Below are 57,111 nucleotides of genomic sequence, written 5' to 3' on the forward strand. Positions count from 1 at the left end.
AGTTAACCGTTAAAAATATAAACAGTCGCCATTTTTTTTGGTTTTTATATTAAAAAAATCAAAAGCTCTTAAACGAAAAAATCCTTGCAGTTAAAAACTACAAGGATTTTTTGTACCCGGAGCGGGACTTGAACCCGCACGCCCCAAAGAGCACAGGATTTTAAGTCCGGCGTGTCTACCAATTCCACCATCCGGGCAGGACAGTTATTTTTTACGAGCGGGAGACGGGATTCGAACCCGCGACCCCAACCTTGGCAAGGTTGTGCTCTACCAGCTGAGCTACTCTCGCTTATATCGAGATAACTTTCTATTTTTACATAGAAAAGTTAGCTTCGTTAAATTTGTTATTGTTTCAATGTTTTAAAAGAATCGTTATCCTTTTGCGAGTGCAAATATAAGCACTTTTTATTTCTTAACACCAATTAAAACTTAATTAATTTTAAAAAAAATTCACAACTTACTTCAACTACATAAAAACTAAACAATTGCAAAAAAACTTCTTTTTCAAATTTGATTCACTGTTTTTGTAGTAATTTTCAATTCTTCCGCCATTAAATGCTTGCCTTGCATTTTTGTTTCTTCACTTGGTAATATCTCACAATTATCCCACAAACCGTCTACAAGTGTTTTGGCATACTCATTTGGAAGTTTACTGTTCAGCATCTCTTGACTGGCTTTTTCAGCATCGTAGCTTAATGCATGAGAAGTGAAAGTTTTTGTTTCTGAATTGTAAATAGCATACCAAACTCTCGTTGTCCCATCATTCGCTGGCATTCCAATCACTCCTGGATTAATCCAATGTCCATTTTCCAACTGCTGCATAAATGGCAATCCACAATGGCCAGCTACAACAACATCAACTCCGAGTTTATTAATGATTTCCTCTTTTCTTGAATTAGATGTGCTCCTAAAAATGAATTCTGAAATGTCCTCAAAGCCTCCATGGATTATTCCTATTCTTAATCCATCAATTTCTATAATCTGATGGTTTTTTAATGTTTTCATCCATTCAATATTCGATTTATCCACATGCATTTTAGCATACGGATACCATAAAGTAGAAAAGTCAGAACAGCGCGAACCTTCCTCGAAATTACAACCACAATTTTCTTCTCCTTCACGCAATTGAACTTCAACATTTCCAGCGATGACATTAATCCCCCATTCTCTGATAGCGTTCACTGTTTCGTTAGGGAAAGCGCAATATCCAACAACATCTCCTGTGTGGTAGACATTATGCGCAGGAATATGAAGTTTTTCAGCTTCACTCTTTAATGCTTCTAATGCATCAATATTACTATAAGAACCTCCAAAAAAGAGGTGTAAATGAGAGGATTCCATTTTAAACTATTTGAATTTTAGCCATTTCGGGACAAAGTAAACAATAAAACACATCAATAAAGCAAATATTGTGATCCAAAGCAAGTCGTTATAAGGACCGCTTGTGAAAAACATTTCATCTGGAAAAAGGTTTAGTGCCGTCATAATTCCGAAAAGGATTCCTACTCCAACGCTAAGGAAGTAACTAATTTTAGGAGCTGGAGTTCTCCAAAAAAGAAAAATTGGTGTCAATCCAATTACCATAACCCCACTAATAGTTGTTGCTGAAAGAATTTTCGGGTCGAAAAACAATGGAATTGAACCTGCCATTGCAAAGATAAACATGGCCCAGCGCCCTACTTTTAAAGTTGCTCCTCTTTTTAAATCTACAGCTATTAATTTCGATGCTGAAGAAAATGAAGAGTCTAAAGTTGAAGAAGCGGAAACAATCATAATGAAATTGATTAGCAATAACATCACTGGACCAAACAGAGTACCAAATGTTGTTAAATCACTCGATTCGGCTCCGTTTAAACGACCAAAAATCCCAACTAAACTGAATGCGAAAATTAATAATCCGCCAAGTATTCCTGCGAAAATAAAACTCCACAAAGTTGTTTTTGGTTTACTGATAAACCCTCTATCTGTCATCACTGGATCATGGAATGGATAAGAAAAACTGTGAAGAAGACCAACCAAAATTAAATTAACTCCATTGTCGAAAGAGAAATCTCCCTCTCTGATTACTTCTCTAATTGTTGATTGACTTTGTCCATTGAAAATAACTAAAATTGATATCATTAAAATTCCAAATAATCCAATTTGAATTAAATCAGAAAAGATGGAACTGCTCAACCCGCCTTTTAGAGAATAGATTAGCGTTAAACCAGTGAAAACAATCACCGAAGAATAAAATGGGGCTGTACCGTATTCTCCAAAAAAATAGCCAATCACCATCGTATTCGACCAAACTTCATTGAATAAGCGAATGGCGATGACCACCGAGAACAATTGCAGTGCCTGTCGACCAAACTTTTTACTTAGAAAAGAATGAATACTGGTGATTCCTCCTTTTGTTCGCATTCTGTAAATAATAACGCCAGCAACCAAAAACGAAGCGTAGTAAGAAGCATAGGCCAATCCACCAGTAAAACCATGTTCAAAACCTAAATCTGAAGCTACGGCAATTGACTTGGCAAACACCCAAGAAATAACCAAACTCCCTGTCAACATTCCAATATTGGGTGATTTTCCTTTCGAATTTGCAGCAAAAAACTGTTTTGCATCTTTTGCCCATGGAGACAAGATTATGAGCAAGACACTGGTTGCGATAACCAGTGTCCATTGCCAAAATTTAAAATTTTCTATTACTGCTCCCACCATCCTTTACTATTATAATTGTCTCCACCAATGGCTCCAACAGCTTCGGAGTAATTTGCTCCATTCACCGCTTGTTCAGTCGATGGATATGCATATCTCACGGGAAAAACATCATTATTCAAATTGTCTTGTGGAATCGGCAAAACTGGAAATCCTGTTCTTCTGAAATCAAACCATGCTTCATAGCCATTCATAAATGAGGCAATCCATTTCTGTGTCAGGATTTTCTCCAAATCTGTTCCTCCGCCCAATGGCACTTCAACTTGAGACAAATATCCACTTGGCATTGTTAAGCCTAAATGAGTAAAAGAAGCTTGAATTCCATTCTCATAATACATCGAAGCTGATCCAGAAATAATTCCTTTATGTGCTGCCTCTGCCAAACAAAATTGCAATTCTGAATAAGTCATAAATGCCGCTTTTACAGCATCTGGCTCATCTCTTAAATAACTTCCCAATAGAGAAACATCGCTTAAATCAAAACTATTCTGACTTTGTCTGCTCAATCCATTTGGAATACCGTTGTATTCTTCATTTCCAGGTGTGGAATTTACAGTTGGCTTATAATAATGTGACAATCTTGGGTCATTCAAAGGAGTCAGAATATCTTCCGCGGTTTTACTCATTCTCACATCAACATAGCGCCCTTCTCTTTCCGTGAAAATCACCCATTGATTTGGTGAAGCTGATAAATAGGGAACCACTGCTTCTTGCATTCCACTCTGAAAAATCATTCCACCATCAACTATATTCTGCATTTCAGTCGAAACATCTACTTTTCCACTTATGCGCAATAAATAACGAATGCGCAAACTATTGGCAAAAGCAATCCATTGATTTAAATTCCCTTGATACATAATGTCTCCATCAATTTTATCAGATGTCGATTGAAGTGTATTTACGGCTTTTTCAAGTAAATCTAGAATTCCTCCATCCGCAGTGTAAATAGCCTCTTGTTTGTCGAAAGCTGGCGTAAAGTTTCCTTCACTTTGACCTTTTAAAGCTTCAAAGTAAGGAACATTCGTCCATAAATCTGTCAACAAACTGGCTTGATGCGCAATCAAAACATCGGCAACAGCGGAATAAGCGTCATTTCCTTGTTCGCTATTTTTAATATCCGTTAAATCTTTCATCAAACGGTAAGTTGCTGTCCACAGACCTTCATTTGAACCTAAATTATATCTATCAACAGGTAAAAACTCCAAATTTGAAGAATGCTGAGCCAATAAACTTCCTGCATGCCATCCCCAATATGCCTGATTATTTGAAGCTTCTGAAAGTACATTCGACAACAGAAATTGCGGATTTACATTCTCTGGCGCATTTTGATTGATATTGGCTTGGTCAAATTTCTTACATCCTATGACAAGGAAAGAAATGAGTGTAAATATTATGAATTTTTTCATGGTCTTAAAATTTGAATTGAATATTGATTCCATAACTTCTTGAAGAAGGATAAGATAAATCCTCTACTCCATAAATTTGAGAAGTTCCTTGCATAGCGCTTAACTCAGGGTCAAAGTGCGGATTTTCTGTCCAAGTAAATAAATTTCTTGCCGTAATTCCAATTTTGAATTCTTCGATATTGAATTTTGAAACCCATCTATTAGGAAAGGTATAAGACAATCCGATTTCTCTGATTTTTAAATAAGAAGCATCGTAAACTGAACTTTCTTCATTTGCTCGGTTATAGAATTGATTGTAGTATTCTGCTGCTGAAACTGAAGTGGTGTTTTCTTCGTAAACTGGATTACTTTCTGTTCCTACATTCACCACACCATCTCCAATAATTCCTTCTTCTCTTCCGTCGATAGTTTCTGCCAAAACTCCTGAAGTTGAGCCTACAGCTTTTGTTCTAGAGATAATCTCTCCACCTTGACGCCAATCTAAAAGTACATTTAAAGTAAATCCTTTGTACTCAAATCGATTTCCGAAACCTACAATAAAATCTGGATTATAGTTTCCTAAATAACGCAACTCATTATCGCGGACAGGTAAACCATTTGTTCCATAAATAATACGTCCTTCTTCTGTTTTCATGAATCCTGTTCCGTACATATCGCCAATTTTTCCGCCATTTTTAGCATCTGCAATATAAAAAATTGTGTTTTCTGCAGTTGTGTATAATCGCGCAAAGCCTGTTGTGTATTGGTCAATTCCTTCAGGTAACTCTGTCACATAACTCGCTCCTTTACTAAAATTAGCGAAAGAAGTCCATGTAAAGTTTTCGCTTTTAACAACAGTTCCTGTCAACATGATTTCAATTCCTTTACTTTGGATTTCCCCTCCGTTCACCACTTGACCAGAATATCCACTTGCCGAAGAGGTAGGCAAAGTAATAATTTGGTCTTTTGCTGTGTTTTGATAAACTGTCAAATCCAGTCCCAAGCGTTCATTGAAGAAATACAATTCAACTCCTGCTTCCAATGCATTGATGCGCTCTGGTTTCAAATTTTCATTCAATAAAGTAGAACCGTTCGTTAATAATGGATAGCTACCATAGTTTTGGTTGAATGCATAAGTGTTTCTCAGTTGAAATGGTCCTGTATCTGAACCTACGCTTGAGGTACTTGCTCTTAATTTTCCGTAAGAAAACCACTCTGGCAAGTCTAATTTCTCAGAAAATACAAAAGCTCCATTCACTGAATAATAAGCGAAAGAGTTATTTTCAACGGGCAAAGTTGTTGACCAGTCATTTCTCACCGTTAAATCCAAAAACAAAAACCTATCAAATCCAATTCCTGTAAGTCCGTAAACCGAGTTAATTTGCTTTTGAGAATTAAATTGTGAAGCTTTTAGACCAATTTTAGAATTTTCAAAATTATAGACTCCCGGAACAGATAATTCTCCCGCTAACAAGCTTTTATACTTCGTTTCTTGAGTAAAATTATTTGCTCCAATGGCTGCGTTGAAAGTCAATTTTTCTCCAAATTTATTTTCATAGCCCAACATTAAATCCGTATTCATTTCTGTAAACGAAACATCATCTTCTCGGTAGGCTCCATTTTTAAATCGTTGCGTACTGAATGCTCTTTGAGAAGTTCTTAAATCGGCATAAGTGTCAATTCCTGAACGAAAACGAATATTCCAATGTTCTGAAATTTCGTACTTCAAAATGGCGTTTCCTAACAAACGATTTTTCTCGAATCCATTGCGGTTTTCATATACATTAAAATATGGATTATCCAGCCATTGCGTATTATAATTGAATTGTTGGAAGCCTTCTTGTCCTGCTTGCCAATAATCCTCCGCTGCGGTTAAATCGACTTGTCTTCCCATCCAAAGAAAAGAATACATCACATTTTCACTTCCATATCCTAAGCCAGGTCGGTGATTTGACGAAGAATTAATAAAAGTAGCGTGAGTTCGAATACTCAATCTTGGTGAAAAATTATAAGTACTTGTAAAAGCAACATTATTTCTCTTAAAATCTGAATTGGGTAAAGTTCCTTGATTATCTAAACGCGTATAAGACAAGCGGAAACTTCCACTTTCATTGGCTCCAGATAAAGCAATGTTTTGCTGACTCGTTACTCCAGTTTCGAAAAAGTCCCTGACATTATCTGGGTTTTTCGTCCATGGAGTTGCAGTAATTGGATTTCCATTTCTTGCAATCACATCTCCACCGCGTAGTGGATTTCCGTCATTATCATAAGACGGACCATCGTACTGAGTTATGAGTTGTCCATTCATTTCAGGGCCAAAACTCACTAGGCCGCCATCACCAATTCCACCACCAAGACCGTCTTCGTAGGCGAATTTCCCACCTGAACCTTGTCCATAAGTATTTTGAAATTCGGGTAAAAAGGCAATTTGGTCAAAAGTCACACTAGAGTTGATACTTACACCAATTCCCTGGCTTCGTTTTCCTTCTTTCGTTTCAATGATGATAACTCCACCCGCAGCACGAGAGCCGTACAAAGCAGCGGCACTTGGGCCTTTTAACACATTGATAGATTCAATATCGTCGGCACTAAAATCACCCATGCCATTTCCATAATCAACTTCGTGGAAACCTGATTCTAAGTTTTCTGTGTTATTGGCAATGAATTCATTACTCACCGGAACTCCATCTACGACAAAAAGTGGCTGATTATTACCAGAAAGGGAAGTTTCGCCACGAATAATTATGCGAGAAGAAGAACCCACTCCAGATGAACCGCTTGTGGTTTGCACTCCAGCCACTCGCCCGGCTAAAGAATTGACTAAATTTGGATGGCGAACTTCAGTTATTTCTTCACCTTTTAAAGATTGAATGGCATACCCCAAGTCTCTTTTGTTTCTTTTTAAACCCAATGCGGTTACAACCACCTCATCAAGTTCATTTATAGAAGAGACTAAAGTAATTGTCCAATCAATTTTATTTTGAACAGAAAATGATTGACTTTTATACCCTAGCCCAGAAAACTGAATAGAATCTGAAGCATTTACAAGCAACTGAAAAGCACCATTGGCATCAGTTTGCGTTCCTTGATTTTTACCTATTATTTTTACTTTTACGTAAGGAACAGCTTCATTTTTTTGATTGAATACCACACCTTGAATTGTCTTTTGCGACAAAACAGTTAGTCCGACCGTCAACAAGACGACCGTTATGAAAAATTTCATTTCGATTTGTTTTAGTTAAAAAATTTTGAATTAGTTTCCGATAAATTCGGAAAGAGCAAATGCTATGCAGCAGGTGAACCCCTAATTTCAGTCACGCCAATTTGAAGGGCGTTCATTTTTAACTGTCGGTAATTATAGTGGTGATTTACAGGAGGTATTAATCCCAAGAAGAAATAATCTTCAACAAGGCTTATCTCCTTTTCAATAAGTAGTTGAATAAATAATTTCAAATCGGAATGTGTGTTCAGTTCCGTATAAACCGTTGCTAACTGAACATAACTACTTCCTTGGAAAATAGCGCGTTTTTCAATCGATTCTACCACATGACTTGTACTCCAATCAACGGATTCGAATGAACATTTAGAAAATGCATATTTTGTTAACCCAATGGTATAGGCTCCTCCAAGATTCGTTTTCCCAACAACGACATCATGATTTTTAAATTGATGAACAACTTCGTGAATTGTATCGCTAGAAACTTGAGGAGTATCATTTCCTAAACTAATCACGGCATCATAGCCCTGTTCGAAAATTGATTTAAAAGCATTTTTAAATCTTTCAGCAAACGAATCTCCATGCTGATTGGTGCAATCAATGACAAAATAATCGTAATTTGTTTGCTTAACTGTATTAACAATTCTCTTGTTAAGATATTTAAATAGTAGTACGTTTTTACTGCTTTCCCCTTTAACGAGTTGTTTGTATTTCGATTCTTCATACGCATTACGCACAAAAAGTAAAACCGCTATTTTATTTATATCCCTCAATTGTGTACTATAGTTTTCAGTAACAGGGAGATAAAATTAACACTTTTTCATGTAGAATTAAACTTTTTATTACTGTAGACATTTTCATTATCGGATTTAATCTATTTTCGTCTTTTTATGGACAAACTATTTGATGTTGAATTTCTGAATTAAAGAAATAGTTTTTTGGATGGAATACTTACAAAAAATTGACATTTATCGAACAACTAATAATTATAGAACGGCTATACAACCATTGCTTTAGATAATTTACAAAAAAAATTGCAATTTATCGCAGAAGAAGAATTTTAAAGCTTTTTTTAAAAAAATTCTAGAAGCTTATAAAAAAAATAGACAAGGTAATTAACAAAATCAATGGAATTCCAATGCGAATGCTTTGCAACATGAAATTAGCTTCGCTGCTACTTCGTGTTTTTTTTTAAGTTCCATGCTATATTCATTCAAATATTTTCTTTTCAAATCAGGATGACAAGCTCAATAGTGTTAGAAGGCAAAAATCAGTGTTACGGACGAATGCAATTCGTCCCTACGGCCTCCTCCGAACCAAAATCCTTATTATTGATTGAACACCACCACGAATCATCAATTCATCCCACGAATTCAACACTCATCGTTCATAATTCATAATTACACCACGAATTCGTAATTCGTAATTCTCCAATTCGTAATTACCTATCCCTTCCCCACCTTCTTCTTAATTTCATTTAATTTAAAAAGCGCTTCAACAGGTGTTAAAGTATCAATATCCATATCTGCTACCTCATCTCGAATACTTACTAAAATTGGATCATCTAATTGGAAAAAACTCAATTGCATGTCGGCTGAATTTCCCGCTTCTTTTACTTTTTCTCTTTCTGAACCTCGATTAGAAGCTTCTAATTCTTTCAGCATTTTTGAGGCTCTCTCGATTACTGGATTTGGCATTCCTGCTAGTTTTGCTACGTGAATACCAAAACTGTGCTCGCTTCCTCCTTCTATCAATTTTCTCAAGAATAGAATTTTGGTACCGACTTCCTTTACAGAAACGGTGTAATTCTTAATTCTTGGAAATTTATTCGTCATTTCGTTTAACTCGTGGTAATGCGTTGCGAATAAAGTTTTACACTTGGCTTTTGGATGTTGGTGAATGTATTCTGCAATTGCCCAAGCGATTGAAATTCCATCATAAGTACTTGTTCCACGGCCAATTTCGTCCAATAAAACCAAACTTCTAGGGGAAAGGTTGTTCAAAATACTTGCTGTTTCGTTCATCTCTACCATGAAAGTAGATTCACCTGAAGAAATGTTATCTGAAGCCCCTACTCTCGTAAAAACTTTGTCTACCAATCCCAATTTCGCAGATTTCGCAGGAACAAAACAACCCATTTGCGCCATGAGAGAAATCAAGGCGGTTTGACGAAGAATTGCACTTTTACCCGACATATTTGGACCAGTAATCATGATGATTTGCTGTGTTTCATTGTCCAAATAAACATCATTCGCAATGTAGTCTTCTCCTACTCCCATTTGCTTTTCAATTACGGGATGACGACCATCTTTAATATCGATTGAAAAGCCTTCATTTAACTCAGGTCGATTGTAATTATTGGCTTTTGAAACTTTCGAAAAAGAGGAGAAACAATCCAATTGTCCAATCAAAAATGCATTGAATTGAATGGGTGTAATATAATCTGCCATGGATAAAATTAGTTCTAAAAACAGTTTTCTTTCTATGACATCAATTTTCTCTTCAGCGCCTAAAATTTTGGTTTCGTATTCTTTTAATTCCTCCGTAATATAGCGTTCTGCACTCACCAAGGTTTGCTTACGAATCCACTCTTCTGGAACTTTATCTTTGTGTGTATTTCTTACTTCCAAATAATAGCCAAAGACATTGTTAAAGGCTACTTTTAAACTTGGAATTCCTGTTCTTTCAGCTTCTCTTTTTTGTAAATCTTCCAAAAATGTTCGACCTGAATTTGAAAGTTTACGCAGTTCGTCTAATTCATCATTAAATCCATCCGCAATTACCTTTCCTTTTCCTACTTGAATTGCAGCATCTTCATCCAATTGTTCGCTAATCAAAGCAATCAATTGTTCGCAAGGATTCATACGATCGGCAATACTCAATAATGCTTTTGAATCGGTACTTTTTAATAGTTTTTGAATCGGCTCTATTTCAAGCAAAGTGTTTTTCAGCTGATTCACCTCTTTTGGATTCACTTTTCCTACTGCAATTTTCGAAGCCAAGCGTTCTAAATCGTAGATATTACTCAAACGCTGACTCAACTCAAAAGCTACGTCTTCATTGGTTTGTAAAGCATCAACTGCATCTAATCTGGCTTCAATAGCTTTTAAATCTTTCAAAGGCAGAACCATCCACCTTTTCATCATTCTACCTCCCATTGGAGTAACCGTTTTGTCTAAAACCGACAATAAAGTTGCTCCGTTTTCATGTGGAGAATTAATCAATTCAAGATTTCTAGTGGTGAAACGGTCTAGCCAAACGTATTTATCTTCTTCAATGCGACTAATTTTTGAAATATGCCCCAGTTCTTTATGCTGAGCTTCAGAAATATATTGAAGAATAGAACCAGCGGCAATCAATCCTTCTGTCATTTCTTCCACACCGAATCCCTTCAAGTTTTTTGTTTGGAAATGCTTGTTTAGTGATTCTCGCCCAAAATCTTCTGTAAACACCCAATCTTCTTGACGGAATGTGTAAAATCTTTCACCAAATAAATCTTTAAACTTTTGATCTTGTTGACGACAATACAATACTTCACTCGGTTCAAAGCCCTGCATTAGTTTGTCGATATATTCTGAATCTCCTTGCGCTATCAAGAATTCTCCTGTGGAAATATCTAAAAATGCAACACCATGTTCTTTTTTCCCAAGGAAAATGGAAGCCAAGAAATTATTCTTATTATGTTCTAAAACTTGGTCGTTCATCGCAACTCCTGGAGTTACTAATTCTGTAACACCACGTTTTACAATTGTTTTGGTCAATTTTGGATCTTCCAACTGATCACAAATGGCAACTCTTTCTCCTGCACGTACCAATTTCGGTAAATAAGTTTGTAGCGAATGATGTGGAAATCCAGCCAATTCGATATGAGTTGCACTTCCATTTTTTCTTTTGGTTAAGACAATTCCTAAAATACGAGAAGCTTTTATTGCGTCTTCTCCAAAGGTTTCGTAAAAATCTCCCACACGAAATAACAACATTGCCGTTGGATGTTTCGACTTGATCTGATTATATTGTTTCATCAGAGGAGTTTCTGCCGGTTTTTTTTGTGTCTTTGTATTCGCCAAAATGAAAATGTTTGTGTTTATTTGCAATCTGTAAACATACATTTTTCGTTGGAGAGTCCAATGATTACACCGTTCCAGTTTTCAATACTTATGAACAGAAAATTAAAACTTTGGGAATTAAATCGCCCGACAGTCGAAGAGTTTAAAGAAAAAGAGAAGTTTCCACTTGTTGTGGTACTCGACAATATTAGAAGTTTGGCCAATGTGGGAACTTTTTTCAGAACGGCCGATGCATTTAATGTTTCTAAAATCATTCTTGGTGGAATTACGGCTCAACCCCCGCATCGTGAAATTCAAAAAACAGCTTTGGGTGCTACGGAATCCATTGATTGGGAACACCATGAAAACTTGGTTGATTTATTGAAAAATTATCAAAAAGAAGGTTTTAAAGTTTACACGGTTGAACAAGCGGAAGAAACACAATTGTTGCAAGAGTTAGATATAAAAACAGATGAAAAACACGTCTTGGTTTTTGGAAATGAAGTGGATGGCGTGCAACAGGAAATTATTGATATTGCGGATGTGGTGTTGGAGATTCCACAGTTTGGTACGAAGCACAGTTTGAATGTTAGTGTTTGTGCTGGGGTGGTGCTTTGGGAGTTTGTGCGGGTGATAGGGTCAGAAGAATAACGCTGAGTTTCGCAGAGAAGCAAAGTTTCGCAAAGAGCGCCTGCGGCACTTGGTTTTTACACGGAGATAAAGGAGGTTTTTCACAGAGGGTCACAGAGAAGAATAAAAAAAGTAACATTACACTTAAAAGTCTAAGCGCCTGCGGCACTTGGTTTTACACAGAAATAAAGGCGATGAACTAAGCAGGTCGAATGTGAGGTTTTCGCAAAGGACACAAAGAAAAAAATGAGTATTACAACTCTGCGACCTCCGCGAAAACCTTAGCGCCCCCTGCGGTTAAAACTTGGAAATCTTCGCTTGAAATCTTATTCTATTAATTCTAATACTATAGCTTAACTAGTTTTGAATGGCCAATAGAGTTTTTTGTAGCTAATTTAACAACATAGTTTCCTTTTGGTAACGAACTGATGTCTAAAGTTGTTGTTTTTGAATTAACTTTTTTCATAACAAGAAGTGTTTAGTTTCCACCAAACTAATGAAAAAATATTAATCTTTAAAATTTTTGTTTGAGAATCATTTGCAATAAGTAGCAAGTTTTGAGCCTACTGCGCAAAATTATGGCTTATTTCTAAAAACCTTCACACTTGGATATTTCCCGCTAAATTCCTCCAACCTCTTCTCTCGATTCACCTCAAAAGCCTTCGACGCTTCAGACTCCGAATGCAAAGGCTTGTGTTCAAACATCATTCTTAATTTTTCATATTCTTGGTGAATTTTAGCAGTTTCCCCTGTAAAATAAGTTTCCTTAAACCGACTCCAAATTTCATCAATAGCTATTTCGTTTGGGTGAACTCCGTCTTTTTTGAAATAGGCATAATCTCGCAGTTCGTCGAGCACCAATTCATAGGCTGGGAAATAATCTACATTTGAATATTTGTCATTTAATTCATGAATTGTATTTAGCAAAACAGCCTTGCTTCTCGAGTTTTCAACTAAACCGTCCTTGGAATGCCGAACTGGACTCACCGTGAAAATGATTTTAATAGCACTTTCGCCTTTTAATTTCTCAATGACTTCACTCCATTTCTTGGTGATTTCTTCTACTGTCAATAAACGCTTTCTAAATTCAGAATTAGGAGCTTTATGACAATTCGCAACAATTTGATTTGAAGATTTTCTTTCATACACCCAAGCCGTTCCAAAAGTCACAAAAAGTATTTTCGAAATCGACAAAGAATCTAAAAATGACTTTCTTAATTCAAGAAGTTTAGATTTTAACTTTTGACTTTCATAGGCAAAACAAGTGCTGTTCGCCAACCATGAAAGCGCCACTCCATCTTTTTCGAAAACTGAATTTTTTAATTCTTCATCGCTTATCAGTAGAAAGTCTGCCAGAGAAATAGGGTTAAAAACCACTCCGAAAGGATTTGAGTGAATGCTAAAACCAGATTTTGACATTTTATTGGATAAATGTTCTGAAAAACAGCTTCCTAAAAAGTGATACTGATTTCGATAATCAATTAGATTTTGGTGTGGAATTTCAACTTTCGTTTTTCGCATGAACTAATCCTTTTTAAGCGTTTCCTCCAAAACTCGACTCCAATTTTTCCATTTTCCGTTATTTCCAATGGTTTCATTATGCCAAAGCGCAACGAAATTCCCACCGTAAATTCGCACTTCTTTTTTGAGATTCTTCACGACTTTAATTGCTTCTTCAACATTCAATTCCATGTATTCATTCAATGTTCCATCCATGTAAGAAATAGGATGTAATCTTAATTTAGAAGGTCGATTTTCCTTTAAATTAAACCAAGTAAATGGTCGAGCGATTCCTGCTCTAAACCCAATTTGATCTGCGTAGCCTAAAGAATAATCATCAGTAAATCCAACTTTCTCTAAATCCTCAAATGTATAGGGAAGTTTTACCTTCAAAAAATGTTGCCGAGTGCTGCTTATTTCTTCACCTAAAATATCTTCTATTCTCGCTTTTTCATCTCGCAAAACAACCCTAGATTTATTGGATTGATAGCTAGGATGCAAACCAACATCTGCATATTCATTTACTTCTGAAATTAACCTTCGGTGATTTTCATTCTCGTAATCTACATTTCGGTCATAGGTGCTGTATTCTCCTAATAACCAAAACACTTTTACATCAAAACCGCTGTTGGCAATCCCTTCAATGATTTCGTAAGTATCGTAAGGGTCTTTTTTAAATCCGGCCAACACCTCTTTTCGTTCTTTCAGTCGAAATTTGTCATATTTCAAAAGATCTTTCGCTATACTCATGTATTTTCGCCATCCTTTTTTCAAACGATAAGCATAAACATTATCTATATCGAAAGAAGGAATAATATTAAATGGAATTTCTTTTGGATTCAAAGTGCAAGCATTTTGTGTTTCAATGAATGAAATAAAAAGCTCTGACCAACGCTCAACGACAAGTTTATTTAGCCATTTCATCTTGTAGAGCAAAGATTTCGACCCTATATTTCTATCGTGTTCATCTGTTTCTTCATTGGTAAAATCATCATATAAAGAAATAACATAAAAAATACTTCCTATAACATCTGGAATTCCGTCAATGCTCAATATTTCCTCACCATTCCATTCCGTCTTGTCAACCAAATGACTTATGATTTCCTCTTCAAAAAGAATTGTAGAAGGATAAAGCGTTGCATCTTCATCAAACACCCTATCCTCAGAATAAGCCAATTTTGGTAAAGGTGCATCCTTAAAACTTTTGACATCATTCAGCAATTGGTATTCGATATTTCTATCCTCGAATATCAGAGACATCGTATAGGTCAATCGTCTGGTAATTTGATCTGCGTAAATCGTAAGCATCATATTATGCTAATCTACTTATTTTTTGAAATATGAGAGATCTTTGGGTTGATATTTTTTTCGTAGAGGCACAATGCATTGTGCCTCTACGAAAAAAAAACATCCTAACTATTTCGCATCATTCAAACCCCAATCATAATCTTTATAAGTAAGATCAGTTCCTGGCTTAATTTTCACCTTTGAATATTTGTTGATATATGCAATTACGGATGGTGCATTGTTTTTAAAATCTCCAGAGAACCACTTAAACAAAGAAGAAACTTCTGCTTTATTTTCAGTAATTGTATTTTTCGTTTTATCATTAATAAAACTCATCATTTGTTCGTCCATTTGCTGTTCTACTTTATCTCCCATAAACGCTCCTTTTCGCAAAGCTGGACAAGAAACGGAAGCGCAATTTACAACGGCATGAACTCTGGCATCATCCCAATCTTTTCTTAGAATATTGTGTTCGATATTGTTCAAATCATAAGTTTCATCGCCTAAATGAATAAATTTTATGTCCCAAGTTGTATTTATACGATAAACAGAACCTCCTAAATCTTGAATAGATTTTACTGGATAATTACGAATAATTAATTGAATAGTAAATGCATTGTAAGCATTGATCCAATAAGCTTTCTTTTCACCAGAAGTCCATTTATCATTTGGATGATTATCTGCTAAATCTTTCAAATAAGAATTTAATTCTGTAGAGTCTTTGATAAACCCTTTGTAATCCACAAACCCTTTGTCACTTACATGCTTTTTCGTGAGTTTATCCCATTTAGTATGTTGATGAAAGGAATTTCCTGACTGAGCAAAAGCACCTGTTGAAATAGTTAATAGAAAGAAAAACGGTAATATTTTAAATATAAACATATAAGTGTTTTAAATTTGCGATAATGAAACATTCAATTATCATTCCAACGCTGAACGAAGAAGAGAAAATTTCTCATTTATTAGAATTCCTTACTAAAAACGCTTTGTCTGATTCAGAAATCATCGTTGTGGACGGCGGTAGTAAAGATAAAACAATAGCATTGGTAAAAAGGTTTGAGAATGTTAATTTAATAGAAACAAAAAAAGCATCTCGGGCATATCAATTGAATGAAGGTGCAAAAAAGGCCACGGGAGAACTTCTTTATTTTATTCATGCAGATGTATTGCCACCACAAACTTTTGAAGCCGATATAGAAATTGCTTTACAAAAAGAGTATGAATTTGGATGCTATCGTTTTGTGTTTGATAAAAATGCAATCATGCTAAAATTTAACGCCTGGTGGACGCGCTTCGATTTTATGTTTTGTAGAGGTGGCGATCAAACTTTATTCGTTACAAAAGATGTTTTTAATCAATTGAATGGCTTCGATGAGCATTATATAATTATGGAAGATTTTGACTTTATTTTGAGAGCTCGAAAAAAGTTTAAATTTAGAATAATCCCAAAAAATGTGGTCGTTTCGGCTCGAAAATATAAACTCAACTCCTATTTCAAAGTCAACATGGTTAACCTCTACAGCTATTGGAGTTTCATGCTAGGAAAATCCCCAGAAAAAATCAGAGATAATTATAAAACTTGGTTGAAGTTTGATTGATTGAAATAAAGACAGAAAATTACCTTACTCGGTGCCTTCGATAAGCTTAGTCGCCGAAAGATTGTCCGTTGACTGAGCCTGCCGAAGGAAACATTTACTCGGAAAATCCCCAGAAAAAATCAGAGATAATTATAAAACTTGGTTGAAATTTGATTGAATTGGTAATTCGAATGGTGTTTGGTATATGTTAAGGACGATTACTCCCTTTGGTCATGAGATCGCTTCGCTAAGTTTACAAATCGTCCCTACATTGTAACTTCGTACAATGTGCGTAAATACCTAACACCACTTCAAAATTTCGCTCGCAATAAACTCCGCTGCTTTTCCATCGCCATATAAACTTGGAAACTCCGCTCCTCTTTGCTCCAACATATCCTTTACTCCATTCACAATTCTGCTCTGATCTGCATCAGCAATTACAGCAACTCCTTGTTCCACAATCTCAACCCACTCTGTTTCTGGTCGTAAAATCACACAAGGTTTTTTGAAGAAATAAGCTTCTTTTTGCAGTCCTCCGCTGTCAGTTATAATCAATTGACAATTCTTCTCCAATGAAATAATCGTCAAAAAAGAAATTGGCGGAATAATCTTAAATTGTTTACAGTCTTTGATTTTCTGATGAAATTCTTCTGAAAAATGTGCTTCCATGCATTTGTGTGTTCTCGGATGCAAAGGCAAAACAACTAAATGATCTGGATAAAGCTCTGTTATTTCTAAAAATGCTTCAAAAATAGCTTTTAACTTTTCCGGATGATCGGTATTCGCTCCTCTGTGAACTGTGGCTAAAAAATAAGGTTTGTGGTGCAAATCTAATTCTTGATGTGTCGTTAAATTCTCCTCAGCAATTTCAGAAAAATACAGACTATTGTCATACATAATATCGCCACTGTAATAAACTTTTGGGTTATCAGCATTAAAAGGCGCAACATTATCTAATTTAAAACCTTCATTCTTCAAATGCTCAACCCCTGTTTTCGTTGGTGAAAAAAGTAAAGTCGAAACATGGTCGCACATTATGCGGTTTATCTCCTCCGGCATAGATTTATTGAAACTTCTTAAACCCGCTTCAATATGTACAATTGGAATGCCCATTTTAGAACCTGCAATTGCGCCTGCTAAGGTTGAATTGGTATCGCCATAAACCACAATAGCATCTGGCTTTTCTTTGGTGAGCAGTTCTTCTAAACCGGTAATCATTTCAGCGGTTTGAGCACCGTGAGCACCAGAACCAATATTCAAATTATAGTCTGGTTTCGACAAGCCCAGCTCCGTAAAAAACACCTCCGACATTTGCTCATCATAATGCTGACCAGTATGGACCAAAACTTCTGTGAGTTGATCTGCATATTTCGTTTTTATTGCCCGAGATAAAGCTGCAGATTTGATAATCTGTGGTCGAGCGCCTATAATAGTGATGATTTTCTTCATTTGGTGTAATTTGATTGGCGAAAATAGTGATTTTGTTTGGGAAATATGAAAAACATCGTAGCGACACAATGCATTGTGTCGCTACATATTTCCATAATACCATTTAAACGGTATTACCAAACCAATAAAAAATCACCATTTTTGCATTATAATGGGAAATAAGAAGAAAATTGCATTGGTTGGTAATCCTAATTCAGGAAAAACATCATTGTTTAACCAACTTACTGGATTAAATCAAAAGGTTGGGAATTATCCTGGAGTTACGGTTGACAAGCGTTCAGGAACGATAAAACTACCCAACGATGAAGTTTGTGAATTAATCGACTTACCAGGAACTTATAGTTTATCCTCTAAAAATGACGATGAAAAAGTAGTTCAAGACATTCTGCTTAATCCGAAATCTGAGGCTTTTCCTGATTTAATTATAATCGTTGTAGACGGAACAAACTTAGCCAGAAACTTATTTTTGGCATCTCAAGTCATTGAAATTGGAATTCCTGCAATTATGGCCATAAACATGGTGGATATCGTGGAGAAAGCCGGAGATCAATTGAAAATCAGAGAGATTTCTGAATATTTTGATGTTCCGACAACAGCTATTTCAGCAAGAAAAAATAAGGGAATTAAAGAATTATTGGAGTTAGCCACAACTGAAATTTCACCTTCTCAAAAATCACTTTTCAAAAAAGAAAAACACGAAAAACTCTTAGATGATACACAGCATTTGTTTGTTTCAACTACTCCATACATGTTGTTCAAGCAAATTAATAATGCAAAATCCTTATTAGAAGAAAAAGAATTAAATGAATTAGAAGAGATTTCTAAAAGAAATGATTTTGAACCCTTAAAAGAGGAGATTCTTGAAATAAGTGAGCGTGTTTCGACAATAAACAAAACCAGTGAACAATTCTACATCAAGAAATCTAAAGAAAAACGTAGAACTGAAACAGATAAAATCGATAAATATGTAACGCATCCTTTTTGGGGATTCTTCATATTCTTGGCAGTGTTTTTCGTCCTTTTCCAAGCGATTTTTACATTCGCATCCTACCCTATGGATTTAATCAATGATGGAATCGTTGACTTAGGTGTTTGGGTAGGAAACCTCCTCCCAGATTCATGGTTTGCCGACTTTATAGCAGATGGAATTTTTGCAGGTTTAGCGGGAGTTCTTGTTTTTGTTCCTCAAATTATGATTCTTTTTGCGCTGATAGCCATTTTGGAAGATACTGGTTATTTATCGAGAGTAAGCTTCATGACTGACGGACTCTTAAAACGCTTTGGAATGAACGGAAAATCTGTAATTCCGCTTGTTGGAGGATTCGCTTGTTCTATTCCTGCAATAATGGCTGCTCGTGCAATTGAAAACAAAAGGGAACGCTTTATTACGATCTTCATCACTCCACTTATGGCCTGTTCTGCAAGATTGCCCGTTTATGTATTCTTGGTGTCTTTCATTGCACCCGACGATTATGTTTGGGGCTTTATTAGCGTTCAAGGATTATATATGATGGGACTTTATCTACTTGGTTTTGTAGTCGCTTTGATGGTAGCAATGGTCATTAATATCTTTAGTAAAAAAGATGGAGATGGAAGCTTCATTTTAGAACTACCAAATTATAAAATTCCTAGCTTAAGAAACGCTGTCAATGCAGCCATCAACAAAGGAAAAATCTTCGTTTTACAAGCCGGTAAAGTAATTTTAATTGCCTCCATCGTTTTATGGGTACTCTCCTACTTTGGTCCTGGCGACCGCTTCGAACAAATCGAAGATAAATACACTACATTAATTGCCGAGAATGATGTTTATGCGGACTCATTGTACACTAAAATGAGCAGTGAAAAACTAGAAAATTCTTACCTAGGAATAATGGGAAAAACCATAGAGCCAGTCATTCAACCTTTAGGATTTGACTGGAAAATAGGAATTGCAATTGTTGCTTCGTTTGCCGCAAGAGAGGTCTTCGTAGGAACAATGTCTACGATTTACAGTGTAGAAGGCGGTGAAGAGAACGAAAAAGGATTAAAAGCCATCAAATTCTCCTACGCAACTGCATTCTCCTTATTGATGTTCTATGTTTTCGCATTGCAATGTATGAGCACAATGGCAATTGTTAAACAAGAAACTGGCAGCTGGGGAATAGTGGCAATTCAGTTTGTTGTGTTCACAGGAATCGCTTATTTGGCTTCGTGGCTCACCTATTCTATATTTAGCTAATGATTGATAATTTGTAAATCCATCCAAATAACTTACATTTGTTATCGTAACGCTGATTACTGTAATACTGGTTACGATAAATAACAATTTTGAAAAATGAAGTTTTACGATAGAAAAAGCGAGTTAGCTCTTTTAAAAAAAATAGAAAAAACGGCACAAGAGCATGCCCAAATGACCTTTATGGTGGGTCGAAGAAGAATTGGAAAAACCAGTTTACTGATAAAAGCCTTTGAAGAATCAACACATCTTTACTTTTTTGTTGCTAAAAAGAATGAATCCCTTTTGTGCGCTGAGTTTGTTGAAGAAATCAAAAAACAGCTCAACATTCCAGTATTTGGAGAAATTAAAACTTTTAAAGTTTTATTCAATTGGCTGATGGAACTTTCGAAAAATCATGATTTCACCTTAATCATAGATGAATTTCAAGAATTTAACTGGATCAATTCGTCAATATTCTCTGAAATGCAAAACATTTGGGATGGCAACAAAGATGAAAGTAAAATGAACCTCATCCTGTGCGGCTCTATTTATTCAATGATGTCAAAAATTTTCGAAAATGTAAAAGAGCCATTATTCGGAAGAGCTACACATCGCATTCATCTAAAAGCCTTTGATGTTGAAACATTGAAAGAGATTTTGACAGATTATTCTCCTAGTTATTCTAATGATGATTTGCTCGCATTCTATTTATTCACGGGTGGTGTAGCTAAATATGTGGAACTTTTGGTACAAAAAAGAGCTTTCACCCTACCGTTAATATTGGATGAAATTGTTGCAGAAAATTCACTTTTTTTAGAAGAAGGTAAAAATGTATTGATAGAAGAATTTGGTAAAGATTATGGAAATTACTTTTCAATACTTACACTTATTGCTTCAGGAAAAACATCTCGTGCCGAAATAGAGTCTATTCTGGAGATACAAACAGGAGGTTTTTTAAGTAAACTAGAGAACGAGTATGGACTACTCAAAAAAGTGCGTCCTGTATTATCAAAACCCAACAGTCGATCAGTAAAATATACAATAGAAGATAATTTTCTTAAGTTTTGGTTTCGTTTTATCTACAAAAACAGAAGTGCTGTCGAGGTAAGCAATTACGATTACATCAAGGAAATTATCAATAGAGATTATCGTACATACAGCGGGAAAATCTTAGAAAAATACTTTATAGAGCAGTTTAAGGCAACTAAGAACTACAATGTGATTGGTACCTATTGGGAGAAAAAAAATCAAAATGAGATTGATATTGTAGCCATAAACGAACTTAAAAAAACAGTATTGATTGCAGAAGTTAAGAGAAATGCTAAAAAGATAAGTTTGGAAAAACTAAAAGTAAAATCGACGAAGCTAGCACTTCAACTGCAGAACTATAAAATCACCTACAAAGAATTATCACTAAAAGACATGTGAATAATTAATAAATTATTATAAACTACCCTAGACTCTCTCATTTAGCTTACCGCGAGCTTTCAGCTCGTGGTAACTCCTTACTCCTCACTCCTTACTGAGTAAACAAACAACATAAGCCTTCAGCGCTTTCTGCGTACCAAAAGAATCCACTTTTTCGTGAGTTGTTGCTTTTATTGAGATATTATCCAAATCCGTTTCGAGAATATCAGCAATCGTTTTTTGCATTGCAGGAATGTGCGGATTCAACTTTGGTTTTTCCAGAATAACAGTAGCGTCCAAATTTCCTAAAACATATCCCTTTTCTTTTACGAGTTTAAAAGTATCTCTTAAAAGAATTTGAGAGTCTATGTTCTTGTATTTTGGGTCTGTATCTGAAAAGTGAAAACCAATATCACGCAAATTCAGTGCTCCTAACATGGCATCACATATTGAATGCAGCAATACATCAGCATCAGAATGACCAAGTGCCCCTAATTCTGCTGGAATATTTACTCCGCCAACAATTAAATCACGTCCTTCGACGAGTTGATGAACATCAACCCCAAAACCAATTTTAATTTTCATTAATCGGGCTTTACAGATCCTTTATTCGCTGCTTTATTATTGTTCTTCAAATGCAATCTTAAAGTAAAACGGATTGTATTTTGAAGCGGATTATTTCTTCTTAAAGAAGTTAAGTAAGAAAAATCAATTCCAAACATGTTATACTTCAAACCTACACCAAACGTCAGGTGCTGACGCGCTCCTTTATTCAAATTTTCATAAAAATAACCTGCTCTAGCAGCAAATAAATCATTGTACCAGTATTCTATCCCTGTACCAATCATAATCTCTGTTAGCTCCTCCTTAAGCTTTGTACCCTCTACCACTTCGTAAGAACCGTCGGCATTCTGTATGAACTCTCCATTTTCGTCCTCAGCTAAAGCACCTGGAGCATCATAAAAGGATTGCAACATCCCTGGTACTACTCCTACATTTGGGTCATAACCAGACATAATTTCACCTGTAGCGCTACTTCTCAATGGCGAAGTAGGAACGAGTAGCTTAGACACATCCACAGCCCAAGTTAAACTATTGTATGAATCTAAATCAAAAGTCATGGCTGACCCTAGTTTCAAATTGGTTGGTAAAAAATCTCTGTCATCATCAATAGTGTATGAAACCTTATTACCAACATTATTTAGAGTCACACCAAAAGCCAATGAACCTGGAGTTCCTCCATAGCGTATATCTTCATTAAAATAAGAGAAGGAAACATCAGCTGCTCCTGCCATTCCTGCTTTACTTGAAGAACCTTCTACAGAAGCCCCAGCAGTTAAATCTGAATAAATAAATTTACCATTTAATCCCAATGAAAATTTATCATTTAATTGGAAAGAGTATCCAGCCAAAAGCTCAAACTCGGAAGGCGTGTGTACCTGAGTTTTATTCCCGTTATTGTCTGTAAAAACGATTTCCCCTAAACTAAAAAAGCGAAGGGAACCTCCAACAACGTTTCTTTCATTCAAACGAATGAATCCCGCTAAATGAGAAAGATTAATATCATTTGCAATATTCTTCAACCATGGAGAATAAGACAATGAAATCTCAGAGTCCTCCTCCGAAAAGGCAAGCATTGAAGTATTCCAAAAAAATGAATTTGAAGTAGGGCTAATTGCCGTACCCACATCACCCATTGCTCCAGATCGTGAGTCTGGTGTAATTTGAAGAAAAGGAACTGCTGTTGTAATGGTATTCAGCTGTAAATCAGAAGCATCCTTAGGTTCATTTCCACTTTGACCAATTACGGCAGCTGACATTATTGTTGTTATACCGGCAAATAAATATTTTTTTATCATTTATTGTGTTGTTATTCGACTTTTACGTATCCGATTTCAGGCATATAGAAACCCGATTTTAAACTTTAAACAATTGTTAATTTACAAATATACGTAAACATAGAAAATTTATTGTACTTAACATATAAAGTTACTTCAAAAGGTAAAGTTTTTGCATTTCTTGCGTCTTTTGCCCATCTGGATTTTTTACTGTTATGCGATAGACATATACTCCTTTCGCCAATTGATCTCCGAAATCGTCTCGTCCATCCCAAACAATCCCTTCTGTTCTAAATCCTCTAGTTTTCACCGTTTCATTTATTGTTTTAATCAATCGGCCAGTAACTGTAAAGACTTCAATCTGTGTTTCCAGCGCCGCACAAACTTGATTATGTTCAAAGAAAAACTCTGTGTGGGTTGTAAATGGATTTGGGTAATTTAGCACATGGTCTAAAGCAATATCCCTTTCCTCGTGCACCGTGAATTCAACTACTTTTTCACTAGAGTTATTATTAACATCCCAAGCTTTGAAAGTTAAGGTATGCAATCCAGGTTCTAATTTGTCCATCTGAAACCTTAAACTACCGCTTTTATAGGTATCTAAATCAGATTCATAAAATGAATTTAATACTTGTGCTTTACTTGTTTCGGCATCTAGAATAAGTGTAATATCGTGTCCAATTCCATTTCCAACAGTATTTATACCACTTTCATCAAACAAATGCGCAATTAAAATTGGAGTTTCATTGGTTATTCCTCCATTCACAAAACTATCATCATTCAAATAGATTTCTATTTCTGGACCTAGCACATCATTTAAGCCAGTAGTATCAATCCCGCCAATATAAAAATCCTTAGAATAGCCACCTGCATTAGCATCCGTCTTACTCCAAGAGTAAAAACTAGCCTTTCCTTTACCATAAGAGTAATCAATATCCTTTGGAACGATAAATTCAAAATCAAAATATCCATTTTTCACCGTTGCTTTCCCTTTGAAAAGTACATTATCTTGTTGTTGGAAATTCATTACAGGAGAGCCGGAATCCTGACCTAAAGTTGCTCTATCTGCTGGTTTATCATAGATTGATGGTTGAATAACACCATTAAACCCAGTTAACACATTACCAAACCTATCTTCAATATGTCCGCTCATATTCACCTTAGAAAGAGCACGTAAGGTGTCACTTGTTGCGTTAGTGGATAAATTATTTACAGTGTCTAACACCACCTTTTCGTTAGGCAATGCTATTTGTAAAGCTGGATCCCCCAACAACATAAAACTTCGCCTATCATTCCCTCCACCAGAAGTATTTTTTGTTTCTAATATTATTTCTCCAAATGTTCTCGGCTCATTATTTGAACCTCGTTTGAATACATTTTTGAAAAATGCACCAGTAACCGCAGAATTGGTAGGTATATAAACAGCTCTTGTAGTGGTCATTAAGGCTATAGCACCTCCAACATTATTTAAAGCCATTAATTCACCAATGGAAACCATTCTATTGTCATCTATCCTCGAGAACTCACAAGTCGCTGACACAAACAAAGTTAATTTATCAATATTATCATACTGCTCAACATCACTAATTGTTATAATTCTCTCCTGTGCAGCGCCTTTTGATCCTCCATGCCCTACATAACAAGTTACTAAAGCACCGTTTTCTATACTTCTATTAATTTCAGTATTCACTTCTGGATACCTTTCCCCTCCTGCCGTAGTAATTTGAACATAGGCATCAGAGTAAATTTTCTTTACATTCATTTCTGGAAAATTCCCCTCAACATAAGTTGTAAAGTTTTCGTGATCTTTAATAAATTGCCCACTGTCTTCATCATCTGCTATAGTTGTATAATTCAGTCTCCAATCCCCATGTGTTGAAATATAGCCATCTTCTCCACAAATTAGATTACTTGACGCATACAAGGCTGAACCATTTTTCATATAATGCTCAACCTTATCCACCAAAATTTTAGCGTGTGAAGTAGTCGTTGCAACAAACCTTCCAACCGCAATTTCCATTTCATCTCCATTATCAAAAGCCTCTGTGTCATCTAAAAAACCAAAGAAATCATCCGAAGCTAAAGAAATAGTATAGTGCTCCGAATTTACCGTTTCATAAACTGGCACCATATAATTATTGTTCTCCACTCGATTTAAAGGATCATAAGTTCCATCGCCAAACAATAATAAATATTTAGGACGCTCTGAAGGATTGGAAGCGCCTCGGTCATAAAACATTTTCGCAAAAAATCGAATGGCTGTTGGATCTTGCGTTCCTCCAGAAAACTCGTTATACACTTGTTCGGTGGTCACTACATGAACAGAGAGTCCATTGTTTTTATGAAGGCTAGCTAAACGATTAGCCTGTGACAAAAAATTGGGATGAGTCACAATTAAATAATCTGCCGTCTCTAAAGCATGTAAATTTTGTGGCTGAACCCTTTTTAAATACTTGGGTGTTTTGTAATTTGTACCGTTAAAACTTATAAATTGGCGCAAACTATCTGTGTCCACCTTAAATGAAAAAACACCACCATTGTTGTTACCATTTACTCTTTTTGGTGTTGTTGGAGAGCTTATCTCCCAAACAACACCATTAGCTGGAAAATTCGTAATTTGCATTTCAGCAACGTTTCCAACCCCAACTGAATTCAAATCACGAAAAGCTAACCCATCAAAATACTTAAGGAAACTTCTCGCATTTACCTCTAAATAATCTAGATAACCAACATTTGCCGGAGAGTTTTTATTAAACTTAACATTAAAAGACATATTGCTAGAAGTCGGGTTAAACACTCCTGGAGCTGTAGTGAATCCACCTCGAGAAAAACTATCACTATCAGAAAAGCTCATAATGGCTGTGTCTAAAACATTATTATTGTAAGAGACTACAAAATTAGAACCACCGCCACTCCTACTTCCCATGAAAGCACTTAGTTTCGCTTCTGCTGATGTATTGACATTAGGTATAGAAAGGGAAAATGTTTGAATTAAGTTCGCATCGAACTGCTCACCATACCAACGCTGGCCGCTTTTCAAGATGTTTTCTAGTTCTTTCTCATAAATAGCATAAGAATTGTAATCAGTTACGTTATGTGTAACAGGCTTAGAAGAGGTGCTGGCACTACCTATTCTTGCAGCACTGGCTTCTGAGTTGATATTGATATAATACGCATTCACATTGGAATAAATATTTAAATTTCTAGAAAAACCACCGAAAGACTCTTCCCATTTATGAGGTCCTTTTGCATAAAATAAAATATAATCATTTTGGTCAAATGATCCGTCTGCTTCACCAGAGACAAAAATGTCATTCTTTAATAGATCGTCCGGGCGGTACTCGCTATTCAACTCTGGTAAACGTCCAAATGCATTACCAAAAATATTGAGCCGTTTCGGATTTAGATTGGCGACATCTACACCAATACTCTGCAAAAAATTATAATCTATCTTATAAATCCCATCACTCTCCACTGTAATTTTGTACCAATCACCAGTTCCTGATTTTAAGACAGAACTTGAAGCGAAGCTCGTTGACTTGGAATTAAATACCCCTTTCGAAGTTTGTTGAAATACAATAGATTCAATTTTTCGAATTTCGCCGTTAACCTTAACAAAAGGTACCAAGGATAAAAATGCATGAGGTCTACCCGCCTGCGTAGTGTTTTTCACGTTAAATTCTGGGGCAGATTTTATTTCAATTTCATGTTTTTTAAGGTACTCTTTTGCGACCTTATCTATCGGTGATGACTGATAACTTAATAAATCCAACTCCCAATTCGCTCCTTGAGAGGCACGTAAAAATTTCTGCGTGTAAATAAATTCTACTTCATTTACAATTGAATTTTCTAATGTTGGGTATTGAAAAGATGAACTGGGTAGAACTACCTCTGATGGGCTATCGCTCCAGTTTAAATCAATCGAAATTTCATTCTGCCCGTAAACTGTAAACGAGGTAAATAGGACACCCAAACATAAAGCCAATTGATTTATTCCTTTCATCATCGTATCAAAGTATTTGTTAAAAACTGCCAAGTTCTAAAAATGTTTTAATTCTAGTGTTAATTTTAGATATTAACGTCAACTTATTCAACATATTTTAAAAGAAGTTTCTTTTAATTGTAACTATGACCTTTTTTTTTCGTAAAATTGGCAGTTGTTTATGGAATATGTAAAGATAAACTATGCTAAAAAATACTTTTGTCACTTTAACATCGCTGGCTATCCTACTAATAATCAGTGGATATAACAGTAAGACATACGCTCAAGACCCTCAGTTTTCGCAGTTTTATGCGAATCCTATTTATTTAAACCCTGCTTTTGCGGGAAGTCATGGTTGTCCAAGATTTGCGGTCAACTACAGAAATCAATGGCCACAACTTGATGGTTCTTACGTAACCTACTCGGCATCTTATGACCAATATTTTAAAGGAATTAATGGTGGTTTAGGTGTGATTATGACACATGACCAGCAAGGAAAAGGAACAATTAACCATACAACCTTAAGTTTAATTTACAATTATCATTTAAAAGTAAATCGTAAATTCACCATGATGTTTGCTGGTAAAGCTACTTGGAATCAGAAATTTCTAGATTGGGACCGATTAACTTTTGGTGATATGATAGACCCAAGAAGAGGTTTTATTTATGCTACGGGAGATGTGCCAAGAGGAGGTTCACGCGGATTTTTTGACGTATCTGCAGGAATGGTTGGTTTTACAGAAAAGTTTTTCTTTGGTGTTTCAGCACATCATTTAAACATGCCAGATGAATCTGTAATTGTTGGAAATAGTCCAATGCCGATTCGTTTAACAGGTCATGCTGGAGCAAAATTACCTTTAGGAGGAAAATCGCAATACAATACAGATATTTCTATCATGCCCAACATGATTTATCAATACCAGCAAGGATTTATGGAAATGCTTTTAGGTACATATGTTCAATATGGGGCATTTACAGCAGGAGTTTGGTTCAGATCTAGAGATGCATTTATTTTATCTGCCGGAATAAACACCGGAACAATAAAAGTTGGATACAGCTATGATGTTACCGTATCAAGATTAAACAATGGTGTTTCTGGTGGTTCGCACGAAGTATCTTTAGGGTTCGACCTAAATTGTAAGACAAAGAAACCAAGTTTTAGAACTATTTCTTGTCCATCTTTTTAAGAAATTTGTAACTAAAGAATAAAAAGACGTTATTTGTATATAAGTTGAAGAGTTAAATTATGAAAACAAAGACCAAAAATATGAAAAGACTAACACAGTGGTTAATGGCATTCGGTGCTATTGCTATCGTTTCCTCATGTGCTAGGGAAACCTCAAACACTACCGGTTGGGATTATAATAATCCAGGATTGGGAGGCTTTCAGAAGGTTCCTTTTATGGATCAAGAAACTGGACCAGGTTTGGTCTTAGTGGAAGGTGGTACTTTTACAATGGGACGTGTTGAAGATGATGTAATGTACGATTGGAACAACAGACCACGTAGATTAACAGTTTCTTCATTTTACATGGATCAAACAGAAGTATCTAATTTTCACTGGTTAGAATACTTATATTGGTTAAGCAGAGCCTATGACGGAACATATCCAATGGTATACAAAAATGCTTTACCTGACACATTGGTATGGCGTTCCAAATTAGGATTCAACGAAAAATATGTGGATTATTATTTACGTCACCCAGCCTATAGAGATTATCCTGTTGTAGGTGTTTCGTGGTTGCAAGCTAATGATTACGCAAAATGGAGAACAGACCGAGTAAATGAATACATTCTTATTCGTGAGGGAATCTTAGATTTCAACATTAACCAGATGGATGAAACAACATTTAATACAGAAGCTTATTTAAACGGAAAAGGTGACGAAAGCACACGTCAAAACTTAACCGATTTAAATCCTTCGAAATTGACAGGAAAAAGAGGAAGAACTCTTGGTGAACGTCAAGTAAGAATGTCAGATGGTATTCTTCTGCCAAGATATCGACTTCCAACAGAAGCGGAGTGGGAATTTGCATACTACGGTTTAATTGGAAATTTAAACGGTGATGATTCAGAAGTGATTACTGGAAGAAGAATCTATCCATGGGATGGGCACTATGTTCGTCAAGACAACGAGGAGTTTCAGGGTCAAATTCGTGCAAACTTTGTGCGTGGACGAGGAGATTACATGGGAGTTGCTGGAAACTTAAATGATGGTGCTTCGGTAACTGCTCCTGTTGACCATTATTGGCCAAACGACAATGGATTATACAACATGGCTGGAAACGTGGCTGAATGGGTGCTTGATGTTTACAGACCTTTATCTTCGGAAGATGTGGATGAATTCAATCCATTTAGAGGGAATGTTTTCCAAACTAAAGTATTGAACTACGAAGGAGCTATTGATGAGAAAAATTTCCAAACTGAATATGATGTTCACGGAATGAAAGAATACCTTAATGAATTTGAAAGAATTCGTTTCCAAAGAGTATCTGCTGAGAAACATGATCCAGATGATGATGTAATCACAAAAGGGATTATGAAAACTAATGAATCGAAAAACCCTGTTGCTAGAGGTTATGCTCCAGATCCTTATTATGTATCACACAACAGTGAAAAAGACCAAGAAGAGCTACGTATTTTGAAAGAAATCAATGCTATTTTGGATAAAGCAGTTGAGTATAAAAATGACAAGTTGGATACAGAGGCGTCAATGTATATTCAAGAAAACTTATTCGAAGGAATATTTGTCGATGAGTTTAGAGAAGGTGATTTAGGAGGTGAGTATGCTTACGAGATAATATCTATCCTTCGAAACGGATTTTCAGATTACATGGTGGAAACTCCTGGTAAATTAAAATACCGTGATGTAACGGAAGAAGAAAACATCGGTCGTTTAAATTACAGAAGAGCAGACTATATTGATTATGTTGATGGTGATATAGAGTCTTCTATTCACTATGATAACACAAAACGTAAGAATGACATCAACCAAGCAAAACGTGACCCAGACTTAGTAATGTACCAAAGTCAATTTGAGGAATACGATTTAAAAGGTAATGAAATCAAACCAGGAAAAGACAATCGTACTGCATGGCCAACAACTCTTGTTTCGAATAAATCACGTGTATACAAAGGTGGTTCATGGAAAGACCGAGCTTACTGGATGGTCGGTGGTAATAGAAGATTCCTCGACGAAGACAAAGCGACTGACTACATTGGATTTAGATGTGCAATGGATAGAATCGGTAGTCCAGGAGGAATGAATCAAAAGAAAAACAGAAGATAAAATTTAGTTTTTTATTATATTTAAGCCCCGACAAATTAGTCGGGGCTTTTTTTATACTTTATTTTTATGGAAGAATTATTTCAATTGTATTATGAGTGCTCTGAAGTATCGACAGATACCAGGAAAATCACAAAAAACTCATTTTTTATAGCTTTAAGAGGAGAAAATTTCGATGGAAATAAATATGCAGATCAAGCAATTGAAAAGGGAGCCAAATACGCCATTGTAGATGATGAGTCTGTAGCTAATGGAAAAACAAAATTCCATGTAAACAACAGTCTCCATTTCCTTCAAAAATTAGCACAATACCACCGTAATACTTTTTCCATACCCGTGATAGCCATTACAGGAACGAATGGTAAAACCACTACGAAAGAACTTACTGCCGCAGTTTTAAATAAAAAATTTAATATTTTATTCACTGAGGGTAATCTGAACAATCATATAGGTGTCCCTCTTACCCTACTCCAACTAAACAAAAATCATGATCTGGCAATAATTGAAATGGGAGCTAGTAAACTCGGAGATATTAAAGAACTCACAGATATTGCAAATCCAACCCATGGTATCATCACCAATATCGGTCATGCCCACATTGAAGGATTTGGCAGTCCAGAAAACATTGTGAAAACTAAAACCGAACTGTATTCGGCGATAAAAGAAAACAAAGGTCTACTATTTTATAATTCGGATGATTCTGTGTTAGCCAATAAACTTCCAGCATCTTGTCCTACTCAAACCTATGGCACAACAGGAACTGCAGATATAATTGGAGAAATTCTAGAACTCTCCCCAATGCTGAGCTTTCAATGGAAAACCGGGACATATATGTCTCCACAAATCAACACACAAATAATAGGCAAATACAATTTTTACAATATGTTGGCTGCAATTTGTATAGGGAATCATTTCGAAGTGAAGCAAAATGACATTAATACAGCATTAGCGGAGTATAAACCGAGTAACAATCGTTCACAACTAGAGAAGACGAGTTACAATACTGTGATTTTAGACGCCTACAATGCGAATCCAACAAGTGTGAAATCGGCATTAGAAAACTTTGCCGAAATCAGCTCAGAAAACAAGTTATTTGTTTTGGGTGATATGCTCGAATTGGGAGAAAACACAAATCAATACCATCAAGAAGTTATTCAGTTAGCAAAATCTCTAAATCTTCAAGGAGTATTTGTGGGAAATATTTATTCAAGCTTAGCAAAAGTAAATGATATCTTGGCCTTTGACTCTACAGAAACAGCAAAAGACTTTTTTGCAACGGCATTGCCAAAAGATAACCTCATTTTACTCAAAGGATCTAGAGGAATTGGATTAGAAAAGCTGATTGAAATACTGTAATTCAATCTACTCTTTGATTAACTTCTGTTGGAACATTCTACCTTCTTGCTCAAAAGTAAGTAGGTAAATTCCATTAGGATAACTGTTGAGGAAAATTCTATTGCCTTTTTGCTCATATGAAATATTTTGTCCCTGCATATTCTTGATTTTTAAGTTTCGAATATTTTGGTCTGATGAAATTTCAAAATAACTATTGAACGGATTCGGAGACACTGAAAAGTCTATTATTTGATTCTCTGACAAGCCAACAGCTTGGGCATCGCATGCAAAAGGAACTGTTGAATAGTCAATCATACCATCCGAATAGCAACGAATATCTCCAGGAACCGGATCACAAGCGAAAAATGAGGGGAACATATAATTGGCTCCAATTTTTTCAATGATTGTTCCACCAAACTCGAAATCACTTGTTGAAGCGTTGATTTGTGAAGTATAAACAACTCTTAAATTTTCACCACTCACCATAATGATTCCTAACGAATCAACTAATAATTCAGTCGTATCAATACCTCCCGAGCCAAAATTTGTTGTATAATTTGGGATTTTCCAGACATCCCCAACTGCTGCTCCAAAATCAAATAACATTTCAAATTTATTATTGGTAGGATGATAAAAATAGATACTGTCATTGCTTTCATACATAAACTGCGAATTCCACATGCAGCCATCAAAATTCCCAAGCAATTTTGAACAATTCAAGCCAAGAACCACAGTGTCCTTCTCTACCTCAATCTTTGTATAATCAATATCAAAACTGTTCGTGAAATTTTTCTCAAAATACCATGTCGCTCCAACAGGCGCCCAATTTTGAGACAGCAAATGATTAGATACAAAAGGGATTAAGAAAAAGAGCGAGAAAAAGAACAAGAGCATTTTCATAATGAGTGTTTTAATGAATGTTTAAATTTAAGAAAAAACAAATTGAATAGAGCCTAACACATTCTCTAAAGTGCTGTTACCAGAAACATTATAATTTTAATTTTCAGTTATACTTGCCCTAGATTCTTCCCTACTTGCACAGGAGTTCCTCATTCGAGACCACTTTAGGATCACTAGAATTATAAATTCATGTCCAATTATAACAGGATGTCGCAAATTGATTTTCAGTTTTTATCACTTAAAATTAGTTCCTAAATTGGTGAGTAACAAACAAAGTAATTAAAGGTCCACAATACTTAAACATTTCCTACAATTCCTTGTTTATCATACAAACAAAGTAAATATGAAAAACTACTTAATAATAGGAGGTTCTTCAGGGATTGGAGCCGCAGTAACAGAACTATTAGCGAAAGACAACAATACAGTCTTTGCTACCTATCATTCTAATGACTCAAACAGCGATTCAGATCAGGTTAAATACCATCATTTAGATGTTATGAACAGTGATTTTGAAATGGAATTTTTGCCTGATTCAATCGACGGAGTAGTGTATTGCCCAGGGAGCATAAATTTAAAACCATTTGCTAGAATTAAGTCCGATGATTTTTTAGCCGACTTTAATTTGCAAGTAAACGGTGCGATTTCAGTACTTCAAAAAGTTTTACCAAAGTTGAAGAAATCTGAATCGGCAAGCGTAGTTATGTTTTCGACGGTAGCTGTACAAAATGGGTTCAATTTTCATTCACAGGTAGCCACTTCTAAAGGGGCCATTGAAGGTTTAACCAGATCTTTAGCTGCTGAGTTTGCTCCAAAAATCCGATTTAATGCTGTTGCGCCTTCATTAACCGACACCAACTTAGCAGGAAAACTTTTAAATTCTGAAGAGAAAAAAGAAGCCAATGCCCAACGCCACCCTTTAAAAAAGATAGGTAGCGCCATGGATATCGCTGAAATGGCCGTATTTTTACTATCAGAAAAAGCGAGTTGGATCACAGGACAAATTCTTCATGTAGATGGAGGAATGTCTTCAATTAAAAATTAAACTATGGAAGAGCAAAAATTAAATACAAGAGATATAATTTTAGAGAATTACACGAATTATGTCTTAACACACAATCAAAAACCAAAGAGTGTTTATGCATTCACTCAGGAAGCAAAAATTGAGGAAGCAGAGTTTTATGAACATTTTGGCACATTCGAAGCAATTGACTCAGCTGTATTTGTTGATCTGTTCAGAAATACCCATAAACTATTGGTGCAGGATGAGGAGTTTCAAAATGGTGATGCTAAGCATAAACTTCTCAGTTTTTATTTTACCTTTTTTGAAATGCTGACCGCAAACAGGAGTTTGGTAATGTACATTCTAAAAGAAAACGAAAATAAATTCAAGACATTAAAAATTTTGGATGGCTTAAAAGATGAATATAGGGATTTCGTTGAATCTTTGGAAATTAAATCTCCTGATGCCATTATAGATAATCTTGCACATATTGTGGACAGAGGAATGACAAAAGCATCCTACGGTCAATTATTGTTTGTGTTGAAATTCTGGATGGAAGATACTTCACCCTCTTTCGAAAAGACAGATGTTTTGATAGAGAAAACAATGCATGCCGGTTTTGAGGTATTAAACACTAAACCAGTGAACACATTTGTGGACTTGGGTAAATTCTTGTGGAAAGAAAGAATGTCAAAAAACTAATATATAAGCAATGAAATCAATTGATAAAATACCGACATCAAAAATTCAGCGAGCGTCTAAATTAGTTTCTACTGGCGCAAAGATTGGCGTAAATTATTTGAAATATTACGGTGAAAAATTAGTTGGTTCTGAAGACAAAGCAAAATCAAAACTAGACGAATCTAATGCATCTGATATTTATGATAGTTTAAAAAGTATGAAAGGGAGTGCATTAAAAATGGCCCAGATGATGAGTATGGATAAAACGATGCTTCCGCAAGCTTATGTTGAGAAGTTTTCATTGTCTCAATTCTCCGTGCCTCCTCTCTCACCTGCTTTGGTTAAAAAAACTTTTAAACGTTATTTCGGAAAAGATACTGAAGAGCTTTTTGATACATTTAATTACAATGCGATTAATGCTGCGAGTATTGGTCAAGTTCACCAAGCTGAATTAAATGGAAAAAAACTTGCTGTTAAGATTCAATACCCTGGAGTTGCTGAAAGTATTGGAAGCGATCTCGCCATGGTGAAACCCATTGCCTTGCGAATGCTCAATATTAAGGGTAAAGATGCAGATCGCTATTTTCATGAAGTAGAAGAGAAATTGATGGAAGAAACCGACTATGCCTTAGAATTGCAGCAAAGTATTTCTGTTTCTGAAGCTTGTCGCCATATTCCTAATTTACTTTTTCCAAATTATCACAAGGAATTGTCCAACGATAAAATCTTGACGATGGATTGGATGGAAGGTATTCAAATCTCTGAATTCGCTGCGAAAAACACCTCCGCAGAGAAGGCCAACAAAGTGGGACAAGCGCTTTGGGATTTTTACATGTACCAGATTCATGTGGTGAAAAAAGTTCACGCAGATCCACACCCAGGTAATTTTATGGTCACAGCCGATGACCAACTGATCGCTATAGATTTTGGTTGTATGAAAGAGGTTCCTGAGGATTTTTATTTACCTTATTTCGAATTGACCAAACCAGAAATTTTAAACGATCCTGTTGCTTTCGAGAAACAACTCTATGCCCTAGAGATACTAAAAACCACAGACAGTCCAGAAGAAACTAAATTCTTTTCTGGTGTCTTTAAAGAGTTGTTAGGCTTGTTTGCGCTTCCTTTTTATAGCGAAGAGTTTGATTTTTCTGACCCAGATTTCTTTAACCAAATAGCAAATATGGCTGAGAAATATTCAAAAGACGATTCTTTAAGAAAAGTAGACGCTGGAAGAGGTTCTAAACATTTTATATACATTAACAGGGCCTTCTTTGGGCTGTATAGCTTAATGAATGAATTAAATGCGAATAAGATTATAGTGAACAATTATAAGGCAATTGAAAATTGATAATCTGAAGTTATTTTCTTGTGGACCTTTGCCAATAGGTAAAACGAGGTATGCGTGGGGATGTTTGCAAAACATGTGTACGAATCTCTCCGATAATGAGTTTAAAAAAGGCGAAATCTAATGATTTCGCCTTTTTAATTGTCAATTGATAATTGCCTGTTATTTAGGGCCACATTAAATTTGTGGGGATATGTTATATTATAAAACAATGGCTAGCTATTATCCACACGTCAATTAGGAGTAAAATCACGTCAATATTTTTCATATCTATACTTCATTTCGAAATAAGATCGACACTTAGCGATAAGTTTTTTTGTGGCTTGTCGATGTGGAACTAGACCGAAAAATAAAAAAAGTTCCCACAAGATTTAATCTTGTGGGAACGCTTTAGTCTCCTTCGGTGCTACATCGTGGTATATCTTATGGGAACGCTTTAGTCTTGTTCTTTTATTCACTTCATCTTTTTCAGAGTCCAAAAGATTAACTCAAGATATGATAAGACCAATTTTTATACAGGGATTCTTAGTCAAGAAACAACTTAATCCCCAACTTTTGAAACTGATCCGTTATTTAATCAATCCTATTTCGCGTAGTCTTTGCATTAAGTATTCACCAGCAGTAATGTCCTCGTAAGCTTTCGGATGATCAGCGTCAATACAAGATGCTAAACAATCCAAACGCATTTCAGACCTTGGGTGCAAGAAGAATGGCACAGAATATCTACTTGTTCCTAAATTTTCTTTTGAAGGATTAATTACACGGTGCGTAGTTGATTTCAATTTATTATTTGTCAATCTTTGCAGCATGTCCCCCACATTCACCACAATATGATCTTGGATTGCGGTAACAGAAACCCATTCGTTTTGTTTATTTAAAACTTGTAGACCATCCGCTGAAGCTCCAACTAAAAGCGTAATCAAATTAATATCTTCATGTTCTCCTGCACGCACTGCTCCTTCTTCGATTTCTCCCGTAATTGGTGGATAATGAATAGGACGTAAAATGCTATTTCCATTATGGATATGCTCATTAAAGTATGTTTCTTCTAAACCTAAATGCAAAGCAATAGCACGCAGCAAATGTCTTCCTGCATCTTCAAACGCTTTATATGCTTGTCTTCCAACTTTTAGAAACTCAGGTTGTTCTTCAACATTTACATTTTCAGGATATTGTTCTCCAATCGGATCATTGTCTTCAACGAATTGACCAAAATGCCAAAACTCTTTTAAATCTCCCGCTGTTTTACCTTTTGCATGTTCTGTTCCGAAAGGAGTATAACCTCTCTGCCCTCCTATCCCCGGAATATTGTATTTATTCTTCACTTTTTCATCTTGACCAAAAAACTCTTTCATTTGAGCATAAAGATGATCGATTAAATCTTGTGAAATTCCGTGATTTTTAACGGCTACAAAACCTATATCCTCGTATGCAGAACCTAGCTTATTTATAAAATTCTGTTGCTGTTTTTCATCACCCGACAAAAACTCAGAAAGATCAACAGAAGGAATACCTTGTGGATTACTCATAATATCATTGTTTTAAACAAAAATAGCATTTATTATTGAAAACTGTGCAGCGACAGAACGCATTGTGCTCCTATTCAACGAAAACTAAAAGGCAGCACATTGTTGACAACTATCAAGCGTGAATTATCCATTTTCAATTTTCAATTCCGTACCTTTGAACTGTATAAAATCCACTCCATGTATATAGTTTTTGATACTGAAACAACAGGTTTACCTAAAAATTGGAACCTTCCATACACTGACACTGATAACTGGCCCAGGTGTATTCAAATTGCTTGGCAATTACACGATGACAAAGGTCAATTAATTGAGGCCAAAGACTATTTAATTCGTCCTGATGGTTTTGATATCCCTTATGATTCGGAACGGATTCACGGAATTTCGACACTTTTAGCAGAAACAGAAGGTGTTTCGCTACGTGAAATGATGGAGGAGTTCAATAAGGATTTAGAGCGTTCTCAATTCATTGTTGGACAAAACGTTGGCTTCGATATCAATGTTATGGGATCAGAGTTTGTGCGTTTAAACATGGAAACGCCAATGCACGATATGCCAATTTTGGATACGTGTACAGAAACCACAGCTCAATTATGCCGTATTCCTGGTGGACGTGGAGGAAAATTCAAACTACCCACTTTAACAGAATTACATCAGCATTTATTTGATGTTCCGTTTGGTGAAGCCCACAATGCAACTGCCGATGTAGAAGCCACTGCGCGTTCTTTCTTTGAATTGGTAAGAAGAAGAGTTTTTACCGCGCAAGAATTACAAGCTGAAGAAAGCTATATTGAAGATTATCTTGATGCTAATCCGAATGTCATTCAGCCCGTTGGATTAACCCATTTAAACCTTAAAGAAAAAAGTGCGGCCTTAAAAGCGAAACATGAAACGCAGGAAGAAGTTTCAAAAGAGGAAATTGAAGAAGGGCTTGAAAAATTAGCTGAAACCTCCTTTGTGCATTTGCATAACCATTCTCAATTCTCCGTTTTACAGTCGACAAGTAGCATTAAAGACTTAATAAAGAAAACAGCCGAATACAATATGCCAGCGGTAGCGCTAACCGATACTGGAAATATGATGGCGGCCTTTCACTTCGAAAAACACATAGCAGCACACAATAAAAATGTGCGTCAACAGCGTAAGGAAGCGGAAAGCGAAGGAAAAACTTTTCATCAAAAAGAAATTACTCCAATCATTGGATGTGAATTCAATATTTGTGAAGACCATCTAAATAAGACGGTCAAAGACAATGGATATCAAGTTGTTTTATTAGCAAAAAATAAAAAAGGGTACCATAATATTGCGAAAATGTCTTCCATTGCCTTTACAGAAGGTAAATATTATGTTCCGCGAATTGACAAGAAGATTGTAGAAAAATATAAAGAAAACATCATTGTTCTTTCAGGAAACATGTATGGAGAAATTCCATCAAAAATTCTGAATGTCGGTGAAAAACAAGCTGAAGAAGCGGTAATTTGGTGGAAGGAGCAATTTGGAGATGATTTCTATTTAGAATTAATGCGTCATGACCAAGAAGATGAGCGCCGTGTAAACGAAGTTTTATTGCGTTTTGCTAAAACACATGATGTCAAACTTGTCGCTACAAACAACACTTACTACCTCAACAAAAAAGACGCCTCTGTGCATGATATTTTGTTGTGTATTAAAGATGGGGAAATGGTGGAGACACCAAAAGGTCGAGGACGTGGATTCCGGTATGGCTTGCCCAATGACAACTACTATTTTAAGTCTCCAGACGAAATGAAGGAGTTGTTTGCCGACTTGCCACAAGCGATTGAAAACACCATAGAAATTGCCAACAAATGCGAGAATTACACCTTAGCGAGCGATATTCTTCTTCCTGCTTTTGATATACCAGAACAATTTACAGATCCGCTTGACAAAGAAGACGGAGGAAAACGTGGTGAAAATAATTACCTGCGTCACCTCACCTATGAGGGAGCAAAAGAAAGGTACCCAGAGATAACAACTGAAATTGAAGAAAGAATAGACTTCGAGTTGTCGGTTATTGAAAACACTGGTTATCCTGGATATTTTTTGATTGTACAAGACTTTTGTCATGCCGCAAGAGACATGGGAATTATTGTTGGACCTGGAAGGGGTTCTGCAGCGGGTTCTGTAGTTGCCTATTGCAATGGAATTACAAATGTTGATCCCATTAGATACGATCTACTTTTTGAGCGTTTCTTGAATCCTGATCGTGTTTCCATGCCCGATATTGATATTGACTTTGACGATGAAGGTCGTGGAAGAATTATTCAATGGGTAATCGATAAATATGGAGCCAATCAAGTGGCTCAAATTATCACCTATGGTACAATGGCTGCGAAGTCTTCCATACGAGATACATCTCGAGTTTTAAACCTTCCACTTTTCGAAGCGGATAGATTAGCGAAATTAATTCCAGATATTTCACTCTCGAAAATCTTTGGTTTAGACGCTGCAGATTTATCTGAAAAGCTAAAAGGAAATGCGGAAAGTATTGCCATGGCTAATCAGCTAATTGAAATTTCGAAAGGTACAGATTTGCCTGCTCAAGTTCTTGGAAATGCCAGACGATTGGAAGGTAATGTGCGAAATACAGGAATTCATGCCTGTGGTGTGATAATTACACCAAGCGATATCACCGAATACGTTCCTGTAGCATTGGCTAAAGATTCTGACATGTATTGTACGCAATACGATAACTCCGTGGTTGAGGAAGCAGGATTGCTGAAAATGGACTTTCTGGGATTAAAAACGCTGACTTTAATTAAAGATGCAGTTGCCTTTGTTAAGGATATTCATGGAATTGACTTAGTACCAGATGACTTCCCTTTAGACGATGTGCCCACTTACGAGCTATTCCAGCGTGGAGAGACAGTTGGGGTTTTCCAATATGAATCTCCAGGAATGCAGAAATACATGAGGGAATTAAAACCTTCTGTGTTTGCCGATTTAATTGCCATGAATGCCTTGTATCGCCCGGGACCTTTGGAATATATCCCTGACTTTATTAAACGTAAAAACGGAGAACAGGAAATCGTTTATGACATTGAAGCTTCAAAAGAATATCTTGAAGAAACCTATGGAATTACCGTTTACCAAGAGCAGGTAATGTTGCTTTCTCAAAAATTGGGTGGATTTACGAAAGGTGAAGCCGATACATTGCGTAAAGCGATGGGTAAGAAACAATTGAGTCTATTGGCTGAATTGAAGCCGAAATTCTTAAATCAAGGAGCTGAATTAGGCCATAACAAAGGAAAGTTAGAAAAGATTTGGCATGACTGGGAGGCTTTTGCTTCTTACGCGTTTAACAAATCTCACTCTACCTGTTATGCTTGGATTGCTTACCAAACTGCTTATTTAAAAGCCAATTACCCTGCGGAATACATGGCTTCTGTGTTGAGTAACAACATGAATGACATCAAGCAAGTTACTTTCTTCATGGAAGAATGTAAACGAATGGGATTAGAAGTTTTAGGTCCTGATGTAAATGAATCTAACTTTAAATTTACAGTAAATCAAAAAGGAGCTGTTCGTTTTGGATTGGGAGCCATAAAGGGTGTTGGAAACGGTCCTGTAGATGCAATTGTTCAAGAAAGAAAGGAAAACGGTCCATTCAGAGATATTTTTGATATTACAAAACGCGTAAACCTTAGAAAATGTAACAAAAAAGCCTTCGAAGGTTTGGCTTTATCTGGAGCATTAGACTCCTTTTCTAATGTTCACAGGGCGCAGTATTTCGTAGAGGAAAACAACAGAACTTTCTTAGCGAATGCCATAAAATTTGGGAGTAACCACCAAGAAAGTGCGAATTCTAATCAATTTAGCATGTTTGGTGAAGATTCGGGAGTAGAAACACCTGCGCCTAAAATCCCAATGGTTCAAGAATGGTCATCACTTCAAAAATTGAATAAGGAGAAAGAGGTGGTTGGAATTTATATTTCAGGACATCCGCTCGATGATTACAGAATCGATATTGATTCATTTTGTAATGGTAGTGTAGAATTCATTAATAATCTTGAAGAATATAAAAATTTAGAGTTTACCCTCGCGGCAATTATTACCGAAGTAGAACACCGACATACTCGAAAAGGTGATCCTTTTGGAACCATTATGATTGAGGATTATAATGATTCCACGAAACTTTTCTTGTTTAGGGAAGACTATGGGAAATTCAGAGATTACATGGTGGAAGGTTCGTTTATCTATTTGACAGGAAAAGTAATGTCGAAACGCTGGGATCCAAATTCTTTTGAATTCAAGATTCAGAAGATTGACTTTTTATCCAGTTTACGAGATCAAAAAGCAAGTGCCTTAGAATTGTCTGTTCCATTGAGCGAAGTCAACCATACCTTTATTGAAGATATAGATCATATTTTTAAAGAAAACGAAGGGAAATTCCAGGTGAAATTTAAAGTTTATGACACTGTAAATAAATTGGAAATCGAAATGCCTTCTCGTGCGTTGAAGATAGATATTAATGAAAATGTTTTAAAGACCTTGAAGACGAAGAATATTGAATATAAGTTGATTTGATTTTAGGGGAGTTGAGAATTTGTTTATTATCTAGCTATCTCTTATATTTACTTAAAAGTAATTTTTTATTTCATGAAAAGAATAAGAATCATAATAAGGTTTTAAAACCATTAAAAATCAGATATAAAATGGAAGCAAATAGTTTATTTATATTTCATCCTTCATCAAATGATGAAGCCGAAGCTCTTAAAGCAATAGCAAAAGCTATGAAAATAAAATTTGAAATCACAAAGGATATTCCATATAACCCAGATTTCGTTAAGAAAATTCAAGAAAGTAAAAAGCAAGCTAAAGAGGGAAAGACTGTTCAAATTGACTTGGATGAAATATGGAAAGATTAATAGAGTATACTTTTAAAGCCAATGATGATATTCATTTTTTCAAAAAATCTGGTCAAAGTAATATCTTAAAGAAGATTAGAAATCTAATTGAAGATATCAAGAAAACACCGTTTAAAGGGATTGGTAAACCTGAGCCGTTAAAACATGAGCTTTCGGGTTGCTGGTCGAGAAGAATAAACAGAGAACACCGATTAGTTTATGAAGTTCACGAAGAAGAGAATAAAATCATAATTCTTTCTCTAGAAGGTCATTATTTATAAAAACTTTAGAAGTTCTACTAACTTGTGTCTGGACGGAAACACATCAATATTAAAAACAGTTCTTTTTGCGATAGTTCCCTTTATTCTTAATCGCCTGATGCTAAGGCATCACCTCATAAAAATAAATTCAACTCTCATCAAAAACAATCTATTTTATAAAATCCGTCTGTTTCCGACCAATCACTTCCTTGAAAAAAGCTCTGCATTTCTCTATTCCTTTTTCAGTTTGGGGAACTCCAACATCAATAAAATCATGAGAAACACCAAGGTAACCAAATACAAAGCAGTTGTTCCAAATACAGCAATATGCATTCTGTAATCGCGGTTATCGAAGAAATAAGAGATCAAAAGAACTGAAATCTCTAAGGCGACAAAAATAGCGGTCAATAAATATCTTTTTCGATAAATCCCAAAAATGATCATTCCTAACCAAATAAAAATCAAAGTTATTGACCAAGAATCAAGTGTCATCAGAATTTGAATTTTGTTTAAAAATAAGAAAATATATTGATGATTGATACCGTTGCTTTTCGAAGCAGGAATAACTTTAGACAATCTGAATTTCAAAAAAATAAAAGCAAACCTCGTATAATCTCGCGGTAACTGCTTTTAAGGAATTTGGGGTAAAACAAATATAGGTCATAAAACACCAATGAAAAAACAGCAAAACAATTTAAAAACCTACCTCATCAAATACATTTTCCCCCAATTCTTTTTAAAGTGTTGATCTGCTCCAGATGCTCGGTGCTTAATGTCTTCACCGTTAATTTTGGCTTTCAATCTGTAAAGATAAACACCATTAGCTAGCGGGTCTCCAAACTCATCTCTTCCGTCCCATGCATATTCGGTGATGTTTCTTCCTATTCTAATTAACCCCAATTCATCTTCGGTTATTTCTCTTACAATTCTTCCTGTAACCGTCATGATTTGAATGATCATATCCTCGGGAACTTCTGTTCCGGTCAATGTAAATACAAATCTGGTTGAAGTAGAAAAAGGATTTGGATAATTCATCAGATGAGTAATGGAAGATTCCAGCACCACTTCAAATTGAATTCGGTATTCTTTTGTTCCGGATAAATTTCCTGAATTATCTGATCCTTGTACCATCAATTCATAAATACCAGATTTTTCAAATTCCGCATTATAAATAATTTCAAATCTTAGATCGGAGCCGTTTGCTGGAATCCATGTTAAAATTTGCTCCCCATTTCCATTGATAAAAGGAATGCGTTTTTGTTCTCCTGATGGATTGGTTAAGAATATTCCAAAGTTTGTCGTATCGGCATCTTGATCCATTATTAAAAATGGGTTTTCATCTTTCAAACTTATCACAATTTCAGCTTTTGGACTTACAATATCACCATTCAAAATGTGCTGCCCATCAAAAGTGACATCCAAAATTGGGTTAATGTCATCTTGTTTTAAGGTAAATGGAATTTGTAATACATTATTGAAGTGCGCCAATTCTGGCTGGTCTTTGAATTGATTATTCACTCCATTGTTATACGGATTTACCTCCATCCAAAATGTGTTATCTCCAGATAAGCCTTGAGTTAAAAATTTAACAGTATCTCTTAGCACTTCTCCTGATCTTAAAGAATCTTGTCTTTGATAATTAATCGGGTGTTTGACTTGATTTCTATCGGTAATCCAGTAATTTACCAACAGCGAATCCATCTCTAAATCACTAATATTTTTAACATCTACAGCGAATGACATTTCTATTCCTTCTTGCAAAGAATCGCCTTGATCGGGCAGAAATACATATCCATTTGACCCATCAATGGCTGCTTCTGGTAATGGTTGATATAAAACATGCCATCTGTCCACTTGTGCTGGGGTGAGTGTGACATTGTCATAATAATTCGCTTGTAATTGCAAGTATGGATAATCAGTTGCGGAAAGAATAGCATTGAAATTAATTATTGAATCATTTGATGTAAAAATTGTATCAATTTCAATTTGTAATTGCTTGTTATGGTCAAAACCTTTAATCACCATTCGCGTAGAATCATTTGTTGGCAATTCCTTGGAGTGTTGTTTCCAATACACCGTTTCCCATTTTGCCGCTGGACCAATTAAAGTTGAAGATTCAAAACCGCTTCCTGCAACACCTGTAAGCACATTCGACAAAACAATACTTTCACCCGCAGTTTGTGCATGAACAATTTCAGCAGAGCTTGGATTGCCTTTTTCATAAATTAAAATGAAGGCGCGCTCAGGAGCTGATGGACTCATTCCCGTTGCTCCAATATTCTGAAAAGTAGTAAACAAACTTGGGTACAAAGATTGCCATTCACTATAGAGTGCTCTCATCGTTGTATAAACGATGATATAATGCCCATCCGGAACTTCATTTGTGATCATATTCTCGAAAGCTTGAAGTTGCCCCAGGGAGTTTTGTCTAAAAATAAAATAGTTTTCTACGCGGTTTCTACAACCACTTCCATTGTTCACATTTCCATATTGGCGATTCGCATTAACCCCATTATAAAAAGAACCCCACGGATTTTGAGTAGCAGGATCTACTACTCCTACATGAAAAGAAGGTGTCGTAAAACACAATCCATAATCAGCATCTTGCCCGTTCACGCTCCATAACGTAGCAAACTGTTTAGCTTGTGTATTCGCATTGTCATAAACGTGCGCTGAAATCTCGGTTAGCCTTGGTGCGAAGCTTCTTTCTCTTGTAGGTCTTTCATAAGAAACACCATTAAAATTTCCATTCTTAAATTGAAAGAAATGATCTTGTCCCCAGCCCGATTTATTTGGAATATATTGAAAAGAATGCTCAGTCCAATTCAACACGCTAGAATCGATGGCTGCTCTCCAAAAGTAGACGACACTGTCTTCCAAAACCAAAGGCGAAAGAGCGTTATTAGACGACTTTTTCCATTCATTAGGAAAAACTTCTTTTACACCTCCTAAGCCACTTTTTATCGCATATCTGCGGAATGGACTGTTGAATAAATCTGTGGTATCTATCTCGAAACGGTAAGCGTTAAAAGCAGCAATGGGATTTATTGTAGAGGCTTTTAAAACAACTGAATCATTTGGAACAACAGCATAATTGTAGGGTAAGACGGGCATTATTCCATCAATATTTATGAAATAATCCATCTTCACCTCGTTGTTATTAAACTCATCATATTGCTCCTGAATAAAAGAAGGTAAATCTGCTTGAATCGTGAATTGATTAATTCCTGCACCCACATTTGCTTGAAGTGGCATTTTAAATTCAATGGTGTCTCTGTAATTTAAACCTGGAACAGTTAAATTATAAATTGAATCTACCGAAGAATTTGGAAATCCTCTCGTAATGGTTAATCCAAAGGTATCGACAATACTTTTCCCTAAATTTGTCAAAATTACGTTTACCGCGATGGAGTCTGTAGATAAATCGATTTGATTGGGTGTAAAAAAGATATCCTGAATGGTCAAATCAATCTCTGGTTTAGCATGCCAATTTAATTTCAACACAGGATCTCCGTGTAAAATCATTTGCATTGCTGTCACCTCGGTCAAAAAACTTGGATTAACACTTTCCAAATTGCCGATTGTAGAATTAATTTGATTCCCAATAGATTCCCCATAGTTATCTGGGCTCATTTGGCGGTATAGTTCGGCGGTATATAAATTCAAATAAGAGGCATATCCCAACTGTGAAGAAGATAAAAAACCAATTGCTCCTAAATCTTCTTGAAACACAAAAGATTCTGAAATGGTGGTATTGCTCGGTTTAAAAATATCTCCTGTATAACAGCCATTCCCTATTACCATTGGATACTTTCCTGTATTATTCCAATTGGTAGGATCGTCAATATTTTGGTCAAATCCATCACCAGTTGCGTGACCAAAAAAGTTCATTAACGAAACTCCATTTTCTAAAAGTGAACTCACTTCAGCATTTTGGACTGGGTTAAAGGGATTAGAAGTTGTTTTGAAATAAGAAGTGACATATCCTCCATAATCAGCTCCTTCTATTGTGTTTTTCATCCCATTCAAATAGGATTGTAATTGCGCCTGTTCGCTGGCAGAAGATCCACCTCCAAAATGTAAGATTTGCTTTTGCCATTCCCTCTGCTCTTTATTATAAATAGCATTTTGATTTTGTGCAGCATCATAAATTTTAATCTTTGCTAAATACATATTTAACTCTTGATCATTTCTTGCAGCCAGCCTTCCTGTTGGGATTTGAGGCTTAAAACTGGAGGAGCCATTCCACTTTCCTGTAATGCATAAATCACTGGAAGGATAGCCGTAACTTGGCACTAGATTTAATGAATTTATGTATGCATTTTTCCTTGGAGCGCTTCCTGATGCCGTGAAAGGCTTACTTGCTTCAGAAATTCCTTTTCCTGCAATAAATAAAGCTTTAGGCTTAATGGTAGACAGATTATAAATGTGATTAACAGCACGACGTGTTCCCAATATGTGTTTTGGCACTCCTCCACCATATTGCATCCAAAGGTCATTCACCTCGCATTTTACAACATTATATGCACCGCCATTTGGTGTAGCTCTGTAATTTGCATATTGATTTACCGAAGCTTGCATTGCTTTATTGTATAAAAGAAGATAAGCTCCCTCCACATTTTGCTGACTATAATCAGTGAAAAATCCGTTTCCATTTACCGCAGTTAGGAAGTTAACTTGTTTTACCTCTGTTTCTGAAGAGACTACCAGTTTTTGATTAGCACCACTTACCGAATTAGGCACAAGCAATTGCCAGATACCGCCATTATTCACCACAGGAATTCTTCGAGAAATAATATCTCCAAATACGTAAGCAATTGGGTTATTCAAATTATTAGCAGTGATATCTAAACGGCTTTTGGCTTGAGTTCCTGCACTGGGAACTTCCCATTCAAAATAAGAATCATTGGTCGAAAGTTGACGCGGATATTTAATAGACAAGTAGTTTATAGACTGATAATCTGTTGCTGCACCTTGATCTCCAATTATCTTAAAAAAAACATTTGTTGTGCCACTCGAAAGTTCTGAAACCGAAAAGTCCTGATCAACCACTGTTTGCCTATATCCCAAAAAAACTTCATCATGCATTACAGCGTGATTCGCTCCCAGCTCCCATCTCAAATGGTGATTTCCTGCACCTGAATAACTTGCATTAGAATTGGCATTTGATTTTGCATGGAACTTTGCAGCAGGAGCGCCAACACCGGTAAATACATTGGGTGTAGAAACAGGAATCGTTAAGGTGAAATTGGATGCACCGTCGTAATTACTTCCTCCCCAACCTTCTCCAGCAGAGAAGTAAGAACTGTAGGAGGAATAAGCTGAATATCCTCCATAATAACTAGAGTTGTAATTGATACTGGACTGATCTAAAACATAAGCAGCTGGAGAGTATACAGAAAAATTTACATCAGTTTCATTAATGAAGCGTTTTGCAGAAGCGGTTGTCCAAGTCAAAAAGTAATATAAAGTATCGCTATAAAGAGAATAAGCAGGGTTTCCAATATCGGAAGGCGTATCATAGAGTGTTGAGTCTAGCCAGCCATCATTTTTCTCGGCATAAAACTCTATGTAGTCTCCAACATTTATTGCGTTATCGCCATTGTCTTGAATATGTAAAGGCAACTCTTTTTGCTTACCAAAAACCTGCAATTTATTGGCTGCAATGGTGTTAATTGGAACGCCAGCATTGATTAAAGTTTGATAGGAAATTCTATGAATCCCCGTTTCTGTTACTCCAAACTTGTAATATTTCTGTCCGTAATCTATCCACTCATTTCCATAAGGTTGAGCCCAAACGACAGAGAAAGTCATGAAAAATGAAAGTAAGCCTAATAGTATTCGCATAGGGTTCTAGTAGATATTATTAAAATACCGTTTTATTTAAACCCGAATTTAAGGGAAATTACGTGAGAAAACAAAGCTTCTGATTGATTTCCGATGTTTGTAAAAGCATAATCTAGCGTAATTCCTTTAAGCGTAACCCCCAGCCCAATGTTAGGTTGGAAAACTAAAGATTCACTATCATCGAAGTTTTTCACATATTGAAAATTATTTACACCAGTTCTAACAGCTACAATATCTCTCCAAGCGATCTCTAAACCCATTACGGGATCAATGGAAACCACTCCAGACTTCACCAAAGTATTTCTGCGACCATCCGTGGTTATGGCTGCATTTATTTCAGGAGAAATAGAAATATCTTGCCAACCAATATCGAACTTTCTTTTGGCTGCCAAGATTAAACGTGGCATTGTTAATTCCAAACCGTTTTCAGGAATTTCGTTTCCAGTTTCCAAGAAAACCTCTTGCATGTCTGAATCTAAATTAAAAATCCAAGCGTTGAAAGTGGAGGTAATATCTCTGGCCATCGCTCCAAAAAACCATTTATCGCTGATATGATATTGCATTCCTGCGTCAATTCCAAATCCCCAACTTCTTGCAAAATCTCCAGCACGACGATGAACAACTTTTACCGTTCCACCAACGCTCAATCCTTCCACCCCTAGTTCTCTTCCGTAAGAAAATAAGAAACCATAATCTGCAGCGGTAAAAAGGGTAATTCTGTCGTAATCTATATTTCCCTCGTTGTCGATTAATTGCGTAGTATTTGGAATATCATCCACCCCAAAACGAATTGCAGCAAAACCAATTCCGCTTTTGTCATCGATTTTATGTGCAACACCAACGTAATCGTATTTGGCAATTCCAGCGAAGTATTCCGAATGCATTAATCCAACGTCAAATTTATTTTGAACCTTCGTTAAGCCTGCAGGATTCCAGTATACAGATGTAACATCATCAACGCCTGCAACAAGTGCATTCCCAAGTCCTAAAGAACGTGCGCCAACACCAATCTGAAGAAATTCGTTCGAATACTTAGGTGCTATTGTCTCTTCTTGCGCAAAAAATGAATTTTGTAATAGCAGAACAGATAGAGTGATAAACCAAATTTGTTTTTTCATAGTCCATACAATAGCGCAAAAATGCGCAAAATATTGTGCAAATTTATAACTTTTATTAACAGCACGATAGAAAATGGCAAAATCAGATTCGTCAATATTCCTCTAAAGAGAATTTCTGATAAACCCAATCCAACATTAAAACATTATTTGTTTCTTTGCAACTATGTTTACAGTAGCAAATATTATTACCGGCTTCAACTTGTTGTGTGGAGTTTCAAGTATCATCTTCACCTTTTCAGGAAGATTAGAACTAGCAGTTTTGGCAATTATAGCTGGAGCCGTATTTGATTTCTTTGATGGATTTGTCGCCCGAATTTTAAAACAACCTAGCGAATTAGGCAAGCAGTTAGATTCCTTAGCTGACTTAATCACATTTGGTGTTGCGCCTGGGTTGATAGTATTTGTGCTACTAATTCTTTCTGGAGCTTGGGACATTATTTTAGAATCTGGCGGAGGACTCAATGAACTTTGGCTTGATGGAACCATGGGGTTTAGCGTTCAATTATGGGTATCTGTTTTTATGAATGATTTAGTAGGAAACAACTCTCCATTTCTTCCAACTCATTTTTATGGTTGGTACAAGGTAATGCCATTCTTCGCTTTATTGATTCCTTTCATGAGCATGTTTAGGTTGGCAAAATTCAATTTAGACGAAAGACAAGCAACAGGATTCATAGGGCTTCCAACTCCGGCAAATAGTCTATTTTTCGCTGCTTTCGCCTTAATGCTTTGGGATGGTTTTGGTCAAGACAATTGGAAAACTGTAGTTTCAATGACACTAATTAAAGATCAAGTTTTACTTACTTTAGTGGTGGTATTCTCAATTCTGTTGGTATCAGAAATTCCTTTATTTGCCTTAAAGTTCACCACTTTCAAATGGAAAGGAAACGAAATTAGATATTCGTTTTTACTGACTTCATTGGTGATTATCTTGTTCTTGTGGGCTTGGGCAATTCCAATTATTGTGATTTTATATATTTTGCTTTCGGTGGTGAATAATAAGGTGGGGAGAATTACGAATTATGGAACAGCTATGGACGATATAGAAAAAGATCTGTAGATTGTATCTGCCTATAATTCTACCACTTGCCTAAGAGGATATAAAAAAAGCAGCTCATTGGCGCAATGTAATAATCATGTTTTTATTTGCACTTTTTTACCGTATATTTGCTTAATCAATGTACTATCATACATTTTAAGGTTGGATTATGACTAAAATCGGAGATAAAATAACACAATTGCGAAAGCAAAAAGGTTGGTCACAAACAGAGTTGGCTAAACAAATTAGTGCTTCAAGAGAAGCAATAGGAAAGTATGAAAGAAATGAAGCTCTGCCATCAGTAGAAACGGCTAAAAAAATTGCTAATGCTTTTGGGGTTACACTTGATTTCTTAGTTGATGATGCAACAACTCCATCACTCGATAAAGAGACAGTAAAACGTATTAATGATATTCAAGAGATGGATAGCACTACCAAAACTGTGTTATTTAATGTGATTGATACTTACATCCAGCATTTTAAAACAAAGCAAGCATTTGCTAAATAGAAGATTATGGAAGCAGGAAATACATATATCATACATACCGAAAATCAAGAGCAGGCAAACGCCCTGAAAGCTTTTGTAAAGGCGCTTAAAATGAAATTTGAGGAAGCTGAAGATAAACCCTATAATCCTGATTTTGTCAAAAAGATAAAGCGCAGTAAGAAAGAGTTTCAAGAAGGAAAATATACTACTGTAAATAAAGATAATTTAGAATCATTTTTAGGACTAAAATGAGCTATCAATTAGACTTTTCAGATACAGCTACTAAGGATATTAAATCTTTCAGAAAAAGTGGAGATAAGGTCCTCCTTAAAAAACTAAATCGGTTACTCGTTGAAATTATTGAGCATCCTTTTACTGGAACTGGTAAACCCGAACAACTTAAACATGATTTTTCTGGTTACTGGTCAAGAAGGATCAACAAAGAACACCGTATTGTTTACGAAGTAATTGAAAAAGAGGATAAGATACTTATTCTTTCTTTGAAAGGACATTATTGGTAACAATATACCCAGCGAACGCGAACGGAGTCGCGCACGAGCTGGGGCCTGCAGTACAACTGCAGATCTACCTAATATAAAACACAGCTTCAGATTCTTTAAACCCTGTATTACTATCTTCTAATTCTATCTTTAAAAGAAATACTTCGTCTTTAACTTGATTAATATATACTATAAAATCTTCACTAAAGTAATTACCTTTTCCTGTGAAAGTTTTTTCATTTACTCTTGCCTCCCATGATTTCACAGCATATTCTTCGAAAACCCCCATTTCTTCGGGGTAATGACAGGTTATCCTTGATTTTTCATTTAATCCTGTAAGAAATTGCTCATTAGATTCATCTATGTAAATTGGAGGCATTGCATAGCTGCTAACCTGAAAAGAATAGTGCCCCAATTGAGGTACATTTTCGGCATCTAATAATCTCCCCACATCAATAGTTACTTTACCAGTATCTAACGGTGTTATTTTAAATAATAAAGGCCCGGTGTTATGTTTGCTTCCTTCTATAAATACAATCTTTGCATTTTTAACATCCAAGACTATATCTTCCTTAAAATTGACATTTAACAGCATAGTATACTCCTGGCCAACAAACAATCTACTTTTTGAATCAATGTTTAATGACGCTTTTGTAATTACGCCCATTTGGTTAATGTTTATTTTAGTCTCTATCTGTGAAAACAAAAAAACATTTATTCCTAAAAACATTATGATTAATAACATTTGTTTTAATTTAATTTTCATAGCTCTCTATTTAAAATGCATGTGATTTTTTAATTATTTTTGATTTCATATAATTGAAGTTGTGAATAGGAAATAAGTGATTATTCCAAAAACAAAAGTAATCAAACCTCCTATTAGAGATAACGGAAACAGCCATTTAACACTGTTTCTCGTATGTGATATTTTTAATGAAATAAGAATTTCAACTATACCGATAACTCCAACAAATAGTGAAGCATAGCTTATACTAAAAAACATTACTCCTAAAAGAAAAGTACCAAACATTATCAGTACAATTCCTCCTATAAAAACTAAAGGAAGTCGCCAAGCATTCTGTATCTGATCTTTTCTTTTAGAGTAAGCAATGTAAACCACAAACCCACCTATACAGACAGAAATAATAGCAGTATAAAAAAACTTTGAATCTGTTTTTAATTGCTCTGTGTAGATGTCATTGAGTATAAAATAGTAACCCAAAAATATAAAAGCAATACCTCCGACTAGAATCAAGGGCTTTCGCCACTGGTCTGTTCTTGTTTTCTGCCAAAAATAAAGAATAAAAAGAACAGCAAAAAAACCTAGAAATAAAAATCCATTTGGTGAAATCATTGAAAATTCATTTTAATTACTCTTGCTTTGGTTCTGATTCTAGATTACCGTTTGATGCTGAACCTCGCAACCCTTTAATCAATGAATTGGTTGTCGCGTTAGTTTTTGCCCCAAGTGTTAAGTCTATACCAAAATCAACAATCTCATTCCTAATAATTTCGCCCCCTCTATTAAGTGAATTACTTGTAGCATCTTTATCTCCAAGTTTAAATTCTAAAGCCCCCTTCATATAACCGCTTAATAAGTCCGAACCAGTACTAAGAATCTGACCTCCTCCAGGAAAGTACCCTGAGACTTCAGATATTCCATCTAATCCCTTTGATGCATTAAACGCTCCAACATCACCCTTCAGTAATCTATCCCATTTGCTTGCATAAATACTTATACCTTGCTTATAGTCTCCTTTTTCGAATGCTTCGGAGGCCATTGAGTTATAGGTGGCACTTATGTGATTAGAGCGCTTTGTCATCATATCGCTAACTGAGTTGCTATACTTCGATTCATCATAAGGTTCAAATGCTAAATTCTGTTTATCTACAAAATTGACCGAATTAATGTCTGTCCGTCCAATCATTTCCCAGACAACACCATTCGAGGTTTGTTCAACAGCCTTCCAATCATAAACATTTAATACTTTATCATCTGTAATCGCACCATAAGAGGCAACATAGATTTTATCTGGATTAGCTTTATCAGGAGTCATTTTAGGCTCTAACCCTTCTAATTCAACAGCGTCCAAAACTCTATTTCCACTAAACGCATAAGGTGAATAAAAAGGATATTTACTCGCCAACGGGTCAACACTAAAGAACCTCCCGACTCTTGGGTCGTGCATACGATATTTATAATTAACGCTATTTCCCTCGCCTTTTACCTCGTCATCCATTTCCTGACCTTGGAAGCCATAACGGTAAGAACCTAACCCCAAAACCCTACTTAATCAATTTCTCAATCTCCACGTGCAATCCAATACCTCTCAGGGCATCTCCTTGTGCGACTATTTTTCCATCTCCATCTATCAAGAATGAATGTGGAATTGAACGAACATTATATTTTCTAGTTATCTCTTTTGATTTATCCCAAACGTGGCCTTCCCAATTCAATTTATCTTTAACAATGGCATCTTTCCATGGTTGTTCTTCTCTATCCAAGGAAACACTTAATACAACAAATCCTTTTCCGTCTGTGAATTTTGAATTCTTGTATTTTTCGTAGGCTTCAACGATATTTGGATTTTCTTTTCTACACGGTCCGCACCATGAAGCCCAAAAATCAAGTAAAATCACTTTTCCTTTATAATCATCAAGTGCAACCATTTCTCCTTCTGGATTTAATAATGTAAATCCAATTGCACGCATTCCATTTTTAGGTTGTGCAAACATCAGGAATGGCAGAAAACCTACGAGGAGTAAAACTATATTCTTCATATCACTATTTTTGTATTTAATTTTGGTTTAGAGCAAGTTCTATACCCTTCTAATATCTGCTCCTAGATTATTCAAGCGAATATCTATATCTTGATATCCTCTGTCAATTTGTTCTATGTTGTGAATAACACTTTTACCCTCAGCAGAAAGTGCAGCAATTAACAAAGAAACTCCTGCTCTAATATCAGGCGAAGTCATTTGGATACCGCGTAAATTATTCTCTCTGTTCATTCCAATGACCGTTGCTCTGTGCGGGTCACACAAGATGATTTGTGCTCCCATGTCAATCAATTTATCCACGAAGAACAAGCGAGATTCAAACATTCTTTGGTGAACCAAAACACTCCCTTTGGCTTGCGTAGCCACGACCAATATTATACTCAGTAAATCAGGTGTGAACCCTGGCCATGGTGCGTCTGAGACGGTTAAAATAGAGCCATCTATAAAGGTATCTATTTCGTAAGACTCTTGAGCTGGAACAAAAATATCGTCTCCACGACGTTCTAACTTTATTCCTAACCTTTTAAAAATAGTTGGTATAATTCCAAGGTGTTCATAACCTACATCTTTGATCGTAATTTCAGATTGCGTCATTGCAGCCAATCCTATAAAACTACCAATTTCAATCATATCTGGAAGAATTCTGTGGTAACATCCACCCAATTCTTTTACTCCCTCGATGTGTAGTAAATTACTTCCAACCCCTGTAATTTTCGCCCCCATGTTGTTGAGCATCTTACACAGTTGTTGCAAATAAGGCTCACAAGCGGCGTTGTAAATTGTTGTTTTACCTTTCGCTAATGATGCGGCCATTACAATATTTGCAGTTCCAGTAACAGAGGCTTCATCCATGTGATGGTAGACTCCTTCCAACTTTTCTGCTTCTACAGTATAAAAATGTTCTTTTGAGTCAAAATTGAAACTTGCTCCTAATTTTATCAGTCCTTCGAAATGCGTATCTAATCTTCTTCTTCCGATTTTATCACCACCTGGTTTAGGCATGAATGCTTTACCAAAACGAGCCAATAAAGGGCCTATAATCATCACAGAACCCCTTAAACCACTTGCACGTTCTTTAAAATCTTCAGATTTCAGATAATCCAGATCTAAATCTTTTGCTTGGAAAATATAAGTTCCTTTTTCAACTTTTTCGATCTTCACTCCCATTGCCTGGAGTAAATTAATCAGTTTATTGACATCGATAATATCGGGAAGATTAGATATTGTAACTTTTTCAGGTGTTAATAAAACCCCACAAAGTATTTGTAAAGCTTCGTTTTTTGCTCCCTGCGGAATTACTTCACCTTTTAGTTTTTTACCTCCATGAATCTCGAATGATGCCATAATTTTTATTTTCTGCGTTTTTTAGACTTGTGCTTTTTAATAGTTTTTTTAGGAGTAACCCCCACTTGTTTTAGGATCGTATTTGTTGGTTTTAACAAATTAATATCTGACAATTTTAATTTACCGCCAGACAACTCCCTTAAGTGTGAAGTAATCGCACTATTCTCCACGTTTTGCGTGTGGAAAGTCAGGTAATTCTTCTTCAACAAATTAGCAAGAAGTTCAGTTAGATACTCTCTTTCCTCAACATCCTCATTATCTGCGGCCTCCCTAATCATTTTCTCAGCATAGTGACCAAAATGACCGTACTTACTGGTATTACGTGGGTAATCCATAACCCTTGGACGCTCAGAAAGCGATTCTGGTTCTGGAATTTCGTAAGGAGAATCTACATCAATTTCAAAGTTACTCATGATATACATGTGCGTCCACAATTTGTGGGTGTAGTCTTCTACGTCTCTCAAGTGTGGATTTAATTGCCCCATCACATCAATAATTGCGCGTGCAGCAAGGTTACGTTCTTCCCTAGATTCAATTTTCTTTGCGAAATTGATCATGTTCTGAACATTTCTTCCATATTCCTGAATATGTAATTGAGCCCGTTCCGTATTATAGGAAAGCGCGTTCATCGAGTATTCTTCCAAAGTGATTTTGTTTAATTTAAGGTAAGACCTTTTTTAAGCGTGAGAATTATCCAAAAAATACGATAGCAACCACAACTCCAAGTAAAAAAACTGTATATAAAGCTCCTAAAGCAACAGTCGAATCATCAAAATAAGTTCTTTTAGACATAATTTTTTTGTTTTGGGGTAAAAATAGTAAATCTTCTTTAATTCCAATAATGAAAGTCAGAGATGTTCAAGATTTTTAGTTAAAATGCCTATCCGATACTTTACCAGTAAATATTTCTAACTTAATAATAATGTGATTCAGCGGTAAACTGACAAGATCCTTCCCAAATTTCTATTTACTGCTTGGTCGGAAACAGACGATTTTTACAAATTATATAGATTTTGAGAATTATTTTATTGGATTACCAAGTTAGGTCGTTTATGGAAGGAGATTTTTCTATGCTGTAATCCTAGCTAAGCCCACAGAGTGGGTGATATGTCAATAAAAAACGCAAGCCGTTTTTTATTGAGTCACAGAGTGGTGACACAAACTAGAATTAATACTTTCATTAACCTAGCATAGTTCTTTTTTTTAGAAAAAAAAGGCCGCTAATTACTTAACTTTTACCCATGTATCGCCACTGTGGCTTTTGGGAAGAAACTCATAATTGTTTTTATTAACATTTTGCCACTCCTGTGGCAATGATAAATTTCAAAACAAATTAATGATAAGTCGAATCCAAAAAATTCATTTTTATGGTTATCCATTTAAATCGCAATAAGTAATTTCGCTTAAATCTAGTTATCTTTTATTGTGAGAAGCTTTGATAATAAAAAGATTAGAAGAGATCCTTCCCTTAGAAAAATAAAAATTTTTCCAAGGTTCAGGATGACAGTTTCATAGGTGGGTTCAATCAAAAATCAGGGTTTGGAAGTGATTGCGCGCTGCGCCAACACTTACCAACCCGGAG

Annotated in this window: 42 protein-coding genes and 2 tRNA genes; 17 read left to right on the forward strand and 27 right to left on the reverse strand. The window is 35.7% G+C overall.

The features are described 5' to 3' along the window. Positions 1–113: 113 nt before the first annotated feature. The 8 genes from DIT68_RS05360 to mutS form a co-directional block, all read right to left on the reverse strand. Positions 114–197 (reverse strand) — tRNA-Leu (locus tag DIT68_RS05360). Between the two features lie 19 nt (positions 198–216). Next, positions 217–289, reverse strand: a tRNA-Gly gene (locus DIT68_RS05365). A gap of 215 nt (positions 290–504) precedes the next feature. After that, positions 505–1,341, reverse strand: a complete 837-nt coding sequence (locus DIT68_RS05370) for a metallophosphoesterase family protein (protein WP_109358796.1) — start codon at positions 1,339–1,341, stop codon at positions 505–507. 6 nt (positions 1,342–1,347) lie between these two features. After that, positions 1,348–2,703 (reverse strand): SLC5/6 family protein, encoded by a 1,356-nt coding sequence (locus DIT68_RS05375; protein WP_109358797.1) that lies wholly within the window; start codon positions 2,701–2,703, stop codon positions 1,348–1,350. Further along, positions 2,688–4,106: a SusD/RagB family nutrient-binding outer membrane lipoprotein gene (locus tag DIT68_RS05380; RefSeq protein WP_109359013.1), complete on the reverse strand. Its 1,419-nt coding sequence runs from the start codon at positions 4,104–4,106 to the stop codon at positions 2,688–2,690. Before DIT68_RS05380 ends, DIT68_RS05375 begins: the two co-directional genes overlap by 16 nt. A gap of 4 nt (positions 4,107–4,110) precedes the next feature. After that, complete coding sequence (locus DIT68_RS05385) at positions 4,111–7,308, reverse strand: SusC/RagA family TonB-linked outer membrane protein (protein WP_109358798.1); 3,198 nt, start codon at positions 7,306–7,308, stop codon at positions 4,111–4,113. Positions 7,309–7,370: 62 nt separating this feature from the next. Continuing rightward, positions 7,371–8,075: a TIGR04282 family arsenosugar biosynthesis glycosyltransferase gene (locus DIT68_RS05390; RefSeq protein ID WP_109358799.1), complete on the reverse strand. Its 705-nt coding sequence runs from the start codon at positions 8,073–8,075 to the stop codon at positions 7,371–7,373. A gap of 672 nt (positions 8,076–8,747) precedes the next feature. Beyond that, positions 8,748–11,324, reverse strand: a complete 2,577-nt coding sequence (gene mutS / locus DIT68_RS05395; RefSeq protein WP_233244163.1) for a DNA mismatch repair protein MutS — start codon at positions 11,322–11,324, stop codon at positions 8,748–8,750. A 135-nt stretch (positions 11,325–11,459) separates the two neighbouring features. On the opposite strand from mutS, the gene DIT68_RS05400 reads away from it, so the two are divergent. Then, a complete protein-coding gene (locus DIT68_RS05400; protein ID WP_109359014.1) occupies positions 11,460–11,999 on the forward strand; it encodes an RNA methyltransferase in 540 nt (179 codons plus the stop codon). Between the two features lie 325 nt (positions 12,000–12,324). On the opposite strand, the gene DIT68_RS16675 is transcribed toward DIT68_RS05400, so the two are convergent. The 4 genes from DIT68_RS16675 to DIT68_RS05420 form a co-directional block, all read right to left on the reverse strand. Next, positions 12,325–12,444: a T9SS type A sorting domain-containing protein gene (locus DIT68_RS16675; protein WP_109358801.1), complete on the reverse strand. Its 120-nt coding sequence runs from the start codon at positions 12,442–12,444 to the stop codon at positions 12,325–12,327. 110 nt (positions 12,445–12,554) lie between these two features. Beyond that, positions 12,555–13,499 (reverse strand): GSCFA domain-containing protein, encoded by a 945-nt coding sequence (locus DIT68_RS05410; RefSeq protein ID WP_109358802.1) that lies wholly within the window; start codon positions 13,497–13,499, stop codon positions 12,555–12,557. A 3-nt stretch (positions 13,500–13,502) separates the two neighbouring features. After that, complete coding sequence (locus tag DIT68_RS05415) at positions 13,503–14,789, reverse strand: polysaccharide deacetylase family protein (RefSeq protein ID WP_146194128.1); 1,287 nt, start codon at positions 14,787–14,789, stop codon at positions 13,503–13,505. 105 nt (positions 14,790–14,894) lie between these two features. After that, entirely contained in the window at positions 14,895–15,647 is a 753-nt protein-coding gene (locus DIT68_RS05420; protein WP_109358804.1) for a DUF547 domain-containing protein, read from the reverse strand. A gap of 23 nt (positions 15,648–15,670) precedes the next feature. Between DIT68_RS05420 and DIT68_RS05425 the strand changes: the two genes are divergently transcribed. Beyond that, positions 15,671–16,363 carry a TIGR04283 family arsenosugar biosynthesis glycosyltransferase gene (locus DIT68_RS05425; RefSeq protein ID WP_109358805.1) on the forward strand — a complete coding sequence of 231 codons (693 nt, stop codon included), beginning with the start codon at positions 15,671–15,673 and terminating at the stop codon, positions 16,361–16,363. Between the two features lie 279 nt (positions 16,364–16,642). Here DIT68_RS05425 and wecB read toward each other — a convergent pair whose 3' ends face one another. Beyond that, positions 16,643–17,791 (reverse strand): non-hydrolyzing UDP-N-acetylglucosamine 2-epimerase, encoded by a 1,149-nt coding sequence (wecB, locus tag DIT68_RS05430; protein ID WP_109358806.1) that lies wholly within the window; start codon positions 17,789–17,791, stop codon positions 16,643–16,645. 151 nt (positions 17,792–17,942) lie between these two features. Here wecB and feoB point away from each other — a divergent pair, with 151 nt between their 5' ends. Together feoB and DIT68_RS05440 are read left to right on the forward strand one after the other, a co-directional pair. Then, positions 17,943–20,009 carry a ferrous iron transport protein B gene (gene feoB / locus DIT68_RS05435; protein ID WP_109358807.1) on the forward strand — a complete coding sequence of 689 codons (2,067 nt, stop codon included), beginning with the start codon at positions 17,943–17,945 and terminating at the stop codon, positions 20,007–20,009. Positions 20,010–20,105: 96 nt separating this feature from the next. Next, a complete protein-coding gene (locus DIT68_RS05440) occupies positions 20,106–21,416 on the forward strand; it encodes an ATP-binding protein (protein ID WP_109358808.1) in 1,311 nt (436 codons plus the stop codon). An 84-nt stretch (positions 21,417–21,500) separates the two neighbouring features. On the opposite strand, the gene ispF is transcribed toward DIT68_RS05440, so the two are convergent. The 3 genes from ispF to porU form a co-directional block, all read right to left on the reverse strand. Then, the gene (gene ispF / locus DIT68_RS05445; RefSeq protein WP_109358809.1) at positions 21,501–21,980 is read right to left on the reverse strand and encodes a 2-C-methyl-D-erythritol 2,4-cyclodiphosphate synthase; all 480 of its coding nucleotides are present in this window, start codon (positions 21,978–21,980) and stop codon (positions 21,501–21,503) included. Beyond that, positions 21,980–23,254, reverse strand: a complete 1,275-nt coding sequence (gene porV, locus DIT68_RS05450) for a type IX secretion system outer membrane channel protein PorV (protein ID WP_109358810.1) — start codon at positions 23,252–23,254, stop codon at positions 21,980–21,982. Before porV ends, ispF begins: the two co-directional genes overlap by 1 nt. Before the next feature lie 130 nt (positions 23,255–23,384). After that, on the reverse strand, positions 23,385–27,269 hold the full coding sequence (porU, locus tag DIT68_RS05455) for a type IX secretion system sortase PorU (RefSeq protein ID WP_158276114.1): 3,885 nt from the start codon (positions 27,267–27,269) through the stop codon (positions 23,385–23,387). Positions 27,270–27,418: 149 nt separating this feature from the next. On the opposite strand from porU, the gene DIT68_RS05460 reads away from it, so the two are divergent. The 3 genes from DIT68_RS05460 (at position 27,419) to DIT68_RS05470 (ending at position 31,857) form a co-directional block, all read left to right on the forward strand. Further along, a complete protein-coding gene (locus tag DIT68_RS05460; RefSeq protein ID WP_109358812.1) occupies positions 27,419–28,402 on the forward strand; it encodes a PorP/SprF family type IX secretion system membrane protein in 984 nt (327 codons plus the stop codon). Positions 28,403–28,482: 80 nt separating this feature from the next. After that, the gene (locus DIT68_RS16405; protein WP_199223383.1) at positions 28,483–30,504 is read left to right on the forward strand and encodes an SUMF1/EgtB/PvdO family nonheme iron enzyme; all 2,022 of its coding nucleotides are present in this window, start codon (positions 28,483–28,485) and stop codon (positions 30,502–30,504) included. Between the two features lie 66 nt (positions 30,505–30,570). Beyond that, positions 30,571–31,857 carry a UDP-N-acetylmuramoyl-tripeptide--D-alanyl-D-alanine ligase gene (locus tag DIT68_RS05470; RefSeq protein ID WP_109358813.1) on the forward strand — a complete coding sequence of 429 codons (1,287 nt, stop codon included), beginning with the start codon at positions 30,571–30,573 and terminating at the stop codon, positions 31,855–31,857. 6 nt (positions 31,858–31,863) lie between these two features. Here DIT68_RS05470 and DIT68_RS05475 read toward each other — a convergent pair whose 3' ends face one another. After that, the gene (locus DIT68_RS05475) at positions 31,864–32,736 is read right to left on the reverse strand and encodes a T9SS type A sorting domain-containing protein (RefSeq protein WP_109358814.1); all 873 of its coding nucleotides are present in this window, start codon (positions 32,734–32,736) and stop codon (positions 31,864–31,866) included. A gap of 343 nt (positions 32,737–33,079) precedes the next feature. Here DIT68_RS05475 and DIT68_RS05480 point away from each other — a divergent pair, with 343 nt between their 5' ends. Genes DIT68_RS05480 through DIT68_RS05490 form a run of 3 tightly spaced genes read left to right on the forward strand, consistent with a single transcriptional unit; the run spans position 33,080 to position 35,765 of the window. Then, entirely contained in the window at positions 33,080–33,778 is a 699-nt protein-coding gene (locus tag DIT68_RS05480; protein WP_109358815.1) for an SDR family NAD(P)-dependent oxidoreductase, read from the forward strand. Positions 33,779–33,781: 3 nt separating this feature from the next. Further along, positions 33,782–34,438: a TetR family transcriptional regulator C-terminal domain-containing protein gene (locus DIT68_RS05485; protein WP_109358816.1), complete on the forward strand. Its 657-nt coding sequence runs from the start codon at positions 33,782–33,784 to the stop codon at positions 34,436–34,438. Positions 34,439–34,448: 10 nt separating this feature from the next. Further along, positions 34,449–35,765 carry an ABC1 kinase family protein gene (locus tag DIT68_RS05490; protein WP_109358817.1) on the forward strand — a complete coding sequence of 439 codons (1,317 nt, stop codon included), beginning with the start codon at positions 34,449–34,451 and terminating at the stop codon, positions 35,763–35,765. Positions 35,766–36,331: 566 nt separating this feature from the next. Here DIT68_RS05490 and DIT68_RS05495 read toward each other — a convergent pair. Continuing rightward, a complete protein-coding gene (locus DIT68_RS05495) occupies positions 36,332–37,291 on the reverse strand; it encodes an isopenicillin N synthase family dioxygenase (protein WP_109358818.1) in 960 nt (319 codons plus the stop codon). Positions 37,292–37,468: 177 nt separating this feature from the next. Between DIT68_RS05495 and dnaE the strand changes: the two genes are divergently transcribed. The 3 genes from dnaE (at position 37,469) to DIT68_RS05510 (ending at position 42,434) form a co-directional block, all read left to right on the forward strand. Further along, positions 37,469–41,833, forward strand: coding sequence for a DNA polymerase III subunit alpha (dnaE, locus tag DIT68_RS05500; RefSeq protein WP_109358819.1), 4,365 nt, complete (start codon positions 37,469–37,471; stop codon positions 41,831–41,833). Positions 41,834–41,961: 128 nt separating this feature from the next. Next, positions 41,962–42,174: a DUF2683 family protein gene (locus DIT68_RS05505; protein ID WP_109358820.1), complete on the forward strand. Its 213-nt coding sequence runs from the start codon at positions 41,962–41,964 to the stop codon at positions 42,172–42,174. After that, entirely contained in the window at positions 42,162–42,434 is a 273-nt protein-coding gene (locus tag DIT68_RS05510; protein WP_109358821.1) for a Txe/YoeB family addiction module toxin, read from the forward strand. Before DIT68_RS05505 ends, DIT68_RS05510 begins: the two co-directional genes overlap by 13 nt. Positions 42,435–42,644: 210 nt before the next feature. On the opposite strand, the gene DIT68_RS05515 is transcribed toward DIT68_RS05510, so the two are convergent. From DIT68_RS05515 to DIT68_RS05525, 3 genes are all read right to left on the reverse strand, one after another. After that, positions 42,645–42,905 carry a hypothetical protein gene (locus tag DIT68_RS05515; protein WP_146194129.1) on the reverse strand — a complete coding sequence of 87 codons (261 nt, stop codon included), beginning with the start codon at positions 42,903–42,905 and terminating at the stop codon, positions 42,645–42,647. A 210-nt stretch (positions 42,906–43,115) separates the two neighbouring features. After that, entirely contained in the window at positions 43,116–48,260 is a 5,145-nt protein-coding gene (gene porU2 / locus DIT68_RS05520) for a putative type IX secretion system sortase PorU2 (protein ID WP_109358823.1), read from the reverse strand. 32 nt (positions 48,261–48,292) lie between these two features. Beyond that, positions 48,293–49,378 carry a putative type IX sorting system protein PorV2 gene (locus tag DIT68_RS05525; protein ID WP_146194130.1) on the reverse strand — a complete coding sequence of 362 codons (1,086 nt, stop codon included), beginning with the start codon at positions 49,376–49,378 and terminating at the stop codon, positions 48,293–48,295. Positions 49,379–49,541: 163 nt separating this feature from the next. Between DIT68_RS05525 and DIT68_RS05530 the strand changes: the two genes are divergently transcribed. The 4 genes from DIT68_RS05530 to DIT68_RS05545 all read left to right on the forward strand — a co-directional run bounded on the left by DIT68_RS05530 (position 49,542) and on the right by DIT68_RS05545 (position 51,425). Continuing rightward, entirely contained in the window at positions 49,542–50,438 is an 897-nt protein-coding gene (locus DIT68_RS05530; RefSeq protein ID WP_109358824.1) for a CDP-alcohol phosphatidyltransferase family protein, read from the forward strand. 148 nt (positions 50,439–50,586) lie between these two features. Beyond that, positions 50,587–50,925, forward strand: coding sequence for a helix-turn-helix domain-containing protein (locus DIT68_RS05535; protein ID WP_109358825.1), 339 nt, complete (start codon positions 50,587–50,589; stop codon positions 50,923–50,925). Between the two features lie 6 nt (positions 50,926–50,931). Next, on the forward strand, positions 50,932–51,156 hold the full coding sequence (locus DIT68_RS05540; protein ID WP_109358826.1) for a DUF2683 family protein: 225 nt from the start codon (positions 50,932–50,934) through the stop codon (positions 51,154–51,156). After that, a complete protein-coding gene (locus tag DIT68_RS05545) occupies positions 51,153–51,425 on the forward strand; it encodes a Txe/YoeB family addiction module toxin (protein ID WP_109358827.1) in 273 nt (90 codons plus the stop codon). The genes DIT68_RS05540 and DIT68_RS05545 overlap by 4 nt, the downstream gene beginning before the upstream one ends. A 64-nt stretch (positions 51,426–51,489) precedes the next feature. Here the strand turns inward: DIT68_RS05545 and DIT68_RS05550 are convergent, their stop codons facing one another. Genes DIT68_RS05550 through DIT68_RS05575 form a run of 6 tightly spaced genes read right to left on the reverse strand, consistent with a single transcriptional unit; the run spans position 51,490 to position 56,173 of the window. Beyond that, the gene (locus DIT68_RS05550; protein WP_109358828.1) at positions 51,490–52,170 is read right to left on the reverse strand and encodes a hypothetical protein; all 681 of its coding nucleotides are present in this window, start codon (positions 52,168–52,170) and stop codon (positions 51,490–51,492) included. A 45-nt stretch (positions 52,171–52,215) separates the two neighbouring features. Further along, complete coding sequence (locus tag DIT68_RS05555) at positions 52,216–52,758, reverse strand: hypothetical protein (protein ID WP_109358829.1); 543 nt, start codon at positions 52,756–52,758, stop codon at positions 52,216–52,218. 16 nt (positions 52,759–52,774) lie between these two features. Further along, positions 52,775–53,686, reverse strand: coding sequence for an RHS repeat-associated core domain-containing protein (locus DIT68_RS05560; RefSeq protein ID WP_109358830.1), 912 nt, complete (start codon positions 53,684–53,686; stop codon positions 52,775–52,777). 4 nt (positions 53,687–53,690) lie between these two features. After that, the gene (locus DIT68_RS05565; protein ID WP_109358831.1) at positions 53,691–54,185 is read right to left on the reverse strand and encodes a peroxiredoxin family protein; all 495 of its coding nucleotides are present in this window, start codon (positions 54,183–54,185) and stop codon (positions 53,691–53,693) included. Positions 54,186–54,224: 39 nt separating this feature from the next. After that, a complete protein-coding gene (gene murA / locus DIT68_RS05570) occupies positions 54,225–55,529 on the reverse strand; it encodes a UDP-N-acetylglucosamine 1-carboxyvinyltransferase (protein WP_109358832.1) in 1,305 nt (434 codons plus the stop codon). 5 nt (positions 55,530–55,534) lie between these two features. Beyond that, on the reverse strand, positions 55,535–56,173 hold the full coding sequence (locus DIT68_RS05575; protein ID WP_146194131.1) for a DUF4290 domain-containing protein: 639 nt from the start codon (positions 56,171–56,173) through the stop codon (positions 55,535–55,537). Positions 56,174–57,111: the final 938 nt, after the last annotated feature.

Source organism: Brumimicrobium oceani (assembly GCF_003143775.1).
Lineage (GTDB): Bacteria > Bacteroidota > Bacteroidia > Flavobacteriales_D > Crocinitomicaceae > Brumimicrobium > Brumimicrobium oceani.

Coding starts and splice junctions, on each gene's coding strand:
- DIT68_RS05370 (WP_109358796.1), bottom strand. CDS start 1,341: ATGGAATCCTCTCATTTACACCTCTTTTTTGGAGGTTCTTATAGTAAT.
- DIT68_RS05375 (WP_109358797.1), bottom strand. CDS start 2,703: ATGGTGGGAGCAGTAATAGAAAATTTTAAATTTTGGCAATGGACACTG.
- DIT68_RS05380 (WP_109359013.1), bottom strand. CDS start 4,106: ATGAAAAAATTCATAATATTTACACTCATTTCTTTCCTTGTCATAGGA.
- DIT68_RS05385 (WP_109358798.1), bottom strand. CDS start 7,308: ATGAAATTTTTCATAACGGTCGTCTTGTTGACGGTCGGACTAACTGTT.
- mutS (WP_233244163.1), bottom strand. CDS start 11,324: ATGAAACAATATAATCAGATCAAGTCGAAACATCCAACGGCAATGTTG.
- DIT68_RS05400 (WP_109359014.1), top strand. CDS start 11,460: ATGAACAGAAAATTAAAACTTTGGGAATTAAATCGCCCGACAGTCGAA.
- DIT68_RS16675 (WP_109358801.1), bottom strand. CDS start 12,444: ATGAAAAAAGTTAATTCAAAAACAACAACTTTAGACATCAGTTCGTTA.
- DIT68_RS05410 (WP_109358802.1), bottom strand. CDS start 13,499: ATGCGAAAAACGAAAGTTGAAATTCCACACCAAAATCTAATTGATTAT.
- DIT68_RS05415 (WP_146194128.1), bottom strand. CDS start 14,789: ATGATGCTTACGATTTACGCAGATCAAATTACCAGACGATTGACCTAT.
- DIT68_RS05420 (WP_109358804.1), bottom strand. CDS start 15,647: ATGTTTATATTTAAAATATTACCGTTTTTCTTTCTATTAACTATTTCA.
- DIT68_RS05425 (WP_109358805.1), top strand. CDS start 15,671: ATGAAACATTCAATTATCATTCCAACGCTGAACGAAGAAGAGAAAATT.
- wecB (WP_109358806.1), bottom strand. CDS start 17,791: ATGAAGAAAATCATCACTATTATAGGCGCTCGACCACAGATTATCAAA.
- feoB (WP_109358807.1), top strand. CDS start 17,943: ATGGGAAATAAGAAGAAAATTGCATTGGTTGGTAATCCTAATTCAGGA.
- DIT68_RS05440 (WP_109358808.1), top strand. CDS start 20,106: ATGAAGTTTTACGATAGAAAAAGCGAGTTAGCTCTTTTAAAAAAAATA.
- ispF (WP_109358809.1), bottom strand. CDS start 21,980: ATGAAAATTAAAATTGGTTTTGGGGTTGATGTTCATCAACTCGTCGAA.
- porV (WP_109358810.1), bottom strand. CDS start 23,254: ATGATAAAAAAATATTTATTTGCCGGTATAACAACAATAATGTCAGCT.
- DIT68_RS05460 (WP_109358812.1), top strand. CDS start 27,419: ATGCTAAAAAATACTTTTGTCACTTTAACATCGCTGGCTATCCTACTA.
- DIT68_RS16405 (WP_199223383.1), top strand. CDS start 28,483: ATGAAAAGACTAACACAGTGGTTAATGGCATTCGGTGCTATTGCTATC.
- DIT68_RS05470 (WP_109358813.1), top strand. CDS start 30,571: ATGGAAGAATTATTTCAATTGTATTATGAGTGCTCTGAAGTATCGACA.
- DIT68_RS05475 (WP_109358814.1), bottom strand. CDS start 32,736: ATGAAAATGCTCTTGTTCTTTTTCTCGCTCTTTTTCTTAATCCCTTTT.
- DIT68_RS05480 (WP_109358815.1), top strand. CDS start 33,080: ATGAAAAACTACTTAATAATAGGAGGTTCTTCAGGGATTGGAGCCGCA.
- DIT68_RS05485 (WP_109358816.1), top strand. CDS start 33,782: ATGGAAGAGCAAAAATTAAATACAAGAGATATAATTTTAGAGAATTAC.
- DIT68_RS05490 (WP_109358817.1), top strand. CDS start 34,449: ATGAAATCAATTGATAAAATACCGACATCAAAAATTCAGCGAGCGTCT.
- DIT68_RS05495 (WP_109358818.1), bottom strand. CDS start 37,291: ATGAGTAATCCACAAGGTATTCCTTCTGTTGATCTTTCTGAGTTTTTG.
- dnaE (WP_109358819.1), top strand. CDS start 37,469: ATGTATATAGTTTTTGATACTGAAACAACAGGTTTACCTAAAAATTGG.
- DIT68_RS05505 (WP_109358820.1), top strand. CDS start 41,962: ATGGAAGCAAATAGTTTATTTATATTTCATCCTTCATCAAATGATGAA.
- DIT68_RS05510 (WP_109358821.1), top strand. CDS start 42,162: ATGGAAAGATTAATAGAGTATACTTTTAAAGCCAATGATGATATTCAT.
- DIT68_RS05515 (WP_146194129.1), bottom strand. CDS start 42,905: ATGACACTTGATTCTTGGTCAATAACTTTGATTTTTATTTGGTTAGGA.
- porU2 (WP_109358823.1), bottom strand. CDS start 48,260: ATGCGAATACTATTAGGCTTACTTTCATTTTTCATGACTTTCTCTGTC.
- DIT68_RS05525 (WP_146194130.1), bottom strand. CDS start 49,378: ATGAAAAAACAAATTTGGTTTATCACTCTATCTGTTCTGCTATTACAA.
- DIT68_RS05530 (WP_109358824.1), top strand. CDS start 49,542: ATGTTTACAGTAGCAAATATTATTACCGGCTTCAACTTGTTGTGTGGA.
- DIT68_RS05535 (WP_109358825.1), top strand. CDS start 50,587: ATGACTAAAATCGGAGATAAAATAACACAATTGCGAAAGCAAAAAGGT.
- DIT68_RS05540 (WP_109358826.1), top strand. CDS start 50,932: ATGGAAGCAGGAAATACATATATCATACATACCGAAAATCAAGAGCAG.
- DIT68_RS05545 (WP_109358827.1), top strand. CDS start 51,153: ATGAGCTATCAATTAGACTTTTCAGATACAGCTACTAAGGATATTAAA.
- DIT68_RS05550 (WP_109358828.1), bottom strand. CDS start 52,170: ATGAAAATTAAATTAAAACAAATGTTATTAATCATAATGTTTTTAGGA.
- DIT68_RS05555 (WP_109358829.1), bottom strand. CDS start 52,758: ATGATTTCACCAAATGGATTTTTATTTCTAGGTTTTTTTGCTGTTCTT.
- DIT68_RS05565 (WP_109358831.1), bottom strand. CDS start 54,185: ATGAAGAATATAGTTTTACTCCTCGTAGGTTTTCTGCCATTCCTGATG.
- murA (WP_109358832.1), bottom strand. CDS start 55,529: ATGGCATCATTCGAGATTCATGGAGGTAAAAAACTAAAAGGTGAAGTA.